At 36.5% G+C, this 57671-nt stretch carries 59 protein-coding genes, 2 pseudogenes and 2 riboswitches (1 of these 63 running past the window's edge); of the genes and pseudogenes, 25 read left to right on the top strand and 36 right to left on the bottom strand.

Annotation, left to right across the window (positions count from 1 at the left end):
- The 3 genes in view from LRP84_RS16630 to LRP84_RS16620 are tightly spaced (at most 22 nt apart) and all read right to left on the bottom strand, a layout consistent with a single transcriptional unit that may run on beyond the window.
- On the bottom strand, positions 1-120 hold the beginning of the coding sequence (locus LRP84_RS16630) for an NUDIX hydrolase (protein ID WP_230576102.1). The gene continues 525 nt to the left of window position 1, outside the view; 120 of the gene's 645 nt are visible here — the first part of the coding sequence; it begins with the start codon at positions 118-120; its stop codon lies beyond the left edge, outside the window.
- 22 nt (positions 121-142) lie between these two features.
- Positions 143-733, bottom strand: coding sequence for a molybdenum cofactor guanylyltransferase (gene mobA / locus LRP84_RS16625; RefSeq protein WP_230576101.1), 591 nt, complete (start codon positions 731-733; stop codon positions 143-145).
- Entirely contained in the window at positions 730-1239 is a 510-nt protein-coding gene (locus LRP84_RS16620; RefSeq protein WP_230576100.1) for a MogA/MoaB family molybdenum cofactor biosynthesis protein, read from the bottom strand. The genes mobA and LRP84_RS16620 overlap by 4 nt, the downstream gene beginning before the upstream one ends.
- A gap of 73 nt (positions 1240-1312) precedes the next feature.
- On the opposite strand from LRP84_RS16620, the gene LRP84_RS16615 reads away from it, so the two are divergent.
- Positions 1313-1585: a hypothetical protein gene (locus LRP84_RS16615; protein ID WP_437438790.1), complete on the top strand. Its 273-nt coding sequence runs from the start codon at positions 1313-1315 to the stop codon at positions 1583-1585.
- 425 nt (positions 1586-2010) lie between these two features.
- Here the strand turns inward: LRP84_RS16615 and metK are convergent, their stop codons facing one another.
- Complete coding sequence (gene metK, locus LRP84_RS16605; protein WP_230576099.1) at positions 2011-3210, bottom strand: methionine adenosyltransferase; 1200 nt, start codon at positions 3208-3210, stop codon at positions 2011-2013.
- A 167-nt stretch (positions 3211-3377) separates the two neighbouring features.
- Positions 3378-3502: riboswitch (SAM riboswitch) on the bottom strand.
- A gap of 219 nt (positions 3503-3721) precedes the next feature.
- On the opposite strand from metK, the gene pckA reads away from it, so the two are divergent.
- Complete coding sequence (gene pckA / locus LRP84_RS16600) at positions 3722-5308, top strand: phosphoenolpyruvate carboxykinase (ATP) (RefSeq protein ID WP_230576098.1); 1587 nt, start codon at positions 3722-3724, stop codon at positions 5306-5308.
- A gap of 250 nt (positions 5309-5558) precedes the next feature.
- Positions 5559-5780: a hypothetical protein gene (locus LRP84_RS16595; RefSeq protein ID WP_098306599.1), complete on the top strand. Its 222-nt coding sequence runs from the start codon at positions 5559-5561 to the stop codon at positions 5778-5780.
- A gap of 23 nt (positions 5781-5803) precedes the next feature.
- On the opposite strand, the gene LRP84_RS16590 is transcribed toward LRP84_RS16595, so the two are convergent.
- On the bottom strand, positions 5804-6709 hold the full coding sequence (locus LRP84_RS16590) for a DMT family transporter (RefSeq protein ID WP_230576097.1): 906 nt from the start codon (positions 6707-6709) through the stop codon (positions 5804-5806).
- 224 nt (positions 6710-6933) lie between these two features.
- Here LRP84_RS16590 and LRP84_RS16585 point away from each other — a divergent pair, with 224 nt between their 5' ends.
- On the top strand, positions 6934-7158 hold the full coding sequence (locus LRP84_RS16585; RefSeq protein ID WP_230576096.1) for a hypothetical protein: 225 nt from the start codon (positions 6934-6936) through the stop codon (positions 7156-7158).
- A gap of 146 nt (positions 7159-7304) precedes the next feature.
- On the opposite strand, the gene LRP84_RS16580 is transcribed toward LRP84_RS16585, so the two are convergent.
- On the bottom strand, positions 7305-7628 hold the full coding sequence (locus tag LRP84_RS16580; protein WP_230576095.1) for an iron-sulfur cluster biosynthesis family protein: 324 nt from the start codon (positions 7626-7628) through the stop codon (positions 7305-7307).
- Between the two features lie 134 nt (positions 7629-7762).
- Here LRP84_RS16580 and LRP84_RS16575 point away from each other — a divergent pair, with 134 nt between their 5' ends.
- Positions 7763-8665 carry a Nif3-like dinuclear metal center hexameric protein gene (locus tag LRP84_RS16575; RefSeq protein ID WP_230576094.1) on the top strand — a complete coding sequence of 301 codons (903 nt, stop codon included), beginning with the start codon at positions 7763-7765 and terminating at the stop codon, positions 8663-8665.
- 61 nt (positions 8666-8726) lie between these two features.
- Here LRP84_RS16575 and LRP84_RS16570 read toward each other — a convergent pair whose 3' ends face one another.
- The 4 genes from LRP84_RS16570 to LRP84_RS16555 form a co-directional block, all read right to left on the bottom strand.
- Complete coding sequence (locus LRP84_RS16570; protein ID WP_230576093.1) at positions 8727-9356, bottom strand: hypothetical protein; 630 nt, start codon at positions 9354-9356, stop codon at positions 8727-8729.
- Between the two features lie 158 nt (positions 9357-9514).
- Complete coding sequence (locus LRP84_RS16565) at positions 9515-11398, bottom strand: acyltransferase family protein (protein WP_230576092.1); 1884 nt, start codon at positions 11396-11398, stop codon at positions 9515-9517.
- Positions 11399-11708: 310 nt separating this feature from the next.
- Positions 11709-12509 (bottom strand): 2-phosphosulfolactate phosphatase, encoded by an 801-nt coding sequence (locus LRP84_RS16560; protein ID WP_230576091.1) that lies wholly within the window; start codon positions 12507-12509, stop codon positions 11709-11711.
- Between the two features lie 177 nt (positions 12510-12686).
- Entirely contained in the window at positions 12687-13661 is a 975-nt protein-coding gene (locus LRP84_RS16555; protein ID WP_230576090.1) for a phosphotransferase enzyme family protein, read from the bottom strand.
- A 227-nt stretch (positions 13662-13888) separates the two neighbouring features.
- Between LRP84_RS16555 and LRP84_RS16550 the strand changes: the two genes are divergently transcribed.
- From LRP84_RS16550 to LRP84_RS16540, 3 genes are read left to right on the top strand one after another with little or no spacing between them, the layout of a single operon-like run.
- The gene (locus LRP84_RS16550; protein ID WP_230576089.1) at positions 13889-14890 is read left to right on the top strand and encodes an ABC transporter substrate-binding protein; all 1002 of its coding nucleotides are present in this window, start codon (positions 13889-13891) and stop codon (positions 14888-14890) included.
- Positions 14891-14901: 11 nt separating this feature from the next.
- A complete protein-coding gene (locus LRP84_RS16545; protein ID WP_230576088.1) occupies positions 14902-15666 on the top strand; it encodes an ABC transporter ATP-binding protein in 765 nt (254 codons plus the stop codon).
- Complete coding sequence (locus LRP84_RS16540; RefSeq protein ID WP_230576087.1) at positions 15659-16465, top strand: ABC transporter permease; 807 nt, start codon at positions 15659-15661, stop codon at positions 16463-16465. Before LRP84_RS16545 ends, LRP84_RS16540 begins: the two co-directional genes overlap by 8 nt.
- A gap of 23 nt (positions 16466-16488) precedes the next feature.
- Here the strand turns inward: LRP84_RS16540 and LRP84_RS16535 are convergent, their stop codons facing one another.
- The 4 genes from LRP84_RS16535 to LRP84_RS16520 all read right to left on the bottom strand — a co-directional run bounded on the left by LRP84_RS16535 (position 16489) and on the right by LRP84_RS16520 (position 19838).
- Positions 16489-16887: an RDD family protein gene (locus tag LRP84_RS16535; protein ID WP_230576086.1), complete on the bottom strand. Its 399-nt coding sequence runs from the start codon at positions 16885-16887 to the stop codon at positions 16489-16491.
- 552 nt (positions 16888-17439) lie between these two features.
- Positions 17440-18531, bottom strand: coding sequence for a recombinase family protein (locus LRP84_RS16530; RefSeq protein WP_230576085.1), 1092 nt, complete (start codon positions 18529-18531; stop codon positions 17440-17442).
- 431 nt (positions 18532-18962) lie between these two features.
- Complete coding sequence (gene ytkD, locus LRP84_RS16525) at positions 18963-19442, bottom strand: RNA deprotection pyrophosphohydrolase (RefSeq protein ID WP_230576084.1); 480 nt, start codon at positions 19440-19442, stop codon at positions 18963-18965.
- Positions 19443-19523: 81 nt separating this feature from the next.
- Entirely contained in the window at positions 19524-19838 is a 315-nt protein-coding gene (locus LRP84_RS16520) for a hydrolase (protein WP_230576083.1), read from the bottom strand.
- A 110-nt stretch (positions 19839-19948) separates the two neighbouring features.
- Between LRP84_RS16520 and ytzI the strand changes: the two genes are divergently transcribed.
- Complete coding sequence (ytzI, locus tag LRP84_RS16515; protein WP_230576082.1) at positions 19949-20092, top strand: YtzI protein; 144 nt, start codon at positions 19949-19951, stop codon at positions 20090-20092.
- A 271-nt stretch (positions 20093-20363) separates the two neighbouring features.
- Here the strand turns inward: ytzI and luxS are convergent, their stop codons facing one another.
- The gene (gene luxS / locus LRP84_RS16510) at positions 20364-20837 is read right to left on the bottom strand and encodes an S-ribosylhomocysteine lyase LuxS (RefSeq protein ID WP_230576081.1); all 474 of its coding nucleotides are present in this window, start codon (positions 20835-20837) and stop codon (positions 20364-20366) included.
- A 128-nt stretch (positions 20838-20965) separates the two neighbouring features.
- Here luxS and yidD point away from each other — a divergent pair, with 128 nt between their 5' ends.
- On the top strand, positions 20966-21196 hold the full coding sequence (gene yidD / locus LRP84_RS16505; protein ID WP_230576080.1) for a membrane protein insertion efficiency factor YidD: 231 nt from the start codon (positions 20966-20968) through the stop codon (positions 21194-21196).
- Here yidD and LRP84_RS16500 read toward each other — a convergent pair.
- The gene (locus LRP84_RS16500; protein WP_230576079.1) at positions 21193-21756 is read right to left on the bottom strand and encodes a beta-class carbonic anhydrase; all 564 of its coding nucleotides are present in this window, start codon (positions 21754-21756) and stop codon (positions 21193-21195) included. The two genes, yidD and LRP84_RS16500, sit on opposite strands and share 4 nt — an antisense overlap.
- A 221-nt stretch (positions 21757-21977) precedes the next feature.
- On the opposite strand from LRP84_RS16500, the gene LRP84_RS16495 reads away from it, so the two are divergent.
- The 3 genes from LRP84_RS16495 (at position 21978) to LRP84_RS16485 (ending at position 25442) form a co-directional block, all read left to right on the top strand.
- A complete protein-coding gene (locus LRP84_RS16495) occupies positions 21978-23324 on the top strand; it encodes a cytochrome ubiquinol oxidase subunit I (protein WP_230576078.1) in 1347 nt (448 codons plus the stop codon).
- A complete protein-coding gene (cydB, locus tag LRP84_RS16490; RefSeq protein WP_230576077.1) occupies positions 23314-24342 on the top strand; it encodes a cytochrome d ubiquinol oxidase subunit II in 1029 nt (342 codons plus the stop codon). The genes LRP84_RS16495 and cydB overlap by 11 nt, the downstream gene beginning before the upstream one ends.
- Positions 24343-24848: 506 nt before the next feature.
- Positions 24849-25442: a kinase gene (locus LRP84_RS16485; RefSeq protein WP_230576076.1), complete on the top strand. Its 594-nt coding sequence runs from the start codon at positions 24849-24851 to the stop codon at positions 25440-25442.
- 194 nt (positions 25443-25636) lie between these two features.
- On the opposite strand, the gene LRP84_RS16480 is transcribed toward LRP84_RS16485, so the two are convergent.
- From LRP84_RS16480 to LRP84_RS16465, 4 genes are all read right to left on the bottom strand, one after another.
- Positions 25637-26083, bottom strand: a complete 447-nt coding sequence (locus LRP84_RS16480; RefSeq protein ID WP_230576075.1) for an SgcJ/EcaC family oxidoreductase — start codon at positions 26081-26083, stop codon at positions 25637-25639.
- Positions 26084-26287: 204 nt separating this feature from the next.
- Positions 26288-26455, bottom strand: coding sequence for a FeoB-associated Cys-rich membrane protein (locus tag LRP84_RS16475; protein WP_230576074.1), 168 nt, complete (start codon positions 26453-26455; stop codon positions 26288-26290).
- Positions 26456-26471: 16 nt separating this feature from the next.
- Positions 26472-28460 carry a ferrous iron transport protein B gene (feoB, locus tag LRP84_RS16470; RefSeq protein ID WP_230576073.1) on the bottom strand — a complete coding sequence of 663 codons (1989 nt, stop codon included), beginning with the start codon at positions 28458-28460 and terminating at the stop codon, positions 26472-26474.
- A complete protein-coding gene (locus LRP84_RS16465; RefSeq protein WP_098306542.1) occupies positions 28457-28684 on the bottom strand; it encodes a FeoA family protein in 228 nt (75 codons plus the stop codon). The genes feoB and LRP84_RS16465 overlap by 4 nt, the downstream gene beginning before the upstream one ends.
- Before the next feature lie 358 nt (positions 28685-29042).
- A riboswitch (TPP riboswitch) is annotated at positions 29043-29144 on the top strand.
- Positions 29145-29232: 88 nt separating this feature from the next.
- Here LRP84_RS16465 and thiT point away from each other — a divergent pair.
- Entirely contained in the window at positions 29233-29835 is a 603-nt protein-coding gene (gene thiT / locus LRP84_RS16460) for an energy-coupled thiamine transporter ThiT (RefSeq protein WP_230576072.1), read from the top strand.
- A 40-nt stretch (positions 29836-29875) separates the two neighbouring features.
- Here thiT and LRP84_RS16455 read toward each other — a convergent pair whose 3' ends face one another.
- The 3 genes from LRP84_RS16455 to LRP84_RS16445 form a co-directional block, all read right to left on the bottom strand.
- A complete protein-coding gene (locus LRP84_RS16455) occupies positions 29876-30205 on the bottom strand; it encodes a hypothetical protein (protein ID WP_230576071.1) in 330 nt (109 codons plus the stop codon).
- A 331-nt stretch (positions 30206-30536) separates the two neighbouring features.
- The gene (locus tag LRP84_RS16450; RefSeq protein ID WP_230576070.1) at positions 30537-30881 is read right to left on the bottom strand and encodes a potassium channel family protein; all 345 of its coding nucleotides are present in this window, start codon (positions 30879-30881) and stop codon (positions 30537-30539) included.
- Positions 30882-31001: 120 nt separating this feature from the next.
- Entirely contained in the window at positions 31002-31751 is a 750-nt protein-coding gene (locus LRP84_RS16445; protein ID WP_230576069.1) for a helix-turn-helix transcriptional regulator, read from the bottom strand.
- Positions 31752-32149: 398 nt separating this feature from the next.
- Between LRP84_RS16445 and LRP84_RS16440 the strand changes: the two genes are divergently transcribed.
- The 4 genes from LRP84_RS16440 (at position 32150) to hpt (ending at position 35848) form a co-directional block, all read left to right on the top strand.
- Positions 32150-32524, top strand: a complete 375-nt coding sequence (locus tag LRP84_RS16440; RefSeq protein WP_230576068.1) for a RidA family protein — start codon at positions 32150-32152, stop codon at positions 32522-32524.
- Positions 32525-32728: 204 nt separating this feature from the next.
- Positions 32729-34018, top strand: coding sequence for an MFS transporter (locus LRP84_RS16435; protein ID WP_230576067.1), 1290 nt, complete (start codon positions 32729-32731; stop codon positions 34016-34018).
- Positions 34019-34034: 16 nt separating this feature from the next.
- Entirely contained in the window at positions 34035-35024 is a 990-nt protein-coding gene (locus LRP84_RS16430; RefSeq protein WP_230576066.1) for a sugar phosphate isomerase/epimerase family protein, read from the top strand.
- Between the two features lie 293 nt (positions 35025-35317).
- Positions 35318-35848 carry a hypoxanthine phosphoribosyltransferase gene (gene hpt / locus LRP84_RS16425; RefSeq protein WP_230576065.1) on the top strand — a complete coding sequence of 177 codons (531 nt, stop codon included), beginning with the start codon at positions 35318-35320 and terminating at the stop codon, positions 35846-35848.
- Positions 35849-35939: 91 nt separating this feature from the next.
- Here the strand turns inward: hpt and LRP84_RS16420 are convergent, their stop codons facing one another.
- The 3 genes and pseudogenes from LRP84_RS16420 to LRP84_RS16410 form a co-directional block, all read right to left on the bottom strand.
- Complete coding sequence (locus tag LRP84_RS16420; RefSeq protein ID WP_230576064.1) at positions 35940-37886, bottom strand: ABC transporter permease; 1947 nt, start codon at positions 37884-37886, stop codon at positions 35940-35942.
- The gene (locus tag LRP84_RS16415; RefSeq protein ID WP_230576063.1) at positions 37873-38643 is read right to left on the bottom strand and encodes an ABC transporter ATP-binding protein; all 771 of its coding nucleotides are present in this window, start codon (positions 38641-38643) and stop codon (positions 37873-37875) included. The genes LRP84_RS16420 and LRP84_RS16415 overlap by 14 nt, the downstream gene beginning before the upstream one ends.
- A gap of 390 nt (positions 38644-39033) precedes the next feature.
- Positions 39034-39348: pseudogene (locus tag LRP84_RS16410) on the bottom strand (SdpI family protein); the annotation flags it as partial.
- Positions 39349-39465: 117 nt separating this feature from the next.
- Here LRP84_RS16410 and LRP84_RS16405 point away from each other — a divergent pair.
- The 4 genes from LRP84_RS16405 (at position 39466) to LRP84_RS16390 (ending at position 44137) form a co-directional block, all read left to right on the top strand.
- Positions 39466-40161: a response regulator transcription factor gene (locus LRP84_RS16405; RefSeq protein WP_098306516.1), complete on the top strand. Its 696-nt coding sequence runs from the start codon at positions 39466-39468 to the stop codon at positions 40159-40161.
- Between the two features lie 3 nt (positions 40162-40164).
- Positions 40165-41175 carry a sensor histidine kinase gene (locus LRP84_RS16400; RefSeq protein ID WP_230576062.1) on the top strand — a complete coding sequence of 337 codons (1011 nt, stop codon included), beginning with the start codon at positions 40165-40167 and terminating at the stop codon, positions 41173-41175.
- 230 nt (positions 41176-41405) lie between these two features.
- Positions 41406-42158, top strand: a complete 753-nt coding sequence (locus tag LRP84_RS16395) for an ABC transporter ATP-binding protein (RefSeq protein WP_230576061.1) — start codon at positions 41406-41408, stop codon at positions 42156-42158.
- Positions 42155-44137 carry an FtsX-like permease family protein gene (locus tag LRP84_RS16390; protein WP_230576060.1) on the top strand — a complete coding sequence of 661 codons (1983 nt, stop codon included), beginning with the start codon at positions 42155-42157 and terminating at the stop codon, positions 44135-44137. The genes LRP84_RS16395 and LRP84_RS16390 overlap by 4 nt, the downstream gene beginning before the upstream one ends.
- A 52-nt stretch (positions 44138-44189) precedes the next feature.
- On the opposite strand, the gene LRP84_RS16385 is transcribed toward LRP84_RS16390, so the two are convergent.
- The 5 genes and pseudogenes from LRP84_RS16385 to pdxR all read right to left on the bottom strand — a co-directional run bounded on the left by LRP84_RS16385 (position 44190) and on the right by pdxR (position 48151).
- Positions 44190-44384: a YjcZ family sporulation protein gene (locus tag LRP84_RS16385; protein WP_230576059.1), complete on the bottom strand. Its 195-nt coding sequence runs from the start codon at positions 44382-44384 to the stop codon at positions 44190-44192.
- Positions 44385-44907: 523 nt separating this feature from the next.
- Positions 44908-45450, bottom strand: coding sequence for a DUF1003 domain-containing protein (locus LRP84_RS16380; protein WP_230576058.1), 543 nt, complete (start codon positions 45448-45450; stop codon positions 44908-44910).
- Between the two features lie 378 nt (positions 45451-45828).
- A complete protein-coding gene (locus LRP84_RS16375) occupies positions 45829-46032 on the bottom strand; it encodes a hypothetical protein (protein WP_230576057.1) in 204 nt (67 codons plus the stop codon).
- A gap of 158 nt (positions 46033-46190) precedes the next feature.
- Positions 46191-46415, bottom strand: a pseudogene (locus tag LRP84_RS16370) (ATP-binding protein); the annotation flags it as partial.
- Positions 46416-46759: 344 nt separating this feature from the next.
- The gene (gene pdxR, locus LRP84_RS16365) at positions 46760-48151 is read right to left on the bottom strand and encodes a MocR-like pyridoxine biosynthesis transcription factor PdxR (protein WP_230576107.1); all 1392 of its coding nucleotides are present in this window, start codon (positions 48149-48151) and stop codon (positions 46760-46762) included.
- 110 nt (positions 48152-48261) lie between these two features.
- Between pdxR and LRP84_RS16360 the strand changes: the two genes are divergently transcribed.
- Together LRP84_RS16360 and LRP84_RS22505 are read left to right on the top strand one after the other, a co-directional pair.
- The gene (locus tag LRP84_RS16360) at positions 48262-49167 is read left to right on the top strand and encodes a DMT family transporter (protein WP_230576056.1); all 906 of its coding nucleotides are present in this window, start codon (positions 48262-48264) and stop codon (positions 49165-49167) included.
- A gap of 209 nt (positions 49168-49376) precedes the next feature.
- Positions 49377-49505 (top strand): hypothetical protein, encoded by a 129-nt coding sequence (locus LRP84_RS22505; RefSeq protein ID WP_302850615.1) that lies wholly within the window; start codon positions 49377-49379, stop codon positions 49503-49505.
- A 259-nt stretch (positions 49506-49764) separates the two neighbouring features.
- Here LRP84_RS22505 and ppsA read toward each other — a convergent pair whose 3' ends face one another.
- From ppsA to LRP84_RS16335, 5 genes are all read right to left on the bottom strand, one after another.
- Positions 49765-52380 carry a phosphoenolpyruvate synthase gene (gene ppsA, locus LRP84_RS16355; protein ID WP_230576055.1) on the bottom strand — a complete coding sequence of 872 codons (2616 nt, stop codon included), beginning with the start codon at positions 52378-52380 and terminating at the stop codon, positions 49765-49767.
- A gap of 465 nt (positions 52381-52845) precedes the next feature.
- Positions 52846-53148 (bottom strand): nucleotidyltransferase family protein, encoded by a 303-nt coding sequence (locus tag LRP84_RS16350; protein ID WP_230576054.1) that lies wholly within the window; start codon positions 53146-53148, stop codon positions 52846-52848.
- A 4-nt stretch (positions 53149-53152) separates the two neighbouring features.
- Complete coding sequence (menC, locus tag LRP84_RS16345) at positions 53153-54259, bottom strand: o-succinylbenzoate synthase (protein ID WP_230576053.1); 1107 nt, start codon at positions 54257-54259, stop codon at positions 53153-53155.
- A complete protein-coding gene (locus tag LRP84_RS16340) occupies positions 54260-55705 on the bottom strand; it encodes an o-succinylbenzoate--CoA ligase (protein WP_230576052.1) in 1446 nt (481 codons plus the stop codon). It lies immediately after the preceding gene.
- A 712-nt stretch (positions 55706-56417) separates the two neighbouring features.
- Entirely contained in the window at positions 56418-56906 is a 489-nt protein-coding gene (locus tag LRP84_RS16335) for a GyrI-like domain-containing protein (protein WP_230576051.1), read from the bottom strand.
- 179 nt (positions 56907-57085) lie between these two features.
- On the opposite strand from LRP84_RS16335, the gene LRP84_RS16330 reads away from it, so the two are divergent.
- On the top strand, positions 57086-57583 hold the full coding sequence (locus LRP84_RS16330; RefSeq protein WP_302850614.1) for a CcdC protein domain-containing protein: 498 nt from the start codon (positions 57086-57088) through the stop codon (positions 57581-57583).
- Positions 57584-57671: the final 88 nt, after the last annotated feature.

The raw sequence follows: 57671 nt of genomic DNA, 5'->3' as shown, positions 1-57671 counted from the left end.
ACTTATAAACCAACAGTGAAACGTCTCATGCCAATGCCCCATTTTATGTACTTCTTCACGAGTTGCGACTCCTATTGGGTTTCTATGTTCATCAAATATTTTCAGTAATTCACTCTCCATTATATATTCCCTTCTTCCCCATTCACTTTCTCTTCTGTAATTGGCTATATTCTTCTTTTGTATTTACATTAAGAAATAACTCTTTTGATAACTGCGATTCTTCCGCCGTCACATACTGGACATTACACTGAGATAATAGCCCCTGCATACTTCTCTTACCTTCTTTTAATAACTGTTCTATTTTTTCTTTTGCTCGGTGATGATATAACGCTAAAAGTGGTTGTTTTCGCCCTTCAACTATTGGAACAATTGCTTCATATGTCTCATCTGCTCGTTCTACTAATTCCATTGCCCACTTTTTCGAAATATTTGGTGTGTCGCACGGTGCAACGATATACCAATCTGCCTCTACAAATTCCATACCTGTTAATAAACCGGCAAGCGGACCGTTTCCTTTATACAGCGCAATATCTTCTACAACTGGTACATGCAGTATATGCGAGAGCTCATTTGTAATCGCTGGATGGCTAATCACAACAATGTCTGTAACAACTTCTTTCAAAGCTTCTATACTATGTTCAATAAATGTTTTTCCGCACCAAGTTGCTAATGCTTTCGGTTCTCCAAAACGACTGGACTGTCCGCCGGCTAATACAATTCCTGCAATTTTCATTGTCGGTGCAACTCAAATGTAATATGGCCAAGCTCTGGTAAAATCAATTTATTCATTGCCAGGCGAACTGCACCTGTTGATCCTGGCATAGAAAAGACAACTTTCCGTCCAATTGTCCCGCCAATTGCCCTGCTTAACATCGCCGCGCTTCCGATATCTTCTAAATAACTAATCATCCGAAATAGTTCTCCAAAGCCTACAATTTCTTTATCAAGCAACGCTTCTACTGCTTCAATTGTAACATCACGTTTTGTAATTCCAGTGCCGCCATTTGTTAACACAACATCTACATCTTCTTGTTGGCAGCCTGCTAACACAGCTTGCTGAATACTTTCTTTATCGTCTTTTACAATTTCATAAGCTGTTACTTGATGATTTGCTTCTATTAATAACTCTTTTAATAACTGTCCACTTTTATCTGTTTCTTCTGTACGTGTATCCGAAATCGTTATGATTTTGCAACGAACCTGTGTCGGTGCTTGTTTTTTATGTTCTGTGACGCTCATTCTATTTTCCTCCTCCTTGATTAACCTCTCTAAATTTTATCATATATGATACAGCAGCCAAAAAATGTGAGGCATGTCACGCATTTTTATAGAAAAAACATCTTACTTCCGTATTTTTCCTTATAATAGAAATATAGGGGTTTTCAAAAGGGAGGAATTTCATATCGATACAATGCGAAAATTAACGACACTATTTATCTTACTTTTCGTCGCTTCCATTAGCGCTGGCATGGCACTAAAAGACGCTGTACCTTACGCAGCCATCGGTGGTTTTGGCTTCGCGACAATCTTTTTACTTTGCAGTGCATACTGCTTTGGAAAATCCCGTTCACAGAGGGGGCAATAATCGATGTTCGGTAAAAAATCAGCTATGTGTACATCATGCGGAAAGGAAATTGCAGTACATGAACGTTCTTGGATTTACATGCAATATCCACCAAGCGGCATAACAAATATTTAAAAATATATTGAACTAGGCGGAGAAGTGTATTGTACTTCCTGCGTTGGGAAGTTAGAAAAACAGGAAAGCAATTAAATAAAAAGAAGCTGACTCAAAAGGCACATAAGTGCCTTTTGAGTCAGCTTCTTTTTACGTGTCCACCGATATATCGGCGTTATTTGTAATATATCGGCGCTTCGACAGAATATAAAGACCCTTCGACAATGTTCGATATACGAGCCATCCAGCCGCTGGAAATAGATAACATCAAAAAAGTAGAAGGAGCTGACCAAAAAGTGGACTTTTTGATCAGCTCCTTGTTTCTTCCTATATTATAGACCAGCTTGCTCTTTTAAAGAATCAGCTTTGTCTGTACGCTCCCAAGTAAGATCTACATCAGTACGTCCGAAGTGGCCGTATGCTGCTGTTTGTTTGTAAATTGGGCGACGTAAGTCTAGCATTTTGATGATACCAGCTGGGCGAAGATCGAAGTTGTTGCGGATTAGTTCTACTAATACTTCTTCAGATACTTTTCCAGTGCCGAATGTATCAACAGAGATAGATACTGGTTTCGCTACGCCGATTGCGTATGCAAGTTGTACTTCTGCTTTGTCAGCAAGACCTGCTGCTACGATGTTTTTCGCAACGTAACGAGCTGCGTATGCTGCAGAACGGTCAACTTTTGTTGCATCCTTACCAGAGAATGCACCGCCGCCGTGACGAGCGTATCCACCGTAAGTATCTACGATAATTTTACGACCTGTTAAGCCAGCATCCCCTTGTGGTCCACCGATAACGAAGCGGCCAGTTGGGTTAATGAAGAATTTTGTTTCTTCATCGATTAATTCAGCTGGTACAACTGGTTTAATTACAAATTCTTTTAAGTTGCGATCGATTTGTTCCCAAGCGATCTCTGGATGATGTTGTGTAGAAATTACAATTGTATCAACACGAACTGGCTTACCGTTTTCATCATACTCAACTGTTACTTGTGTTTTACCGTCTGGACGTAAGTATGGTAATGTATCATCTTTACGAACTTCCGTTAAACGACGAGCTAATTTATGAGCAAGAGAGATTGGAAGCGGCATTAATTCTTTTGTTTCATTACATGCGAAACCAAACATTAAACCTTGGTCGCCTGCACCGATTGCTTCGATCTCTTCGTCAGTCATTTGACCTTCGCGTGCTTCTAACGCTTTGTCAACACCCATTGCGATGTCAGCAGACTGCTCATCGATAGATGTTAAAACTGCACAAGTTTCTGAATCGAAACCGTATTTTGCACGAGTATAACCAATTCCTTTAATTGTTTCACGAACGATTTTTGGAATATCTACATAAGTAGAAGTCGTAATTTCTCCCGCTACCAATACTAAACCAGTTGTTACTGTTGTTTCACAAGCTACACGTGCGTTTGCATCTTTTGCTAAGATTGCATCTAAAATTGAATCAGAAATTTGGTCACTAACTTTATCTGGATGTCCTTCAGTTACAGACTCAGATGTGAACAGATGACGTTTTTTTGTCATGTGGTAAACCTCCCTACAGTAGATGTATATATTGTACGGAACTCATCCTTAATTTGCCACAAACTGCGACATTCATGTATTCTCCCACAAGCGCAAAAGAAAAACCTTTCCTATTATATAGAGGAAAGGTTTTATTCGCTACTTGCATACTGCCTTTTTGCCCTTCGCTCTTATCGCTCGAGACATTACATCTCGCACAGGTTTAAGCACCTATTCACTTGCGCTTGTCGTACATACAAGTGAGGTTGCCGGGCTTCATCGGGCCTGTCCCTCCGCCAGCTCGGGATAAGAGAGTATCCGTCCTCAACTATACTAAAGAAATGCTTTTCATTTGTCAATCTATATACACATATTCCTATAAGTTTTTAACGACAGAAATTTATGGAAAAAAGTAATATAATAACACAAACAAAAATAAATAAATAGTATACATTATTTATATGATTGTGTTATACTTTTAGTGGGAATTACGAGGAATATTCATAAATCAAACAAAGGATGGTAAATAAATATGAGTACTGTGAATGTCCATATTGGATTACATGAACTATTAAACGGAAGCAATGCACAGGTTCAATTGAGCGTTCCACAATTAACGGAAAAAGTATTAATGAGAAAAGAAGGACGATTGACTTCTACTGGCGCTGTTTCTGTTTCAACAGGAAAATATACAGGACGTTCTCCGAAAGATAAATTTATTGTAGACGAAGCATCTGTTACGGATAAAATCGCTTGGGGTTCTGTAAACCAGCCGATTTCTGAAGAGCATTTTAATAAATTATATACAAAAGTATTAGAATACTTAAAAGAAAAAGAAGAGCTATTCGTATTCAAAGGATTTGCAGGAGCAGACCGCAACTATCGTCTTCCTCTTCAAGTTATTAATGAATATGCATGGCATAACTTATTCGCACATCAATTATTCATTCGTCCAACTGAAGCAGAATTAAAAAATCATGATTCACAGTTCACAATTGTATCTGCACCAAACTTTAAAGCAGATCCAGAAGTTGACGGCACGAACTCAGAAACATTTATTATCGTGTCATTTGAAAAGCGTATCGTGTTAATCGGCGGTACAGAATACGCTGGTGAAATGAAAAAATCAATCTTCTCTATCATGAACTACTTACTTCCAGAACAAGATATTTTTTCTATGCACTGCTCTGCAAACGTAGGTGAAGAAGGCGATGTTGCTTTATTCTTCGGTTTATCTGGAACAGGTAAAACAACATTATCTGCCGATCCGCACCGCAAATTAATTGGTGATGACGAGCATGGTTGGTCTGATAACGGCGTATTCAATATCGAAGGCGGTTGCTATGCAAAATGTGTGAACTTATCTCGCGAGAAAGAGCCACAAATCTTTGACGCGATTAAATTCGGCTCTGTTTTAGAAAACGTTGTGATTGATGATCATACACGCATTGCAGATTATGATGACACTGCATTAACAGAAAATACACGTGCAGCTTATCCAATTGATGCAATTGATAACATCGTATTACCTAGCGTTGCAGGTCATCCAAATACAATCATTTTCTTAACTGCTGATGCATTTGGCGTATTGCCTCCAATCAGCAAATTAACAAAAGAGCAAGCGATGTACCATTTCTTAAGTGGTTACACGAGTAAATTAGCAGGAACTGAGCGCGGTATTACTTCACCGCAAGCAACATTCTCAACATGCTTCGGTTCTCCATTCTTACCGCTTGATGCATCTCGCTATGCAGAAATGCTTGGAGAAAAAGTCGAGAAGCACGATGCTAAAGTATTCTTAGTGAACACTGGCTGGACTGGCGGCGAATACGGCGTTGGAAAACGTATGAACTTAGGTCATACACGCGCAATGGTGCAAGCTGCATTAAACGGCGAGTTAGATAGCGCTGAAACAGCGAAACATGATATCTTTGGTCTTGAAGTACCACTTCATGTTCCTGGTGTACCTGATGAAGTATTAATGCCAGAACAAACATGGACTGATAAAGAAGCTTACAAAGCAAAAGCAACTGAGCTTGCGAATAAGTTCAAAGAAAACTTCAAGAAATTTGATAACGTTTCTGAAACAATTGTAAACCTTGGCGGTCCAATCGCTTAAACCCGACTTTACTTTGAAATATCCTAAATCATGTGAATAAGTATGTTGTTATTGCAAGAAAACAAGTACTCACCGACAAAGCCCACGTTTTCTTGTGATAGCACATGCTTACATATAAAAGAGGCCTACGATTCATTTCGTAAGCCTCTTTCCTATTTGCAAACATTTTTGACGATTTCTAAAAAACAAGCTATCAATCTCACAAAATATGGATATAATATATAAGTACACGGTAAAGGAGGGACTTCCATTGCTCTTCTTTTTAATCGCTCTTATTCATTTTGTTATCCCAGCTCTTGTTGGCCTAACATTATATTGGTACACACCTAAGCATAGTATTTTTTATGCGGTCCTCAGCGTTCTTCTCACAGGTATGATTCTTATTAGCTTTTTCCGCTTACCTGTCCTCAACTGGATTCCATTTATTACAGCTATTTTGTATCTTATTTTCTTACCTAAAATAAAAAAATAAGAAAGCAGATTTGATCTGCTTTCTTATTTTGATATATTTTCTTTTACGAGTAATGTTTGATTAGCTTTTTTAGATTTTACAAACCACAAACCAACAAAAATAACAATTCCACCTATCATTTGTTGTAAAGATAGCTGCTCTCTCGCCCATATTGCCGCAAATAAAACTGCTACAAACGGTGTAACGTACATATATACCATCGTATGGGATGCACCGATTTTTTGAATCCCAACGTACCACATGACAAGTCCGAACACTGTAACAAGAAAAATAGAATAAAATAATGAAAACCATGTACTACCGTGCTGAATGACAAAAGGCAGCTGAACAATTTGCCAACCGCTTAATACTACAAGTGGCACTGCACCAATTGCTGCTGACCAGGCCGTTACGCGCAGGGCTGAATATCTCTTCATAAGCGGCCCTGCTAAGACAGGATACAATCCCCAGCAAAGCGAAGTAATAAGTCCAATTGCATTGCCATAAAACGATTGCACAAGTGAATGGCCTGCAAGTAATACAAGTGCTGCTCCTATACACGCAATGACCGATCCAATGAGTTTACGTGATGAAAGCTGTTCTTCTTTCAAGAATACGGCAAACATCATTGTAAAAATAGGAGAAATCGAAATTAATAGTGACGCATTTGTTGCAGACGTATGTTGAATCGTCTCCATGAACAGTGTTTGATACAGCGTAATCCCGACCATACTAACGAAAATAAGTCTTACAACATCTTTCCATGCAATATAAAGCGATTTTTCTATGTAAAACGTCAACAATAATAAAAGCGGTGCAGCAGTAACCATGCGCATTGCTGTAAATTGGATTGCTGTTAATTCTACAAGACCGTATTTTCCGATTGTATAATTGATTCCCCATATGATAACGACACAGAAAAGCAGTAATTCAATTCCCCATCTTTTCATACATTTCCCCCACTATGTCTAATCCTTTACCTCATTAAATTTCAAGAAACATGTTGAAATTCCTTCTTTCCTTCAAACATCCTACTTATCCTTTCTATATGCATAAGGTTTTGCATACATAATAAAGGAAGAATATGTATGAACACAGAAAAAATACTAGGACAGATGGAATAACAATCCTCAAGGTATGCATAAGGTTTTATCATACGAAAGGAGGAATATATATGAGTACAGACAAACGACTAGAACATGTAGAACAACAACTCGAAAAGATAGAAAATCTACTATCCCAGCGACAGCATAGGAAGCGAGGAACCATCATCACAGTCATACTTATTATACTCTTTTTATTTCTCGTTGTTCTTGGAGGCCTTTCTTTCTACCTCTTTGGAAACGGTGATTCCTCAACCGAAACCGAAACAATTATTCAAGAACAAGAAATTCCTTAATATGTGCTACTTCAACGCTAAGTCTCCTACAGACTATGTTCCTCTAGCCATCTTCTTTGTTTCCTCTGAATCTTAACGTATACAAGTAGCAAAATAAAAAAAAAGAAAGCAAGTTTAATCCGCTTTCTTCTTTTTTATTCTATTCATTACACCCGAACATGCAATTTCATATTCGGATTATAATATTGACTTGGGCTTTTTAATTGAAAGTTTCCTCCTGATTCCTGAAAATCAACAATCAAGTTATCATCCATAAAAACAAGCTTCGTTCGATCTGCAATAAACTGAAATTTGTTTGATGAAATCTCTACATCGCTCTCATCTTTTTCAGATACAGCAACTAGGTCAATAATCCCACTCATCACACAGCCGCATCCTTCGTTATCATAAAATAATTTTATATATTTTGCCTCACTTGGAATCATTTCTTTTATTTTTGCATATGCCGCTTCTGTCACTGTAACATTCATTGTTTTTCCTCCTACATATATAACAATTATCCTATTGTACCATTCTTTTTCATAAACTGATCTGATTTATATATACAGAAAATTCATTCAAATATATAATAAAATTCATATATTTTCCAAAGGAGGAGTTCATGATGCCAACACTCCAAGACATACAACATCAATTAGATACTTTATTTGCAGTACATAAATATGGAATAGACCCTGGGTTTAGCCGTTTTATTCCAGCCGTTTACGATCCAATCTCTTTCCCGTGGCAAGATTTCTTTGAAGATGATTTTGTTACATATTTTAACGGGCTCATGCTAAAAGGAGCGGATACTGTGCATAACGTCTTTTTAGCTGTCTTTCCAACGGATGAGGTACTAGATAAGTTTCTTTCTGAAGGAACAGCCGGTGACTTATTATTTATGCATCACCCACTTGTCATGGAATGCGGAGACCCGCAAGGCCTACCAGGGCGTGGATTCGTTCCTATTCCCGAACAGTATTTACAGGCCATAAAAGAAAAAGGATTGTCTGTGTACACATGTCATGTGCCAATGGACCGCCACCAAGCATATGGTACAAATATCGCTATCGCCAAAGCGCTCCATGCGTCAGTCATTGAAAGCTTTGCTGAAGACGATGGATTAATTTGTGAAATTGCCCCAATACATACAAATGCGTTAATTGAAAAAGCAAAAAGCATTTTTGATATTCCGTATGTAGACTTTGAAGGACAAGAACGTTCTCATATTTCGAAAATCGCCATCGTCGCAGGATGCGGTGATAAAGTAAGTATGATGCAAGAAGCAGAGGAAAAAGGTGCACAAGCTTATTTTACCGGAGAGGTGCATTGTCATATTGATAACGAATATGGAAAAAAGAAATATGCCATCATGAAAGAATATATCCCGCATACAAGTATGTCGCTTATTGGGGTCTCTCATTCTGCGTCTGAGTTTTTGGTGAAAAAGACGTTAATGTATGATTGGTTTTTGCAAAACTTTCATGTAAATGTTGTGTTGCTGCCGCAGGAGAAATGGTGGTATTAATACAAAAAACGCTATTCTTTCTGTAAAAAAGAATAGCGTTTTTTCGTTATAGCAGCACCAATTATGCTACTTCTTTATAAAAAAGCCGAGGTGCAATCCCCTGATTTTTCATTTCAAAATTCGCTGATTTTTTGCTCACTGTACCTGTTCCACCACAACTTGTAGAAAACAAGATAGGTATATCGCATAGTGTATTTAGTATTACATCTTTGAATACATTTGCCGCAACCGCTACAAACGTATTACATAGATTCGAAATGTCATCATTGAAAAACTGAATAACCTTGGGCTTAAAAACAGGATACACGACATCTTGCTCTCCAGGTAATTGCGGTTTCACAACCACATCCTCAAAAAACGGATTTCCTTCTAGAGCCAATTGAAAGACATGTGCAATTTCAAAAGCGTCTAATGGACACGAAAACGGAGCAATCATTTGCCCTTCTCTATTTGAAACGACAACATTTACATTAATATTTCCGAAGTTCACCGTCGGATTAAGAATTGTTGCGATTGCCCGTGCTTTCTCATTTCCTGTTACTGTTACAAGAATAATATAATCATCACCAGCAGGAATAAGTGGTCCAACTGTTACTCCTGGGTTTTCTCCAATTGAAAACTTAAGTTCATTAAAATATATAACCCAAGGAGGAGAAAGCCCAACATTTTTCTCGTTGTAATTATCACTCAAATAAACAAACCTCCTATATTTTCTCCATAATATAATATGAAAAAAATAAAAGAAGGCTTGTACAATTCTCCTGGATTCAAAAGCCACTTTTATGGTCTATCATTCGAAGTACAGTTTAATATATCACCAAGTTCTTCTTATCTATTTATCATGAAAGCCTACTTAATCTGCTTCGCTACAAGTGAAGCGTATGCCTCTGCCCCTGTTTTCGTCAAATGGACTCCATCTGGTGCAAAATATTCCTGCTTCCCAGCGCTTGCTGAATACCAATCGACTAGTGTGACATTTGAGAAATTTTTCGCTGCTTCTTTTAATCTTTCATTAACCAATGATTCCCATGGACGAGGCACTCTTGTATTAATTAATATAACTTTACGTTCATTACCTATTGACTCAATCAATGATGTTATTTGCTCAGTAGTAAATGCTCCATTTGTACCTAATCCAATAATAACGTAATCTCCTAAATTACCCTCTTTTTTCATTTTATCTACCGTAGCGGTTGCTTCAGACATTTGTCTTCCAATCTTCGCATCGATCTTAATATTAGGAAAAGCACTTTGCAAATATGGAGATATATCAATCATAATTGAATCTCCAATGGCTGTAACTGTTGGAGGTTCTTTTGGTTTCTCAGAAACAGTTCCTTTTTCTTCTTTATTTTGAGCTGGTTTATCAGCCTGTTCTGTTTTTTCTGCTTGTTCTTTTTGTTCCGTTTGTACTTTTTGCTCTTTTTGCTCTTTTTGTTCTGTTTGTTCTTTTTGTTCTGTTTGTTCTTTTTGCTCTTTTTGTTCTGTTTGTACTGCTTCTATACTAGCTTTTTTAGAATCCGCTTTTGCTTGGCTCCCTGTTACTAAACCGAAACCAGCTGTCACAGAAATCAATAGTGCAAATGCTAAAGCTAGCTTACCACCTAACGCCAAGTTTCTTATTTTTAAGTTATGTAAACGAATATTCTTCAATGCACCTTGACGAATTGGATTTTCGATAAATTTCCATGAAAGCTGCGCTATAAACAGAATAAGAAAAAGTTGAAAAATAGCCCTTGTAAAATGAAATTCTCCAGTATTTACTTGCGGGCTTGTCAATGTGATAATCGGATAATGCCAAAGATATATCCCATAGGAGCGGACACCCATCCATCGTAAAGGTCTAAACCTTAAAAATGCACTAATTCGGCTAGCTGGATGAGCAAGGTTCGCTACTAATAATGCGGTAACAACCGAGAAAAGGAACATTCCTCCGCGGTATAGGAATGGATCATATTGATTCGTCTTCCAAAACATAAAGAGAATCACAATAAGAGCAATTCCTCCAATTACATCAAGAGCAAGACGAGCTGACGGGATAATTTTATTAGCAAGCCTACTGCTCGGCCAAATTAAAGCGAGTGCTGCACCAATCAATAAGGAAAACGCCCTTGTATCGGTACCATAATAAACCCTACTTGGATCAGTACCCGGTACATATATCATTGCCATTGCGACGGCTGAAGCAATCGCTCCAAGAAAAATAAGCAGAGTCATACGTGACTGTTTTTTTATATAGGAAAATCCTAAACTAATTATGAGTGGCCAAACTACATAGAACTGTTCCTCAACAGCTAATGACCAAAAATGATTCAGTGGAGCAAGTTGGCCAAAACTATCAAAATATGATACTTTGTGAAATATATACCACCAGTTACTAACATAGAATAAAGCTGCTAACGAATCTCCCCACATTTTCCCAAGTAAAGAACTATGGAAAATTGTAATCCATGCTAAGACTATAACAAGCATAACAAGCATTCCTGGAAGCAATCTCCTTGCTCTACGTAACCAGAAATTCTTCAAATCAATCCTCTTTTTTTCTTTCCATTCAATAACAAGAAGATCGGTAATTAAATAACCAGAAAGTACAAAAAATACAGTAACGCCTAGGAATCCTCCAGGCAGCCACTTAGGATTGAGATGATACAAAATAACACTTAGTATGGCTAGGCCTCTTAGACTTTCTAATCCAACCATATAACGACGATCTTTCTTTAATGGTTCAGGCATTCACAGTCATCTCCCATGTTTCTCTAAGAATTCTATCAATTTCATACTATAATCAAAATATAAATCACTTATCTTTTACGTAATACTACATTTTAAAATGTATCATCAATAATGTAAAGGTTCAACTGAGATGCGTGTAATGTGGTTCCGGTACAAGAAATCTACCGAACTTAGACATATTGATTCTATCAAATTAAAAAGGATAATTTGTAGAAAATGCTAGTTTATATAACAAATTCCCTTTATCACACACTGATGGTACTGGGCTTTTCCGGGCAGTTATCCCCCACCTCAAGATTCTTCGCTTTTCTCAGAATCTTGAGGTGGGGGGCTTACTGCCCAAAGATAGCGGGATAAAATTCACAAACCGATCATTCTGTAAAAATGGTACTACTTGCAGTAGATTTAGAGATGCACTATGTGTTACGTCCTCTGCAAATCCACGTTCACGTAACTCTCGGCCACTCCCACAATCCCAAATGAACTCATTAAGATTGGACTTTGCATATTGAAAAGCACCCCTACATAACTGCGCTTCACCTGACTTGCTTCCCTGTAATTTTTCTATGATTGCACCTGCTCCTAAATAATCTTCTATTGCTGGCCTCAGCTCATTTTCATCTTCCTGTGGATCTTCCCAATGTTCTCCGCAAGGGACAACCGTAATATTTGCACCAGTTTGCTTTTGAAGGAGATTCGCAGCTTCCGCAACAGCTGAAGCATTCAGTAAACAGCCAATGAAAAGAGCAGGAACTTTCGAAGCAATCCATGTACAAGACGCACCGTTTAATGAACATAAAACAAACCTGCTCCCCTGATCAACATCGTTAAATGTTACCGGGGATAAAGAATGCTTGCCCATTTTCGCTGCTTCTGCCCTGCTTAACATAAGCTCTGCACCTAATTGCTGTGCATACGCTTTTGCTTTTTCATTTAACGGCAGCGGATATGGAAAGATCTCAGCCCCTACATGTAAAGCTGTGACTACGGTTGAAGAAAAACTAAGAACATCTACAATAATTGTAATATCCCCACGCTTTGCTGCCTCCCTAGCGCCGCGCCGACCCCACTCTATGCGGCATTGAAATGAAGATTGATCAAAAACTGACATATAATATCATCTCTCCATCCATTATTATTTACTGTCACTCTCATGTTAGCTGTATGCTATAAAAAGAAATAGACTACTTTTCAAAATTTTGATAGCATATTGAATAAGGTCTGTATAAAAAAAGCGATGTAATAGCTTACACATTCAGTGAGTTATTACATCGCTTTTTTTATATCCTTACGCAAAACTTAAAAAATCCACATCTGTATACGGAACTCCCTGTTCAATCCGATATCGCAAATCTGTTAATGTGTAAGCCTGCCATTCTTCTAACTTGTCAAAATCCCATACTTCATGAAACAGCGTAAATAAAAAAACTTCCCGCAGTTTAAGAAAAAGTGGAATTTGTTTTAGTATCTCTTTATTCATATGATGCTCTTTGCTGTATCCTTCTATGAAATACTTCATAAATTCTTGCGGAAAGGATACATGTTCCGGTCTTACTGATACTCCTTGCCACACTGCGTGATAAAATGATACAGCAATATCCTGTGCAAACCAGCAAAACGAACAATCGTCAAAATCAAAGATTGTTAATGCATTGCCTTGAACAAAAAAGTTTCCTTGATGGAGGTCATTATGGATCAGTCCATATGTATCTCTCTTTTTAGAAAGCGTCTGAACCTTTGTAATTATTTTTTCATAGCTTACAGCTAATGGTTTACTAATGGATAATAAAAAATTTATGGATTTTTCATCCGGCTTCCAGATTGGTCTCTCATATGTTTCATAAACACCATCATTTTGTTTCGCAATCGCATGCATTTTACCAATCGTTTGTCCCCAGTTTTGAAACAGTCTCACATTCCATTCTTGCTCATTCGCAACATTCACAAACTGACCAGGTGCTTTTACAAATGAAGTGATAAAAAATGCCTCTTCATCCATAACTATTCGTTCTATATCATTTCCGAAACAAGAGGCAACTGGCAAGGAAACATTCACGCCGCCTGCTTGTAAACTGCGTATAAAATCCAGTTCACTTTGTATTTGTTTTAAATTTCTGCGAGAGCTCGGCGTAATCCGTAAAATACGGCGTTTCCCTTCATACGTATACTCATATACCTCATTTTGAAATCCGCTAGAGAGCTTAACACAGCTTTCTTCTTTCCCACCAAAATATTTCAATGCTTGTTTGACTTTCGCATGCATGTCATATACCCCTTCTCTTTTTTCTCCTTTACATATATTAGTTTTCCCTTGCACATTTCCTTCATCTCTTTTAACAAAGTGATATTTCCATTTTCATGACGAAAAAAACAAAATCCGCACACCATTATTTTTTCTTTTCTGCTCAAAAAATTCCTCCTCTGTCCACTCACATATAGGCATTTACCTACATACATTAAAGTAGATGTATTTTTAGGAGGTGTCATAAATTGCGAAAAGTTCTAGCGTGTTTTTTAATTGTCTTCCTTGCTGTCTTTACGTTTGTTGCGTGTAATAAAAAAGAGGAAAGTACAAAGTTAGAGAAAGTGCGCGTTGGTGAGGTAACACATTCATTATTTTATGCTCCGTTATATGTCGCTATGGAAAAAGGATTTTTTAAAGATGAAGGGTTAGACATTGATTTGCAAACAACAGCTGGCGGCGATAAAACGATGACAGCTTTATTATCAAATGGCATCGATATTGCCCTTGTCGGTTCAGAAACATCTATTTATGTTTACGCTCAAGGGGCAAAAGACCCTGTCATTAACTTTGCGCAATTAACACAGACAGACGGAACATTCCTCGTTTCTCGTAAAAAATTGGAGTCTTTTAATTGGAGTGATGTGAAAGGTGCAACTTTCCTCGGTCAACGTAAAGGCGGTATGCCGCAAATGGCTGGCGAATACGTACTGAAAAAGCACGGAATTGATCCACACAAAGATACAAATTTAATTCAAAATATCGAGTTTGCAAATATTGCGAATGCCTTTGCTTCTGGAACAGGTGATTTCGTACAGCTCTTTGAACCAACTGCTAGTATTTTTGAGAAAGAAGGAAAAGGCTACATCGTTGCTTCATTTGGCGTTGAATCTGGAACTGTTCCGTATACAACCTTTATGGCAAAAGAAAGCTTCTTAAAGAAAGACAAAACAACTGCCGAGAAATTTACACGCGCTATTTATAAGGCGCAGCAATGGGTCGATACACATAGCCCCGAAGAAATTGCAAAAGCTGTTGAACCGCGCTTTAAAGATACATCAAAAGATATTATGGTGAAAGTTATTGATCGTTACAAACAGCAACATTCGTACGCAACGAATCCATTGTTAGATGAAGCAGAGTGGAAACAACTGCAAAGTATTATGAAAGAAGCTGGCGAATTACCGAAAGAAGTGCAACATAAAGATTTAGTGAACACATCCATTGCAGAAAGTGTTATTAAGAAATAGAGGACCATGCAATGAACCTTCTACAGCTTTCTAACGTATCCCATTGCTTCTTCTCAAAAGACAATGCCAGCCTCGTCTTATCAAATATTTCCTTAACAATCGAGGAAGGGGAATTTATCTCCTTCCTTGGCCCTAGCGGCTGCGGGAAAACAACACTACTTTCCATTATTTCAGGCTTACTGCAGCCAATTGAGGGAACTGTCTTTCTCGACGGAGAATGTGTGACAAAACCAACATCCTCCATCGGTTATATGCTTCAGCAAGATTACTTGTTTCCGTGGAAAACGATTGAAGATAACATCTCAGTCGGCTTACGCATTACAAAAGCATACACATCAAAAACGAAGCAACACGCCTTGCAGCTATTAGAACAAGTCGGCCTGCAAGGTGTTGAAAAACAATATCCGCATGAATTATCAGGAGGAATGCGCCAGCGTGCCGCTCTCGTTCGAACACTCGCAACAGATCCGAAAATATTATTACTAGACGAACCATTCTCTGCACTCGATTACCAAACAAAATTAAAATTAGAAGAACTCGTTTTTTCTATTTTAAAAGAATATAAAAAGACATCGCTTCTCGTTACGCACGACATCGAAGAGGCTATTGCGATGAGCGATCGCATTTACTTACTGCAAGCAAAACCAGGCCGCATCGCCAAAGTCTTTTCTGTCCCAGAAAACATTCGCTGCCTTTCACCATTTGAAGCGCGTCAGCATCCCGATTTCCCTTCATTCTTCCAGTTAATATGGAAGGAGTTGGAACACCTTGGATAATGTAAAAGAAATTCATCAAGACTTTCGAAAACGAGAAATAAAACAAACACTTGCTGTACGAACGTTGCAGCTATTCATTCTCTTTCTCTTTTTCGCATTGTGGGAAGTCGCTAGCCGAAACCAGTGGATTGATCCATTACTATTTAGTTCACCTTCTAGCATCTTTCATTTACTCATCACAAAATGGCAGGATCATTCTCTTTGGCCGCACATTTATACAACGCTCTTTGAAACGTGCCTTGGCTTTATACTCGGAACATTTCTTGGTACGTGCATTGCAACCTTCCTATGGTGGAGCCCTTTCATTGCCCGTGTACTCGATCCATACCTTGTCGTCTTAAATGCAATGCCAAAGGTCGCGCTCGGTCCGATTATTATCGTCATCTTCGGCCCGAATATCTCATCTGCGGTGGCGATGGGTGTCATTATTTCCATCATCGTTACCATTCTCGTCATTTATAGTGCCTTTCAAGAAGTGGACGCCAATTATTTGAAAGTCATGCAAACCTTTGGCGCAAACAAATGGCAATGTTATAAACAAGTCATTTTACCAGCATCATTCCCAGCTATCATTTCTACATTAAAAGTAAACGTCGGTCTCTCTTGGGTTGGAGTGATTTTCGGGGAACTGCTCATTTCAAAAGAAGGGCTTGGCTATTTAATTAGCTACGGCTTTCAAGTCTTTAACTTTACGCTCGTTTTGCTTAGCGTACTTCTCACATGTATTCTCGCAACACTTATGTATGTGCTTGTTGCGGGATTTGAAAAGTTCATTACACGTACGAAAAAAGCAACCTAACAATGTATAGGTTGCTTTTCATATTAGTCACGAACAACTTTTGTTCCTGCAATAAAATCATGAATAGAACGTTTATCTTGTCGCAGTGCTACCATAAATGCACTTACGATAACAGCAATACCAAACGTAATTCCATATACAATTCCACCTAATAGGTAGCGTTTTAACGTAGTCCAAATCGTAATTTTTTTTCCATCAATACGTACAATTCGAATATCTAATGCTTTCTTACCTACTGTAAACCCTGCCCATAAGACAGGAACAATTAGATAGTATAACGTTTCTAAAATACCTACTACATTATCTGATTTCTCCTCAGACATACCTAACCACATAAAAATTACAAGAAAAGGAACTAACACTAGTCCATCTAAAAAATTAGCTCCAAATCGTCTCCAAAATCCTGCTAGTTGTTGATTCATATTATTTTCTCCATTCTCTTGTGTATTTCGCAAAAAAGCTCTCTTTAGATTTGGGATGTATTTATAGATTCTCTCCTCTAGCTTAAACACCATCCGAATACTCAAATGTTTGTAACTATTTTTCTCTTTGTCCAAACATCCAATCATAGGTTTGAATATTCTCATTAAACGTAAATTAATAAAAAACTATACTCTTGCTTAAACAAAAAGGTTCGCATCTCCTCTATAAATCACATCCTAAAACTATAGCTCTCACAGTATAACAGATTTCAGGAGAATCTTATATTTTATTCTATGAATATTATAAAAAAGACCTCTTTTTCAAATACAGAATCTATACATCATTTTTTTTCATTTTGAATGTCTTTGAGACGCAAAGAAATAAAGTGAAACTTCCATCAGTGGGGGTTTTCTTCATCCCCACTGATGGAAAGCTCTCACCAATCGGGCTTTTACGGACAGTTATCCCCCACCTACCTTCTTTGCTTTTCTCTGCATCTTGAGATGGGGGTCTTACTGTCCGTTAATGCGGGATAAAGATAATGAATTATCCTACGCTTCTTCCACTTCCTCCGAAATTTGCTGTAACCCTGACAGCACTTCCGCTCTCATCTTCACGAGCTCTGGAAATTGATAAAAGAAAGCAATCTTTTGATACTTTACTTCTTTTGATTCTTTCACTTTGCTAGAATCTTGTAAAATGAACGCGGTAAATGTATCAGCAATGTCTTCTGCGACATTCGTTGTTGCATATTCAGAAACAAATTTGTCTTCATGTTCTTTAAAAAACTGCATTTGCGCTTCTAAATTTGTTTCTACTTTTTTCTCTTTCCATTCACTTTCAATCGGTTTCCAAAACTGCTCATAAAATTGATTTACATACGAATCTTTTTTTGTACAGCCTTCTGTTAAAAACAGCGCCGTACATTTTGCTTCATATGCCGAAATGTCTTTTTCCTCTGTAACATCTTTTATATACTTCTGATCCACAGGAATTTGTGTGCTATTCAATGTTAAAACGTGAGCGGTTTCATGAATTAACGTTTTTATCACTTCGTTTATATTTATGTTAGAATCTAACGCATCTAAACTTATTATCCAGTCTTCAGGATTTTCTGCATTTTGCATAACATGAGCAACGATATTATCGTATCCGTCCGTTACAATATCGAATTCTTTAATATCCTCTCTATATTTTGCTGGAATTAAGAGGCTGTACATGTCCCATAGCGTTTGATGATAATCCATATCTTCATGAGATGCGATCACTTCTTTACTTGCATCTTTATCATCAGCAAATACTTTATATAATTTCTTTTTATCTAGCTCTTCAAAATATGGATCTACTAATTCATCATTATCAATATAATAAGAGGCTAAAAAGAAGTAACGTTCGTCATCTTTTCTTTGTTCTTCATAAGCTGTTAATTGTTCTTTATTTTCTACTTCCGTATATGCTTCTAGTTCAGAAATTCCCTGCATTTTTTTATTAACCTTACTAAGGAATGCATCTCCCTTTTTTATACATTCTTCTTTTGTTTTACATATCTCTTGTTCTTCTGCCACATCTGTTGCTTTACTACAGCTACTAATAAAACAAATCAATATGAGCAAAAATAAAAAATGAATACGGTGTTTCCTCATAATGTCCTCCCTGCACTCTATTATGTCATTGAAATCATAATCAATTTTGGCAAGATATACAACAGCACGATTTAACTATTATTCACTTGGTAAAAGTAACTTCATTTAATCTGGACGCCGCCGTCCGCTGCAACTGTTTATCCCCTACTAACAGACCTACTTCTGTAAAAAGATAAAGTGAAACTTCCGTCAATGGGGGTTTTCTTCATCCCCCATTGATGGTTAGTTGAACCAATCGGGCTTTTACGGGCAGTTATCTCTTTGCTTCTCTCTGAATCTTGAGGTGGGGTCTTACTGCCCGTTAATGCGTGATAAAAAAACTCGGCTATTTCGTAAAACAGCCGAGTTTTTTCCATTTATATAATATTTTTGATTCTTCTCTAACATGAATAAGGAAATATAATCAAAAAAATAAAAAGAAATCGACTGCTCTATTTCGTGAAACAGCCGATTTCTTCTATATGCTGCATTGTGCGCGCTAGTACGTCATCGCGCATAATGAAGCTGAAGCGTCTATTCTCTTTAATATCTTCTGGAATATGTGTTAGTAGTACAGATCCCTTCGTTTCTTCATAGTGCGTATGTTGTTCTACTGCACTGATTGTTGCGAAATAAATGTTTTTAATGATTATTTTGTCTTTTCCGGATACTTTATATTGTCCGATATACGTTAAGCTTGATACAATGCCGCCCGTTTCTTCATGAACTTCACGAGCTGCCGCTTCTTCTGGTGTTTCCCCAGCTTCTACTTTTCCACCTGGAAATTCAAGACCCCGGCGCAAATGATGTGTTAATAACCATTGATTCCCATATCGACACACAACCCAAACATGCTTTGGTTCTGGAGAAAATGGGTAACGTTCAAACGATAATTGTACAGTGTTATGATAATAATCTTTAAATGTGTACATGCCCTACTCCCCTATTGATGGTTACAAGTTTCTTACCACAAATTGTAGCACATTCTGACTAGTATGACTAATCTTATCCAATCATAACCCGTTGATAATCCCCATCTGTGCAATCAATTCTTTCGCTTCCTGATCCCCTAATTCATAAATCATTCGATATGCTTCTTGCAGTTGTTCATCGAACCGATCATTATTGGAATCATTATGATATTCGACAAACGGAACATGTGAGCGCACAAATGCTCCAAGATCTTCACGATATGCTTGATCAAAATATTCTCGGAGCTTAATAATTTCCTCGTCTGTCGCTTGAATCGCAAAACTATATGTATTGGCCGTTTTCACCTGTGAAATTTCGCCATTTGCAACTGAAACATAGTATGTTTTCTTATCCATAGAACGTCCCTTCTTTCACCCGCTTTACTTTCTATTGTTTTCATTTTCTTACAAAAATATGTAAAAGAGAGTATATGCAATGATAAAATAAAAAAAAGGGGGGCCTTTATATGATGAAGATATTAATTATAGCGGTCATTGTGGTAATTGTTGTGTTATTACTTTCAGTATTAACGATTAATAAGGGATATTCGTATAAACATTCAGTAGATTCTGTAGAGGATAATCCGTATCAAGAAGAAAAGGGACAGTAACATACTTAAAATATTAAGCATGTTACTGGCAGCACACTATTTTTAGCCGCTTTGGATTTTTTACAGATAGCATTCTCACTCGATATACCACTGCTCTGACACTTCTTTATATCGACGCTTTTTACAATATATCGGCGCAAATAGCATATATATCGACGCTTTTTTCGATATATCGGCGCTTCGACACAATATAAAGATTCTTTGACACCATTCGACATACATACATCCGCCAATTAAAAAAGCTGCCTTTCACAGGCAGCTTTCCCACGTTTTATCCAAACACTTTCTCAAGTTCATCTTTATCTTGGCTTAACCAGAAATTCATTAAGCGTTTTGCGCCTTCTAAGTCATGAAGCTTCGCTTGGCCGCACTGCGTTTCGTTTGCCGCAGGAATTTCTGTAATTTTTACTGCATCTTGCAGTGTTAACTCTAATAAATCAATGATTTCGCGTACTGTCGGCGTACCGCTTACGACAAGATAATATCCTGTTTGGCAGCCCATTGGCGAGATATCAATAATATCAAAATGAGGATAACGATCGATATATTTACGTAAATTAAATGCTAATAAATGTTCTAGCGTATGAATCACATCTGGCTTCATCGCTTGCTTATTTGGTTGACAAAAACGAATATCAAATTTATTCACGACACCGTCGCTGCCTACTTTATGAACGCCGCAATGTCTTACGTAAGGCGCTTTTACAATTGTATGATCTAATTCAAAGCTTTCTACTGATGGCATATGCATCTCTCCCGCTTTTAATTTAATTCCGTTATATCCAATATGATATAACGGAATTGCAAATTAGTAAAGTATTATGTACAGACCATGCTATAATACTTACAGCATATGCAAGAAAGGAGACCGTTATGAAACGCATTTTCATTGGTATCATTCGCTTTTACCAAACATTCATTTCTCCCATGACACCGCCAACATGCCGCTTTCACCCAACGTGTTCTCACTACGGACTAGAAGCGATTCAAACTCACGGCGCATTAAAAGGAAGCTGGCTTACCGTGAAACGAATTTTGAAATGCCACCCGTTTCATCCAGGCGGATTCGATCCTGTACCAGAGAAAAAACAAAAAGAGAATTAACCTTCGTAGCCATTCACAACAACATCTAACTTTCCAGTGTCTGGATGAATAACAAGTCCATGCACAGGCACTTCTGTTGGCATAAGCGGATGGTTGCGAAGTATAGAAACACTGTGTTCTACGCTTTCTTCTACACTTGAGAATCCACGTAAAAACCTCTCTAAATCGATTCCAGAATAACGAAGTGTGTCTAATTTCTCTTCTGAAACGCCTCGCTCTCTCATCTTTTCAATCGTGCTGCTCGCTTGAATTTTAGCCATACCGCAATCATGGTGACCAACTACACACACTTCATTTGCACCAAGTTCATAAATCGCGACTAAAATGCTACGCATAATACTTCCAAATGGATGTGAAATAACAGCGCCAGCTACTTTAATAATTTTCACATCACCGTTACGCATGTTCATCGCTTTTGGCAATAGTTCTACAAGACGTGTATCCATACATGAAATAATAACCATTTTTTTATTCGGAAATTTTCCTGCTTCATATTCTTCATACTTTTTACTTTCAACAAATTCCTGATTATATTGCAAAATCTCTTCTAATGTTCTCAAAGTAAAACCCCTCTTTCTTCATATAAATACAAACTAAGTGTATCAAAGAATGAAAAAAACAAAAAATATATTGCTTTATTCTAAAAATACGTTTTTTTCAGATAACAGCCATAATTCTTCCATAATTCTCACACAGTTCTGTAACAACTCACCCATACTTTGCTCATATTTTCACTATAAACTATTTGTGGATAATGAAAAAAAAGGAGTGAATCATTACTATGTCCGACGTTCTGTTACTGAGTCGTTTTCAATTTGCAATTACAATCTTTTATCATTTCTTATTTGTACCGTTAACACTCGGACTTGTTATTTTAGTAGCATTTATGGAAACGCAATATGCGCGTACATTGAATCCAACTTACCGCAAAATGGCGAACTTTTGGGGTAAATTATTTACTATTAACTTCGTAATGGGAATTATCACTGGGATTACAATGGAATTCCAATTCGGAACAAACTGGTCTGAGTACTCCAAATACATGGGAGATATTTTTGGATCTCCATTAGCGATAGAAGCACTTGTTGCCTTCTTCTTAGAATCTACTTTCATGGGAATTTGGTTGTTCGGTAAAGATAAAATTTCACCAAAGTTCCGTGCATTCTCTATGTGGATGGTCGCACTTGGAACAAATATTTCCGCACTTTGGATCATTACAGCGAACGGCTTTATGCAAAACCCTGTTGGCTATGTAGTCCGCAATGGCCGCGCTGAATTAAATGACTTTTGGGCACTAGTTACAAATCCATATGCGTGGCATATGTTCTTCCACACTGTTGTTGGTTGTTACATCGTTGGTGCATTCTTCGTTATGGCTATCAGTGCGTATCACTTACTACGTAAAAATGAGGTTGCATTCTTTAAAAAATCATTTAAGTACGGTTTAATATTCGGTTTATTTGCAGCAACTGCAACACCTTTCATCGGTCATGAATCCGGTGCTTTCGCAGCAAAAATGCAGCCTGCAAAAGGTGCAGCAATGGAAGCAGTTTGGGAAACTGGTGAAGGACAAGGCTTCTCCATTATTCAAATTCCTGATGTGAAAAATGAGAAAAACTTTGAAGCATTAACAATTCCAAAACTCGGCAGCTTCTTCTATACAAACTCATTTGATGGAAAAATTGTCGGTTTAAAAGATATTCCGAAAGACGAGCGTCCAAACGTGAATCTTGTTTATTACAGCTTCCGTTTAATGGTTGCACTTGGTACATTCTTTATGGCACTAACATGGTTTGGTTTCTATTTAATGCGAAAAGGAAAACTAGAAAACTCAAAACGTTTCTTAAAAATTACAATGTGGTCTGTATTACTTCCGTATGTAGCAATTAACGCTGGTTGGATTGTTGCAGAAGCAGGACGTCAGCCTTGGACAGTATACAAACTAATGCGAACAGCAGAATCAGTTTCACCAATTTCTGTACCGCAAATTTGGTTCTCTTTAATTAGCTTAATCTTGTTCTACACTTTACTATTAATTGCTGATGTATACCTTATGCTAAAATTTGCGAAAAAGGGACCTGCAGCGTTAGAAGAAACAAATCAAGGGGGTGTAGCTCATGTCTCATGATACACTTGCAATAATTTGGTTCGGTTTATGGGGCGTGATTTGGACAGTTTACTTTATTCTCGATGGCTATGCACTCGGTAACGGAATGATTTTCCCATTCGTTACGAAAGATCGCCAAGAACGAAATCAATTACAAGAAGCAATTGGGCCGTTCTGGGGCGGTAACGAAGTATGGTTAATTACAGCAGGGGGAGCAACATTTGCTGCTTTCCCAATCACATATGCAAACATGTTCAGCTACTTATATACACCATTATTTTTAGTATTACTTGCTCTGTTCGCTCGTGCAGCAGGATTAGAATTTATGCATAAAGATGATTCACCAGTTTGGCAAACTGTTTGTAAATGGACGTATGCGGTTGGTAGTTTCTTAATTGCTTTCTTATTCGGCGTTACATTCGCTAACCTGTACTACGGACTACAAATTGGTAAACATGGCTATGAAGGAAATTTACTTAGCTTGTTACATCCTTACGGTATTTTAGGCGGCCTCTTCTTCACTGCAATCTTTGTCGTATCCGGTGCACTTTGGGTTATGATTAAAACAACTGGTGAAGTATCAGATCGTGCTTATAAAATTGCAAAACCATTTTCAATGGCAGCTGCAACCATTTTAGCTATCTTCTACGTCGCAACGGCAAACCTTACAAACTTATTCCAAAACTTTACGGAATACCCTGTACTGTTTATCATCCCGTTACTTGCGATGTTAATGAGTGTCATCGTAATCATTATGGTTTTCAAACGTAAAATTGGTTTAGCTTTCACATTTGTTTGCTTAACAATCGCTATGTTTATGGCAACTGGTTTTGCTGGCATGTTCCCAAGAATGTTGCCATCTCGCATTAACGATGCATACAGCACAACATTATTCCAAGCAGCAGGCAGTGAATTAAACTTAAAAATTATGTTCTTTGTTGCAATGGTCATGGTACCAATCGTTATTGGCTATCAATTATGGAGCTACACAATCTTTAAAGAGAAAATTCATAAAGACTCTGCGAAGGGATATCATTAAAATGAAAAAGAAGCCTGTTTTAGCAGGCTTCTTTTTCATTTTGACCGTGTTAAATTTTAATGCTGATATTCTAAGGAACTCTTCCTATAAATAAGTAGTTCAGTTTTTATGGAGAAATAATAGAAAAATCATACAAATTATCCTCTTTCTAAATGACAATTAATGTTAATTCATACTAATGAATATGTTAACATTTATTTAAAATAAAGATTTTTCGGGGGTGCAAAAACTGGATATTAAAACTCGAACAATTATAACTCTCGTGGGTAGTTTCCTATTATTTGCTTTTGGCACATTTAGAATAATTACAGGGTCACTATCATCAACATCCTTGTTCGTAGCGTATGTATTCGCTATCACTGGTTTTATTGGCATAATAGCTAATGGTTCAAAACTGAGAAAAATAAAGACAACCTAAACAAAAAAAGCGTTTCTTTAGCAAAAGAAACGAAATATCTTACAGCTACTGAAAAAAGAGGAATTTTTTCAAAGGAGATGATAATACCTTGAAAGATCATTTCGTAACTCTCTTACATTTGATTTCAAATCTTGAGATAGATGGTCGGTTTATTTTAGGGGTAGATGGGTTAAGCCGGTCTGGCAAAACAACACTTGTGAAAAAACTTAGCGAAGCTGTAAAAGAAAAGAATATCCCTTTCTATGTCTTTCATATTGATGACCACATTGTTGAGCGTAAAAAACGTTACAATACTGGGCATGAAGAATGGTATGAATATTATTATCTACAATGGGACATCACTTGGTTACGTGATCATTTTTTCGATAAACTCGGATTTTCGAATGATCTTATTCTACCCTTTTATAATAACGAATCTGATACACAAAGTATTAAGAGCATTAAACTTCCTAATACTTGTGTAATCGTAATAGAAGGTGTTTTTCTTCAACGTAAAGAGTGGAGAAGCTTCTATGATTATGTAGTTTATTTGGACTGCCCGCGAAATAAGAGATTTCTTCGTGAAAATGAACATACGCAACAAAACATTTCTAAGTTTCAAAATAGATATTGGAAAGCAGAAGAATTTTATATAAATACAGAATCCCCTACAAATATTGCCAATTTAGTTTTACAGGGATAATAGCACACAAAAATACTCAGAGTTTTTACGCTCTGAGCATGTCTTTTTATCCCTCATTAACAGGCAGTAAGACCCCTGCCTCAAGATTCAGGGAGAAGGAATGTAGGTGGGGGATAACTGCTGGCATGCGCCCGATTGGTTCAACTAACCATCAGTGGGAGATGAAAAAACTCTCCACTGATGGAAGTTTCACTTTATAGCAGTTCCCTCAGTTCTTCTGTCATTTGTTCTACTAATTCAGGTCTTCCATGAAATTGTGCTGGTGTATTTTGAAATAATTCGATTTTCCAATCATTAGAGTTATTTATAACTACAAGAGTGTGATGAGTGTTAACCTCTGGCTTTAAATCTGATTTTCCTGGAGGTATCATACCTGCGATAGCTCTTAAGATAGCTGCATTTTCACCAATAAAACGTAAATCTTTTATTTTACTTACAAATTGAGCAGTAGGATGGTCCCTAAAAATGGGGCTTAAATGAGAAAAAATTTCTTTACGTCCAATCGACTGACTTCCATCAAATCCTATACTCTCTCCATGTTCAGTAAACAAGTTTGCCATACCTTCTGCATCCCGATTGTTCCAAGCTTCAATAAGTTGTTCGTACACTTTTTTGATATGTAATTCTTTATTTTCGTTCATTTCATCACCTCTAGGTTCTTAGTTACTATATATTCTAAATTATTGTTACATCAACTCAAACGCTTTTCAACTCAATTGAGCTCCCCTTCTCGTTTCTCTGTGAATCTTGAGGCGGGGAGTCTTACTGCCCGTTAATGCGGGATGAACAAAAAACGCATGGATTAGTTCTCCACGCGTTTTATATATGATTTAGGAATCTCTGTACTACTTATTCACCACATGCTTCATATCAGGGCTACAAACGTTGGACTCACATGATTTATTAAGAGAACACGCTGCACATTTACCTTTTTTACTTCTCTTTACAAAGTTAATTAACGTATATGCTGCATACCCAAAAACGACAGCTCCAATTAAAATATTGACCATCATTACGATCCATCTCCTTCTAGAATCCCATCATAGATCCAACTTGGTATACGATTAGTGTTAATACATACGCAACAATAAGCGGATAAACAACAGAGAAAATAGTCCACTTAACTGATCCTGTTTCACGGCGAATTACCGCAACTGTCGCTAAACATGGTACATATAATAAGATAAAGAACATAAATGCATATGCTGATAATGCTGTAAACTGAGTTCCGATTATGTTTCCTAATACATCTTCTTTCACAGAATAAATAATCGCCATTGCGGAAACAACAACTTCTTTTGCTAAAAATCCTGTTAATAGTGATGCAGCTGCTTGCCATGTCCCAAAACCAAGCGGTGCTAGAACTGGAGCCAAGACGCCGCCAATCATTGCTAGGAAACTATCTCCCATATCTACACCGAATCCAGATGGACCAGCATAGTTTAATAACCAAATGACAACAGAACCACCAAAGATAAATGTACCTGCTTTACGTACAAATCCTTTTCCTTTTTCCCATGTACTGCGCCATAACGTTTTTGCTTGCGGTACGCGATAAGGCGGAAGTTCAATTACAAAAATAGATTTTTCTTCTTTTAAAACTGTAATAGACATAATCTTTGTAACGACTAGCGCAAGTATAATACCGATGATATATAAAGAGAACACAACGATTGCTTGACTATGCGGGAAAAAGACCCCCGCAAATAATGCATATACAGGAAGACGTGCTGAACACGACATAAATGGCGTCACTAAAATCGTAAGTAACCTCTCTTTATCCTGTTCAATCGTTCTTGCGGCCATAATGCCTGGTACGTTACAACCAAAACCGATGATCATTGGAATAAACGCTTTTCCATTTAGTCCAAAAAACTCCATAATACGATCCATTATAACGGCAATACGCGCCATATACCCAGAGTCTTCTAATAATGAAATGAAGAAGAACAATGCAAAAATTTGTGGAACGAATACTATTACCGCACCGACACCGGCAATTACTCCCTCTGTAATGAGCGCTTGAATGAATTCAGATGCCCCCATATTAGCCAGGGCTGTTGTTACCCAATCTGTGAACGGTCCGCCGATAAATGCATCAAGTTGATCAGATAAAGGTGTTCCAATCCACGAAAACGTCACCTGGAAAATAAAAAACATGATCCCTAAAAAGATCGGAAGTCCCCAGATTTTATGTGTAATTAACTTATCAATTCGTTCAGAAAAAGGAATGCTCCCTTCTTTCTCATGACGAATGACACTTGTTTTCAACTTTACAATATACGCTGCACGTACCCCGTACATATGCTGTTCCAGCGTTACATCCAGTTCTACTTCTAATGCAGAGCGAATCGCTACAAGTTCCTTATAAATAGGCAATTGATTTAATTCTTGTTCTACTACTTCATTATTGCTTAAAAATTGAAGTGCAAGCCATCTTGTATGCTCATAATTCGCTTGTTGCAATTTATCCATAACTTGCTGAATTCCTGCATCTATCTTTTCACCATAAGAAAGAATAAATGGCTTCTGTTCTCCGTAATCACTCTTATGAAGAGAAGCTAACAATTCCTCGCAGCCTTTTCCGCTCCTCGCAATAACCGGAATAACTGTTACACCTAGCATTTCAGCTAGTTTCTTCACATCAATGATAATTCCACGCTGCCTGGCAACATCTATCATGTTTAAACCAATTGAAAGCGGCTTACCGAATTCTAATAATTGCAAAGTTAAATGCATATTACGCTCGAATTGAGAAGCGTCTACAATGTTTAACATATAATGAAATTCTTCTGTTAATAGAAATTGTGTAACAACCCCTTCATCACGTGACACAGGGTTTAAATCATATACGCCTGGTAAGTCTATTAAAGTTCCCTTCTTATCTTTTAACTTACCAATCTTTTTTTCTACAGTTACTCCGCTCCAGTTCCCCACATATTCATAAGAACCAGTAAGCGCATTAAATAATGATGTTTTCCCCGTATTCGGATTCCCCAGTAAAGCAACTTTATTCACGCTAATTCCACCTTTATCATTTTCGCATCACAATGGCGAATAGAGATCAATTGCCCGCGGCATTCTAATGTACACGGACCATTAAACATTGCCTTTTGTTTTATACAAAGTTCGCATCCTTCAGCAAATCCAAATGAAGCTAAACGACGTTTTAATAATTTATCAAGAGATTGTAAATCTTTCACACGTACTTTTTCATCTATATTCATATCAACTAAGTTCATAACTTCTCCCCCTTGGAAGATAACGATAATTATTATCAATATCAATCATACCATGACTTTTTGAAAAAAAACTATACACTATGATGTGAATTTATTACTATTTTTGTACAATTTCAGCGTTTTTATGTTACGAAACAAGGTTATGTACGATTCATTTGTCATTCTTATCCATTTTCGTTACAATAAAGTGAAACTTCCATCAGTGGGGGGTTTCTTCATCCCCCACTGATGGTTAGTTAAACCAATCGGGCTTTTACGGGCAGTTATCCCCCACCTATCTTCTTTGCTTCTCTCTGAATCTTGAGGTGGGGGTCTTACTGCCCGTTAATGCGGGATAAAAATAATAATCTAAGAATCTCGTTGTCACAGGGGGAGCCACGTCGCTGAGAGGGAACACATCGTTCCGACCCTTTGAACCTGTTAGTTAATGCTAACGCAGGAATTGTGCAAACGTATATACATAAATAGTCATTTGTAACTTGTATATTTCAATATCCCCCTATGATAGTGATTCTTTTTTTGTAACTTGGATATAAGGGGAGCTATAAATGCGCAACACAAATTTACAAGCGATGATAGAAGCAGCGATTCTCGCAGCATTTGCGTTAGTCATCGATATTTTACCACTATCTATTAAACTTCCAACGAGCGGTTCTATCTCATTTGCTATGATTCCAATTTTTATTATTGCTTACCGTTGGGGATTTAAAACAAGTTTCTTAAGTGGTCTCATTTGGGGATTACTACAAATTGTCGTAGGAGATGCATACATTTTAACGCCAATACAAGCGTTTATTGAATACTTCATTGCATTTGCCTTTATCGGTTTTGCTGGATTATTTCATACACCAATCCAACAAGCACTTGCCAATAGACAAAGAACAAAAGCAATTACGTATATCATTATCGCTACATTTATTGGCAGCCTAGCTCGTTACTTCTGGCACTTTATTGCCGGTGTTATTTTCTTTGGACAATACGCACCAAAAGGACAATCAGCTGTTTTATATTCCTTCATCGTAAATGGCAGCACAATGATTGGTTCTTTCGCATTATGTTCAATTTTACTTGTCATTTTATTTACAACAGCACCGCGCTTATTTACAAGCGTAAATATGAATTATACAAACAAAAAAAGATTGCTTAAATAGCAATCTTTTTTTCTGTGCCTCAGTTTCCCATGTTACTTTCCTAATGTGAATCTGTGTGTCTTACCATTTCAGGAGTTTGAGAATGGAGTATGTCTATCTCTCTCGGCTGCTCTCGTTCACTTTTACCGTTATGCTTATGAATCCAAGATTTCATCTCATTCCATAAAACAACTCTATGCATATCATACCCTATGTGCTGCTTCTTTATATTCTCTTTATAGCTCTCATTCCATTTGTACCACACAATTTTATCATGTGAATCTACCCATACTTCTTGTCGATCAACTACAGTTTTACAGCCTTCATTATTAGCTAACATAATTGTATCATTCTCTAATAATAAAGATAGAGCCGCCGAGTGCTTCTCCATTCCCCAACTCCTTTCTTTTTTAGTGCCTGCCTTTTTTCCCTAAAATGTGTGTGCCTTACACATATGTAGTGTATACAAAAAAATCAGTACAAACTATCGATTTACCTTACAAAAAACCTTACAATTTTGTAAGGTGATAATAATAAATAATGATATATAAATATATAAAATTTAATTACATATAAATAATATGCGTGCTTTAATTGATAGTACTCTCTCGTGAAGTAGCTTGTATAATTTAGAGGCAAAATGCAGGAAATGCAATGATTAGTAGTATCGTAAAAAATTCAAAGCATCTGTACATACAATCGAGTGCATATCCTGGTTTCTTTTACCCGTTCTTTCGTCTTGATAATCGATCTGGCAATTGAATATTTATTGCTAGTTTACGAATAAAACCAGCTACTAAACCAAGTCCAATGAAAATATAAAAAATAGTAAAGAGCTTTCCAAAGTCTGTTTTTGGACTAAAATCGCCATACCCAACTGTCGTTAATGTGACAACACTAAAATATAAAGCATCAATTACGCGCATTTTTTCTACTGTACTATAAAAAATAGTTCCTGACGTAAGAGTTCCAGCCGTTAATACAAATAACACTTGAAATTCTTTATCTTTCCACGCTCTAAAAAAAGCTTCTAACATTCTTTTTAAAGTAAGTAAAAATGAAATCATATGACTCTCCTTTTCTATTCAGTTCATTTAATCAATGGAAAGTCTATCACTTTTCTGCGCATAAAAAAAGTAGCACTTCTACTTTAAAGAAAATGCTACTTAAATAAGTAAATGACACATTTACTTTACCTTATTTAAATATCGATAGATGGTTGCTTCTGATGCTTTCAAATGTTTAGCAACTTCACTTACGCCGCCTTTAAGTAAAAATACCCCTTTATCATTAAGTTTTTTTATCACTTCCATTTTTTCATCAGGAGACATTCTCTCAGGCGAAACTTCGTATTCTAATAAAACTCCTGTAATAAGTGATGAAAGAAGACTATCAAGATTTTCTTCTAAGTTCTCAGAAAGGTCTAATTCAAGATTAGGATGTGACTTCTCCACATCTTCATTCATGCTAGTATTACTCATAATCATACTGTCTAACCAGTCTCTTGCTTTTATCATATTACTAATATCAATATTCACACACAGCATTCCAATTATGTTATTGTGTTCATCTTTAATAAAATAGCTTGATGAACGAAACGTTTGATTATTTTTTGAGTTTCCTTTGTAATTAGAAATAAAATGTTTATCTATGTATTTTTTTTCTTGTAGAATCTTTAAAGCTAGGTCTGTTAAATGTCCACCAACTTTTCTTCCACTAAGATGTCCATTCGCAACTTCAATTATAGATTCGTCTGGATTCGTAACATCATGCAAAACAACTTCGCAATTTTCTCCAATTACATCTGCAATGAAATGAACAAGAGGAATATACCGCTTTAACTTTTCTTTATTTTCCATTGATATCGCACCTTTTTTAGAAGATATGAAGAAAGTATCCACTTTCGCATCAACATTTTCTTTGCTTGCTTCTTTCATACTATCATACTACTACACAATGCCTCTCTAAAGATAAAGTGAAACTTCCATCAGCGGGGGGGTTTCTTCATCTCCCACTGATGATTAGTTGAACCAATCGGGCTTTTACGGGCAGTAAGACCCCCACCTATCTTCTTCGCTTCTCTCAGTCTTGAGGTGGGGGCCTTACTGCCCGTTAATGCGGGATAACGAGGCGAATTCCACCCAATTTTTCTCATTTTTTACTTTCTATATGTAAATTTATCAACAAAAAATTCTTATTGCAATAAGAATTTTTTGATATTTTAAAGAATTTTTAAAATATTTGTTGAATTAAGAAAAAGAAACCATTAAAATAAAATCACATTATAAGAAATTATTATAGTTATGAAAAAAAATTATTACAGGAGGTTTTTTGGATGAATGCGGTTATTTCTACTCAACATGCACCTGGTGCAATTGGTCCTTATTCACAAGCGATGAAAGCGGGGAATTTTATCTTTACTTCGGGGCAGCTGCCGATTGACCCTAAAAACGGAGAAATGCCTGAAACAATTGAAAATCAGACAAAACAGTCATTAGAGAATGTAAAAGCCATCCTAAAAGAAGCAGGAAGCGATTTAAGTAAAGTTGTTAAAACAACTGTGTTTTTAAAAGATATGAACCATTTTGCACAAATGAATGAAGTTTACAGTACTTACTTTACAGAAAATTGTCCTGCTCGAAGTGCCGTGCAAGTAGCACGATTACCAAAAGATGCACTTGTTGAAATTGAAGTTATTGCAACTTTATAAAGCTTTTCATGTCAAAGTATACAGTTCAATGTAATGATATTGCTTTATTATAAGGAAGAATTGAATATTAAAAATGATAAAATAAAATGTCGCTCCTTTATTATCAAACGATTTAAAGACTCAATCTTTATAGTGAGGGAGTGCTAAGTTTCGAATTCATTGAAAGCGCTATCTTTAAAAAATCAACCTCTGAGGGGGAAAAGGATGGATACTCCAAAAAAAAATAAGTGGTTTGCACTTGTAGTGCTAATTTTAGGCGGGGGAACAATTTTTAAACTTCCGTTTTTAAAAGATGCTTTTTATATTCCTATGATGGATTATTTTCACTTATCTCATACCCAAATAGGTGTAATCTTATCTATTTATGGGATTATCCAAGCATTCGGTTATATCGCATCGATGTATATAGTAGACAGGTTTTCTAAGAAAAAAATCATACCGTTTAGCTTAATTGGTGTTGGATTATCAGGATTATATTTAACAACATTTCCTGGTTATTATGGTGTTTTAACCGTTTGGATTATTTTCGCTTTATTTGCAGAGACTGCTTACTGGCCTGCTTTAATAAAAGCTGTAAGGTTATTAGGAGATAAAGACGAACAAGGTAGAGTGTTTGGATTCCTTGAAGCAGGAAGAGGAGTAGTTGATACGATTGTTGCTTTTTCTGCCCTTGCGATTTTTAGTTGGTTAGGATCAGGAGCAGCTGGCTTTAGAGGTGCAATTATCTTCCTTGCAGCAACAGCAATTGTTATTGGTATCATTTCTTATTTCTTGGTAGAAGACGACATAATTAAAGATACAGACGAACATGGTAACAAAATTAACAAAAATAAAGCTGCACTAGAAGGTGCTTTACAAGCATTAAAAATGCCTGAAGTATGGGCAGTATCATTCACTATATTCTCTGTTTATTCCGTCTATATAGGCTTAACATATTTTATTCCTTTTTTAAAAGAGATCTATGGTATGCCTGTCGCACTAGTAGGTGCTTATGGAATTATTAATCAATACGCTTTAAAAATGCTTGGAGGTCCACTAGGAGGATTCTTAGCTGATAAAAAATTCAAGTCTCCATCTAAATATTTAAGAGTTGCTTTTATAGCCGCAATTATTGGGATGACTATTTTTATCTTCTTACCTCATGAGACGATGAATGTATATACTGGAATGATCTTTACACTTGGTTTTGGCACGATTATTTTTACTCAAAGAGCAGTATTTTTTGCTCCTATTGATGAGGTGGGAATACCGAGGGAAATCAGTGGTGCATCTGTTTCCATTGCTTGCTTAATAGGATATGCACCTTCGATGTTTGCATATTCTCTATATGGAAGCATGTTAGATAGAACACCAGGAATGGGCGGTTATAAGCATGTATTTTTAACAATGATTGCTTTTTCCGTACTTGGTTTGATTATTAGCAGTTATTTAGTCCGAATTGTTAAGAAGAAAAAGGAATTACTGAAAGATACTGCAAATGCAATTTCAAGATAAGAAAGGTGAGGATATTATGAAAATTGGATTAGAAACAGAAAGCTATCATTTATTTTTTCACAATAACCGAATGGATATCTTTGATTTTATAAGAAAAACAGCTGAACTCGGATTGGACGGGGTACAAATCAATATTATTACAAATGAGGCAGACAAAAATTTACATCCAGAGTGGGGCGTGCTTGGCGGGAACGATCCTGATCACTTGAAAAAGGTTCGAAATGAAATTCAAAAATATGGTTTATATGCTGAAATTGATACAAGAGGTACAGATATAGAGCATTTAACAAAAGTGATAGACATTGCGAATCAAATTGGTGCAGATGTCATCCGGACTTACGTTTGTGTAGGCGAATATGATGCCGAAAAGATGGCTAAAGCTCCTGAAGAACTCAAACAAATCGTGCCATTGTTAAAACAATATCGAATTAAACTTGGAGTCGAAAACCACGAAGAAGAAACAACAGCTGAGGTAATTAAAATTATTAAAGAAGTAAACAGTCCTTGGGTCGGAGCACATTGTGATCTAGGAAATGGAATGATGGCATGGGAAGATCCAGTTGAAGCAGTAAGGAATTTAGCTCCGTATGCCTACACAACTCATTTTAAAGATCACATTGTCATTCATGACGGTGAAGACCATATAGTTTGCGGGGTTCCAGCAGGAACTGGAAATATCGATTTGGAAGAATGTTTTAAAATCCTTGTGAATGAATCAACACTAACGAGAATCAATGTAGAAATGTGTTTTCCATACGTAGCCCCATTTAAGCGTCCAAAAGGGACTGGAGGCGTATATGAAGTCGGTGAAGGAGCATTCAAAGTAGAAAAGCCTCCGTATGACTTACATGTTATTACGCCTGCAGATTACTATTATCCGCCTGAACATCTATTAGAAAAAATGCTTGAAGATCAAGAAAAAGGTGTTCAACAATCTGTAGAATATGTACTAGCTTTAAGAGAAAAATATTGTAGACAAAAAAATTCTAATGAGATGACTAGTTAATTTCCGACTATATATGTACAAGTATTCTCTACACTCTTAAGTCGTATCATTTATCATTTTTAATAGCCTGTAAAGCAGTCTTAAGGCTGCTTTACAGATTATAGAGAAGTCCTTTTTTTCTATATAATCATTTTATTTCTTCGCTACTAACTTCCTTTCCCTAATCTACAATATACCCTCTTAATTTTCTATATTTTCATTTAAAAGTAAATCCCCCTTCTCTTTTTTGACTTTTTTGTATGAATCCTTTACAGTCAAACTGTTCATAAGTTTTACAATGTAGGAGGATTTTGATGGATATTCAAATAAAAGACACTTTAATCTCACAAGAACAGCTGCAAGAAAAAGTAAAAGAGCTTGCACTGCAAATCGAACGTGATTTTGAAGGAGAAGAAATTTTTGTTATTGCTGTACTAAAAGGTTCTTTCGTATTCGCAGCAGATTTAATTCGTCACATTAAAAACGATGTAACAATCGACTTTATCTCTGCATCTAGCTATGGAAACCAAACAACAACAACTGGAAAAGTAAAATTATTAAAAGATATCGATGTAAATATTACAGGTAAAAATGTAATTGTCGTAGAAGACATTATTGATTCTGGTTTAACACTTCACTTCTTAAAAGACCACTTCTTAATGCATAAACCAAAAGCATTAAAATTCTGTACGCTTCTTGACAAGCCAGAACGCCGTAAAGTTGATTTAACAGCTGAATACGTTGGCTTTGTCATTCCAGATGAATTCATCGTCGGCTATGGCATTGACTGCGCTGAAAAACATCGCAACTTACCATATATTGCTTCTGTTGCAACAGATAAATAATACGATATCAGCGTTTTTTACATATATCGGCCATTCACCAATATACGACAATAAAAAGCAGCTATGACATATGCCAATAGCTGCTTTTCTACTACTTCCCGCTTACAATCTTAAAATAAGAACGAACCGTTAAGAAGTAATATCCAATATAAATCACACTATATACTCCAATGCTCATTAATAATGGAATTAAAATTTCAAATGGCAATAAGTTAGCCAATCCTTTTAGCGCAAATAAGCTATGCAAAATTCCAATGACTAATGGAATCGCAAAAATAAAGCGAATTTGTTTTGCGATTGCTTTCTTCATCTCTTGCTTCGTTACCCCAATTTTACGAAGAACAACATAGCGATCACGGTCTGCATTTGCTTCTGTTAATTGTTTAAAGTAAATGATAGAACCTGTTGCAAGTAAAAATACCAATCCTAGAAAAATACTAATGAACATCATCATACCAGTTGCTTCCATTCCGCCTTTAAATCCTGTATAGAAGTCTCTAAATGACGATGCAGGTTCAGACTCTCTCGGCATAATCTTTGTTAATTTTTCCGTTAATGCCTTACTATTCTTCTCATTTTTCACATTAATATTTTTAACAACTCTCGTTCCATTTACCTTTTTCGTTTGCTCGTATACGTCATCTGGAACAACAACAACTAATTCTCCTAAGTTCGTAACATTACGACCTTCAACACCTTTAATTGTTAATGCCTTCGTTTCATTTCCAAGAGGAAATACCGCTTTATTTCCTGTATATACAGTACTAAACTCATGTCCTTCAATATACGTACCATCCAATACGAATGCTTCTCCAGCAGTTAACCTTACCGCATCCACATCCATTTTGTTCGCAATTGTATTGAAGGCGGATTGTGACACAAGTTGATATTGTTCTGTCATCATATAATGAGCATTCATACTTATATCAGCTTTTTCACCTTCAAATTTCCCTTTCACCGGCACCATTTCAATTTCGAACTGCTCTTTAATTGGATTATGCTTCTTCTCTTCCTCAAAGATTGCATTCACTTTTTGTTCTAAAGCCGCATCCTTTTTCTCATAAGAGAAGCTATACGGTGTATAATCTTTCGCTTGTATAAATGTGTTGTAATACATCGTGACAGATGTACCAACAGCTGTTAATGTTACTGCACTTAAAATAGCAATGGTTGCAAGCGATTTTGCATTTCCTTTAATGCGGTATAACAACTGAGATGTCGTTACCATATTCATTCCATTATAAAAGGATGATTTATTATTTCTTGCGCGTTTTAAAACGACAACTGTAAAGAACATAAATAATAAATACGTACCAAGTACGGTTGCAAGTAGAATATAAAATGCAATCATCATGAAGTCTGCGTATTTAATAGCTTTCGTAAACATAAGTGATAAGAAATATCCGGAACCAATTAAGAATATAGCGATAAATGCCATAATAATAGACCCTTTTGGCATTTGTTCTCCTTCACGCTCAGCGCGGAATAGCTCAATAAGTTTAAATCGATAAATTAAACGATATCCTTGCAGCGATGTGTACAGAATAATAACAAAGAACACAACTGCCGTATTCGTAATCGCCGCTAATGGCACTTCAAAATGAACATGTAAATCGAGCCCCATTAAGCTTACTAGTAATTCAAGAAATAGCTTAGACAGTAAGCTACCAATTACAATACCAATGACTAGGGACATTAATCCCATTAACATATTTTCATAAAACAGCATTCTCCCAATTTGGCGTTTCCGAATTCCTAATAAAGAATATAACCCAACTTCTTTTTTTCGTTTACGTGTAAAGAAGCTATTGGAATAAATAATAAATACCGCTACGAAAATAATGAGCATTACACTAGAGACTTGGAATGCCCCGCTAATTTTCTTTGATCCTTCTGCCGCTTTTTCCATTTGTGTATTATATTGAAGTGCTGCAAAGGTAAAGTAAATGACGATACTAAAAATCATCGACATAAAATATAAAGCATAATCTTTAAAATTTCGCTTTATATTGCGAAAGGCAATACTAGATAACGTCATCTACTATACCTCCAGAGATAATAGACATTACGTCTAATACTTCTTGGAAAAATTGCTTACGCGTTAATTCTCCTTTGTGCAGTTCTTTATATAACTCACCATCTTTAATGAAAATAACGCGCTGACAATAACTTGCGGCAAATGCATCATGCGTAACCATTAAAATTGTCGATTGATCATATTCATTTAATGCTTTCAAGCTCTCTAATAAGTCAGTTGCAGACTTAGAATCTAACGCCCCTGTTGGCTCATCTCCAAAGATCATACTTGGATTTGTAACAATAGCACGAGAAGCTGCGCAGCGCTGCTTCTGTCCGCCAGATACTTGGTATGGATATTGATCTAAAATATGATCAATACCAAATTTTTTCGCGATTTCAAGAACACGGCGATCAATTTCACCTGCTTTTACTTTTGATAACGCAAGTGGAAGCGCAATATTTTCTTTCACTGTTAACGTATCTAATAAATTATAATCTTGGAAAATGAAGCCTAAGTTATCGCGACGGAATAATGCTAATTTATCATCATTCATTTTCACAATATCATTTCCATCAATTAAAATTTCACCGCTCGTTGCGTTATCAATTGTAGAAAGAACATTTAATAACGTTGTTTTACCCGATCCAGACGGCCCCATAATTCCAACGAACTCGCCTTCTTTCACTTGTAAGTTAATTCCTTTTAACGCTTCGTATTTATTTCCACCGGTGTCATATATTTTTTTAATATTATTTGCTTCTAGCACTGTTTTCATTACTATATCCCTCACTTTACCTTATCTCATCATTACTGTTGCCACGATTGAACCCCCTTACACAAACATGATTGTTATATAAGTCACAATATCTTCTATAAAAATTATATTAAAATGATTTTCTTAAGTACTTTGTTACTATAGCACCGCCACTAATGCCACACTATCTATTTCTCTTACATGAACATTACATTTATGTAATGTTAGAAAAAAGCCACTCTTCCATTTGGAAGAGTGGCTTTTTTCTTTTTGAACGTTTTCATAATATATAATAAATAGATTGCTGATATAAGGGCTGTATTATAAGCCTATCCTAAAAGAATTATTACACAATAATGTTTTATCTATATATTAATATGAATATTTTTCCTTTAGAAAAGAACCTTCTTTTCATACTTTCATCTCTTTCTTATAAGCAAAATAAGAATATAGCATTGTGATTACTACTCCAGCTAAAACAGTAGTCAGTACAATATACGATTTCCAAGTAACAGGAGCAAAAATGCTTAAACACATGATAATACCTAAAACAATAAATACTTTTCCGCTAAAACGATGGGTTTTACGCCATACTTCTTCATTGCTTAATGTCCACGGAGTACGAATCCCAACGAAGAAATTCGGTTTACACTGAGGTAAATAGTTACCAATCACTAAAAATAAAATACCAACAATCAATTCTGAAACACGATTTATTCGTAAATTGGTTTTTATAATTTGTCAATTATATCCACAAAATGTAGTGGGTTCTTCTGACATAATGAAAACTGAGAAAACACATGTTACACTATACATACACAAAGTTAGAGGAGGATTTTCCATATGTACAAAATTTTAATTGTAGAAGACGATCCTAATATTTCATCTTTACTACAATCTCACATTCAAAAATACGGTTACGAAGCAATTGTTGCTGATAACTTTGATGATATTATGATTTCATTTAACAATGTAAAACCACACCTTGTTTTATTAGATGTAAATTTACCAAAATTCGATGGTTTCTACTGGTGCCGTCAAATTCGTCATGAATCCACTTGCCCAATTGTTTTCATTTCAGCTCGCGCTGGTGAAATGGAGCAAATTATGGCGATTGAAAGCGGTGCGGATGATTATATTACAAAGCCATTCCACTATGATGTAGTAATGGCAAAAATTAAAGGGCAATTACGCCGCATTTACGGTGACTATGCACCGAGTATGTCAGAACGTATTGTTGAAGTGGAAGGATTAAAACTATATCCTGAACGACCAGAGCTTCATTTTAGAAATGAGCAAGTATTACTAACAAAGAAAGAAGCAATTCTAGCAGAAATGCTCCTATCAAAATATCCTCGTACAGCAAACCGAGAAGATTTATTATCTGCACTTTGGGATGATGAAAGCTTTGTTGAAGAGAATACATTAAACGTAAATATTACGCGTCTTCGGAAAAAATTCACTGAACTTGGAATTGAAAATGCCATTGAAACAGTACGCGGCTTAGGCTATCGCTTTAACACCACTTGGAGTGAATAAATCATGAAGTTATTTTTACGTGATCATGTTGGTTTTTTACTTCTTTATATTGTAAACTTTGTCATCATCTTCGCTTTGTATGATGCCGTTGATGGATTTCAACACAATAAATTTTATTTTATTGTGTTAAGTATGTATCTATTCATCTGCTTTCTTGCTTACCGCTACGTTCGGAATCGCAGGTTGTATAAAAGACTAAGTGAACCACCTGAAAAAATGGAAGATGCGTTTATCGAACGAGCAACTGCCCCTATGCCACATAGCGTAAATGAACTTGTTCGTACACAATATCGTCTATTTCAGAAGGAATTGCAAACATATGAAGTCAAACAGCAAGAACATCAAATGTTTATTAATCAATGGGTTCATCAAATGAAAACGCCCGTTTCTGTTATGCAGCTGATGGCGCTTGAAATGGAAGACGAACACCTCATTCCGAAGTTTAAAAAAGAGCTAGAGAGATTAAATCAAGGACTGGATATGGCATTATATATGGCACGGTTAACGAACTTCCATGAAGATTTCCACGTGGAAACCATTTCATTAAAAGATGCGGTAACGAAAAATATAAACAACTTAAAAGAACTGTTTATTAGAAGCGGTGTCTTTCCTGTTCTAGAAGTGCATTCTGATTTAATGGTTACTTCTGATGCAAAGTGGTTAAAATTTATTATTTATCAATTAATGACAAATGCCGTGCGTTATTCAGCGGGAAGCGGAAAAAAAGTATTCTTGTCTGCTTTTCAAAGGGGAAAAGATATTGTTTTTGAGGTTCGGGATGAAGGTGTCGGTATTCCGGAAGAAGATATTCGCCGTGTGTTTGAACCGTTTTATACTGGGAAAAATGGGCGAGCATTTGGAGAATCTACTGGTATGGGGTTATATATTGTTAGCAAAATTTGTTCTTATTTAGGTCATTCTGTCAAACTAGACTCTGAAGTTGGAAAAGGGACAAGTATCAAAATTATTTTCCATAACGTTGCAATGAACAAAACGGAAGAGTATGAAGGATAATCCTCTTTTTCCCATTCATTCGTTCACTATATATGCCATATGAAACTGTAATAAAGTAAAACTTCCATCAGTGGTCCCCCACTGATGGTTAGTTGAACCAATCGGGCTTTTACGGGCAGTTATCCCCCACCTACCTTCTTAGTTCTCTCTGCATCTTGAGTGAGGTGGGGGTCTTACTGCCCGCGAATAGCGGGATGAAAGATAAGCATAGTTAGAAAGGTGATTTACATATGGACGAAGTACTACATATTAAAAATGTATCGAAAGTATATGAGGGAAAAGTCCCTCATACCGCTTTAAAAAATATTAATTTACACGTGGATAAAGGCGAATTTGTTGCCATTATGGGCCCATCAGGGAGCGGCAAGTCAACTTTATTAAATGTCATTTCAACAATTGATTCTCCTACATCAGGAGAGGTCTTTATTAATGGAAAACAACCGCATACGTTTCGCAATGAAAAATTAGCTGTGTTCCGCCGGCAAGAGTTAGGATTTGTGTTTCAAAGTTTTAATTTATTAGATACGTTAACAATTGGCGAAAACATCGTTCTGCCATTAACGTTAGATAATGTTCCACTTTCTGAAATGGATGAAAAGCTAGATACAATTTCAAACAAACTCGGAATCAATCACATTTTAAATAAACGAATTTTTGAAATTTCAGGAGGACAAGCACAGCGTACGGCAGTAGCCCGTGCTGTTATTCATCAACCATCTTTATTGCTTGCTGATGAACCAACAGGAAACTTAGATTCTAAAGCAGCTATCGATGTAATGGAGTTATTTACGAAGTTAAATAAAGAGGAACGAGCTACTATTTTAATGGTGACACATGACCCATTTGCAGCTAGTTATTGCAGTCGCGTCATTTTTATTAAAGATGGTGAACTTTACAATGAACTGCACCGCGGTCTCCACCGTGAAAAGTTCTATCAAGAAATATTAGATGTATTAGCATTGCTAGGAGGAAGACGTGGATGAAATTTTGGCAATTTGCTTTAAGAAATGTCGTCCGTAATTCAAGAGCTTATTTTGCTTATTTTTTAAGTAGTTCTTTTTCCATTACGGTCTTCTTTTCATTTGCTGTGTACCGGTATCATCCACGCCTGCAAAATATACAAGACTATAAAGATACCGGACCTCTTATGAATTTAGTTGGCTTTACCCAAGTTGTAATTGTACTGTTTTCTTTTTTCTTTTTGTTGTACTCCATCGGAGCGTTTTTAAAAGTACGTAATAAGCAGTTTGGCATTTTAACGATTTTAGGTATTTCAAACAAACAACTAAAACGACTTATTTTTTTAGAAAATATGCTGATTGGATTGCTTTCTATTTTTATAGGCATTCAAGTTGGCCTTGTGTTTTCTAACTTTTTCTTATTAATCACCTCAAAGATTTCAGGTGTTAACGGCCTTTATTTATACTGGCCATCAGAAGCAATTTGGACAACTGTAACGACATTTCTCATCCTTTTTATTATTGTATCAGTCTTTACACCTGCTTTAATTCAAACACGGAAAGTAACTCGTCTTCTAAAAGGAGGAATTCGTACAAAGAAGGAGAAACTGCCTTCCATTGTCATTTCAATTTTTAGTTTACTGTGTTTACTTTCAGGTTATATTTTTGCGGCTTATCCACAAAGTTATATAACAGCAGAAAGCTTAACAAATGGAGTTGGTGTACTCATTATCTTAGCCATTATTCCTCTTGTTACAGTTGGGACATACTTTCTATTCTCACAAGCTAGCTTCCTGTTCATTTGGATATTAAAAAAGAGACGACGCTTTTATATGAAAAAAACAAATATGCTTTGGATATCAGATTTGGCATCACGAGTTCGTGTCAATATTAATATGCTTTTCATTGTAACAGTGTTATCTGCAACTGCTTTTACCATTATTACAACATTATACACCCTTAATAAACACACAAAGGCTTCTATAACTGAAACATTTCCTTTTCCATTTACTTACGCATCTTACGAAGGGAATCCATTTGAAACGAAGCATATTACAACACTAGAAAATGAATTAATGAAAGACAAATTTACATATCAAAAACATAAATCAGTTGTATATAAAGATATGGCAGCCAACGAAGATATTTGGATTATGAAACAAAGCGACTATAATATTCTTGCTAAATTTCTAAATCGTTCTCAAATTCAACTAGCTAACAACGAAACATATGTTATTCCAAAATATTCGCCTGTAACATTAGAATTGTTAACAAATCCTTTTCTTAAGCAAGAAAATATTACGTTACAATCTAATAAAAAACAATTTCGTATAAAAGAAATAGCAAACAAGCCAATTATACCGCAACATACTTGGGTATATCTTATCGTACTGTCGGATGAGGCTGTAAACAACGAAATTCCACACCTCGAACCAATTACACTTTATAATTTCCAAGTGGATAATTGGGAAAATACGCTTCCGCTTACAAAGCGCATATTGCGTATGACCGATGCCGATGCACATAGTTTACTCCCAAATCCGCATCAGCAAACGATGCAGGATCAGAAAAGTTTCTTTCATATTTATACTGCCAGCGATGAATTATATGCAGAGAAGCGATGGAATGTTGCTTACCTCTTCACTGGTACATTTCTTGGAATTATTTTCTTTATCGGAGCAGGAAGTGTTCTGTACTTCCGTATGTATACTGATTTAACGAGAGAAGCAGAAAAATATAAGACGATTACAAAAATCGGATTAACAAAGTCTGAAATGATATGTTCGGCAACAATTCAATTAGCCATACTATTTTTCGTTCCTTATACTATTGCTTCTATTCATACACTATTTGCAATTAAATTTATACAAAGTACACTCTCTTTCTCTTTAATAAAAGAAGCCATGTTAGTATTAAGCCTCTTTGGAATAGTCGAAATCATTTTCTTTTTCCTAATTCGCTCATTTTACATTCAAAAGTTATCACAACATATTAAACTGTGAGTACAATAGCCTTGTGCAGAGCACAAGGCTATTTTCAATAGTTTTTAACTTATTAGCAGCCAAAACCACCATAACCACCATAACCGCCATAACCAAAGCCGCCGTAGCCACCACCAAAACCGCCGCAGCCGCCAAAGCAGCTAGCACCAATGATGATTAATAAAATAAACAATACGATTAAAAGCGCAAAGCCACTGCCGTGATGACGATGCCCATGTCCATGCCCATGTTCACAACTTTCACTCATTGCTCTTTTCCTCCTTTAATAAAAATCCTTTTCATTTGTGGGATCCTTTCAAGTGGATTCCATTTATCCTATGTTTCGAATGGGAATAAGAGCTTGTTCTTTTCAAAAACAGGCTTGTCCTCATATTACATGTTATAATGTCCCAAATAGGATTGATTTCATAATCACTCACACATTAACAGATAAAGTGAAACTTCCATCAGTAGGCGCTTTTCCCTACTGATGGTTAGTTGAACCGATCGGGCTCTTATGGGCAGTTTTTCATCGTGAAGCACCTAAAGATACTGCCCATTAGAGCGGGATAAAGTGAAACTTCCATCAATGGGCGCTTTTCCCTACTGATGGTTAGTTGAACCAATCGGGCACATGCCAGCAGTTATCCCCCACCTATCTTCTTCACTTCTCTCTGAATCTTGAGGTGGGGGGCTTACTGCCCGCGAATAGCGGGATAAAATAAAAAAAGCTAATCATCTACTTACATCCTGTAAATGATTAGCTTTTACTCTTTTAAAAGGCAATATATTTATTCTGTTTTTAATTGTTTCAACAGCTCTTTAATTTCCGCTAATTCGCTTTCTATATTGTGTAAGCGACTTTGCATATTATCAATCTCTTGCTCTGCTTTGTAATTGATCGCAAAGTCAATAACAGATTCATGTTTGTCACGTGCAGCTTGACGGTTTTGGCTCATCATAATAACGGGAGCTTGAAATGCTGCTATAAAAGATAAACATAAGTTCAATAAAATGAATGGCTGAGCATCAAAGTGTGCTCCTTTTGTTATAGACAAGCTATTCCAAATAATCCATCCAACAAGAAAACATGCAAACCAGATGATGAATCGCCAACTACCTCCAAACTGAGCAATTTTATCAGCTATTCGGTCTGCCCACTTTGTTCGTTGTGTGTATTCACTATCAAGTTGGTGAAGTATTTCTGACTCGTAGCGATCTACAAGTCGATCAATACGTGTTAAACTTTCTTGGTTTAAGTCAATATCAAAACCTTGGATTTTCGTAGTTTCTTCTTTTTGTCCTTTAATTTGCTTCCAGAATTTTTGTACCATTGTACAAACCTCCTCTCTTATAGAGGAAGTCATCTTTCCAAAGTTTATATGAAGCGGTAACTATTTTTACGCAGTAACCCGCTTCGGATATTCAGTTGTATGACTTCCTCTGACGTCGGTGCTATGTCCGACTCTCCTATACTCGGATTACTCATAAAACAGTTCCACCTCACTTTTTTTCTTAAAACCCTTTATCATTATATGCTATCTTATTTTTTATGACTATGCACTTATGGAGAAAATACACTTTGTTATCTTATATTTTTATAAAAAATTTATCCGACATTAACGGGCAGTAAGAACCCCACTGATGGAAGTTCCACTTTATATGAATAACATTTCATTCACATAATCCAAGTCATCGATAGCTTATATAATTCAATCCTTCTTTACATAAGTCCCCTTATCATTCAATAAATGAAACATATATTGATGATAATCTGTTATTAATGCACTTAACTGCTCTATATGCTTATCTTTTAGATGTCTACCTAATTTCCAAGGTACTTTTTCTTTATATTGGGGGGCTTCCGTAAAATCTGCTTGCTGTGGTTCTTTAAACGACATATTATCTTTGTTCATTATTAAAATTCTCCTTTATCATGAAATTCAAATGAACAAATATCAATGTTACTGTATCCAAAACAGCTCAATTCACACCTTTTATAATATTTTCCTCTTTTACTAAGATATCCTCATTTGAAAAATGAAATCCCTTTTGTATATCATATGCATATATGTTTTACATAGCGCACGATTATCGAAAGTTGTAGCTTTGAAAGGGCGTGCTTAAGAGTATTAGGTCCCTATTTGGGTTGTAGGTTCTTATAGAAAGTGTTTATAAATTCAGCGTGGTTATCTTGATCCATCACAGAAGAGTTATTTAACTCTTTTTCCAAAGCTCTTGCAAATGTGGTCTTCCCGCTATGGGTTTTACCTACTGTAATAATCACTAACCTTTTCATATAAGTGTAATTCCCCTTTGCCACCTTTTTAAATATTGAAGTTCTATACAATAAAAACTTTATCCTCCTAAACCACTCTGTCTGTTCAATAAAAAACTGAAATCACAAAAAAATTTCGGCTCATCATTTTTATAAACGATTAAACTTTTTTCAAAACAGGGGTAGCGTCACATGCCTATCAACCTAACAGAACAGGTTGCCCCAAAACGATAAAAATGAACTTCGGTGCTATAAAAAACACAAAATTTTCGTTTAGGGGGTACTTTAAAATCTTAGCTTGATAGCGAGGTGGTGCTACCCCTAATAGGAAAAACGAAAAAACTTTTTTAGGGAAAAAATCAAGATTACAACCAAATTTTTGCTAGTTGAGATACTCCTTTTATTATCTTTTCTTCACATAAATTACCCAATCCAAGTTGAATATGCGGATATTGTGGTATATATTTCGAGAAATATTTTGAGCAAGGATAAACTGCAATTCCGTGTTCATATGCCCTTTCAATTAGCATTTCTTCACTCATTTTTTTTTTAACTTCAATAATAACGAAAATTCCGGAGCTACCACCTTTTATTTCAACATAATTCTTAAAGTGTTTTAGTAATTCCCTATTCAATAGATTCATTTTACGTTTATACAAAGCTTTCATCTTCCTTAAGTGTGAGTACCAATATCCTTCATTCATAAAGGTCGCCAGTGTTCTCTGATGAATAGATGAGGATGTTTGCTCAAGCAAAGGGAGTATCTTTTTATATTCACTTACTAGCCTCCTAGGCAAAACCATATAACTGACACGGATAGAAGGTAGCAGTGCTTTTGAAAAAGTTCCTAAATAAACCACCCTATCATTAGAATCTAAACTTTGAAGAGACGGTATAGGTTGATGGATGTATCGAAATTCACTATCGTAATCATCCTCAATAATATATCCTTCCACCCTTTTTGCCCATTGAATTAACTTTAATCTTTCATTGACGGGGATAGTTACTCCATATGGAAAGTGGTGAGTAGGAGTGACATATAAAAGTCTAGAAGGCGACTTTAAAAGGCGATCGACTTGGATGCCTTGTTCTTTTACCGGGATCGGATCAATGATAAATGACTGAAGAGCAAATAGTTCCCTTGCCACATTATATCCAGGGTCTTCTACTGCCAGATAATGATAGTCTTGCTTTAGCAACAGCGACAAAAGTAATAACAAGTGTTGTGTGCTACTGCCAATAATAATCTGTTCAGCAGAAGTATTAACCCCTCTTGATTGAAACAAGTAATCTGCTAGTACCTTTCTTAATTTAATATCGCCTTGTTTTTCTCCGTATGAAAACATGCTAGAGTCTTTAACGATTTTGTTTGTAAGCATTCTCCATTTTTTCAAAGGGAAGTTCTCTTGATCCACTGTCCCAATCTTAAAGTCAATAATTTTTATGTCAGTTTGATTTTTTTCATGATGCTGTTCTCTAATGGGTTCATAATTAAGCGTCTCATCCGATATAGTTGCCTCTACAAAAAATCCCTTTTTGTTCTCACTTCGAATATATCCTTCCGATTGCAATTGTTCATAGGCTACCTGAGTTGTGTTTCTGCTGACCTCTAATTGGAGAGCAAGTTGTCTAATCGATGGCAACTTTGTATTCCTTTCTAATTTACCAGATAAAATCTGAGTACGTATGTATTGATAAACTTGTTGGTACATAGGAGTGTTACTTTCTCGATTGATATTAAATATTAGTTCATCCATCATTGAAATACCTCATCTGTCATTTGTGTTTATTGTAAACTGTACCTTTTAGAAATGACAGTATAAATGAATAATGAATTTAGAAAAAATTTTGATCAGGGAGATAACTTATGACAATATTTATGTACATATTTTGTTTGATTGTATGGGGACTCAACTTTATAGCAGTAAAAATTCAAGGAACTCCTGTCAGCTTGGAATTATCCTTAACTTATCGTTTAGTTATGACAGCCTTTTTATTTTTGATTCTTGTTTGGTTCCTTCAACCAAGAGGGAGGCCAACAAGAAAAGATATCCCATTTGTAATAGTTTTTGGTGTATGTAACTTTGCATTAAGCTACTTATGCCTTTATTACGCCACAATTTTGAGTTCTGCAGCAATCGTAACATTGGTTTTTTCATTAAAGGTGATTTTGACCCCGATTACTCTCCGGATTTTTTTAAAAGAAAAGTTACATTCACGCGTTTTGTTTGGGGGAATTTTGGGCGTATTAGGCGTATGTATTCTCATCTATCCAAATTTGAACAGCTTTCAAGGGTCCAATGACATAAAAGGAATTATGGTTGCGATCTTAGGTACGCTTCTTACAGCAGTAGGTGATGCCAGCTCAGCACGAAATGCAAGTCACAAGGTGAATCCTATCTACGCAAATGCCATTGGATTTACAGTGGGCAGTATATTGATGGGAGTAATTGTATTATTTCAAGGACAAGAATTTATATTTCCAACATCGTTTTCATACTTATCTGTGTTGCTATATTTAACTCTGGTTGCTTCATTTGTAGCATGGTTATTCTATTTGAAGCTTGTAGAAAAAATTGGAGGAGCTCAAAGTGGCTATATGGTTGCACTTTTCCCGGTAATTGGAGGAATAGCTTCCGTTTTAATCGGTGAGTCAGATCCATCATTGTATTTGTTTGCTGGTTGCTTTTCTAGCTGTATTGGCGCTGCCATCGCATTAGGGTTTGGAACTCGGAAGCAAAATGCGAAATTACCTCTAAAAAGAGCTAATTAAGAAGGAATAAGTCTTGTGAACTTGAAAATAGAGCTCATTTATTTGGTTCTCAGGTTGTTGACCAAGAATGCATGAACACTTAAACAAATGGAATATAGACTATAGGGGGTCACCATACATTACTATCAACCTAAGAGGAATTTATATCCATAATTCATAGAAAGCGTTATTCTTTTTGTAGAAATATACAGAAAGGATGGCGTTTTTGTATGAATCTATCGATTCAAGATGAGTTTTATTTGTTCGCTGAAGAATTACAGCGATATCTATCTCCACATATTCTTCAACAACTTGCACAAGAGACAGGTTTTGTAAAACGAAAAAGTAACCAACCTTAGCTTGATGGGCATGGGGTAGCGTCAAGAAAATGCGGATTTACAACGTTAAGGAAATTATAATATTAAAAAGCCGATCTCCACATTTGGAAAGTCGGCCATATTGATGTATTGAGTGGAGTTGGATCGGTAACTATCATTTTCAAGTATGCACCACCGATAAAGTTGGCTTCAACTTTTTGTCCCAATGGAAAGATTGTGAGACACCGCTCTGGTATCCACTGGAGCGGTGCTACTAATTAAATCTGGAGGTATTCAAAAATTAAAATATTTCGATATATCCTTCTGTTCCATGCACGCGAATTCGTTGCCCATCTTTTATCAGTTTGGTAGCATTTTCCACTCCGACAACTGCTGGTAAGCCATATTCACGTGCGATAACTGCTCCATGGGTCATCAGTCCACCAACTTCGGTGACTAGGCCTTTTATGGATACAAACAATGGTGTCCAGCTAGGGTCAGTAAAGGAGGTGACTAATATATCTCCATCTTCTAAATCAGCATCTTCCATGTTTAAGATGACACGAGCGCGTCCCTCTATAACTCCGGAAGAAACAGGTAGACCTACAATAGCTTCGGCTGGGAGATTTTCTCGTTTGTACTCACCTGCAATGATTTCACCATCAGACGTGATAACACGTGGGGGAGTTAGTTTTTCATATAATTTGTACTCGTCTTTTCGTTTGCTGATGATCTGGTAATCTAGTTTATTTGTGCGTACGACTTCGTGAAGTTCTTCAAAAGTAAGATAGTATATGTCTTCTTTTTCATGAATAACATTGGCTTGCGCGAGTTGTTCGGCTTCTTTCAGTAAAGCCTGCTTATAAACGAAGTAGCGATTAACCATGCCGTATTTTGGATATTCCCGATAACCGATGAAATTCCGGATTAGGTCGATCATTCGTTTTGTTTCTTTGGCTTTTTGTTCACCATCCGGTAATTGCTTCAATCGATCTAATAACTCTTGTTCTTTTTTCAAAGCTTCCTGTCGCCCTTGCTCAAATTTCCGATTGCTAGCATTAGGCTCAAAGTTTTTGATGTTACCGAGAATCACGGGGATGAGTGTAGTTGGTTTTTCGCTCCAACGGGTTGTAGTAATATCGATTTCTCCGCTACATCGCATTCCGTATTTGCTGAGATAAGTATAGATAGCGTCTTGGGTTTCCTGTCCACCATCAAACTTAACCAGTTCATCCAAAAAGTTATCATCTTTTACATGTTGTAAATAATCAATTACTTCTGGATAAGGACGAATCACATCTGCGACATCCAATAGCGCCAGACCCATTTCCGAAGTAATATTATTTGGTACAGATTGAGAAAGCGTGTCTGCTGCGTTTTTTTCACCTAACCACTTGTTCATTTTTTCATTAATCCATGATGAAGCATTTATAGCAGCCATAAATACAGCTGAACTTTGTGGGTCAAATAAAATCTTCTTTAATTGCTGGATATCTTCTAGAATAAAATCAATTAAATCTGATCCTGATTTCGTTTGGATGTTTTGTTTTAGCTCCTCTATGGATGTTTGACTGCGCTTAATCAAATCAGAAACGATTGTCGGGTCGTTTTCGATTTGTGCTTGAGAATTCGCAGACGACACACTTTTATTGCTTTTACCGGAACTCTGTTCTTGCTTATCATTTGTTAACGATTTTATGAAATCTCTTCGCTCTATTATGGTTATAAGTGCGTCTTTCATGAGCGGATCGTGTTGTCCCATGGCATCTAATAACATTTTTCTGCTGTCAGGTGAAGCCAGTTGATGTGTGACATCAACAAACAACCTTCCACCAGCTTTAAACCTGGGTCCGAAAGATGTTAACTGGAATAAAGACATTCCCAATGGTTTCAAGGGGTCGGTCATCATTTGTTGATGACCAACAGATACATAGACGTGATTTTCTTGATCATTCACTTCAGGGATGGGGTATAAAGTAGTGATTGGACGACTCTGGACAATATAAAATGTATCATCAACCAAACACCATTCGATATCTTGTGGGCAACCAAAATAAGCTTCGATCTGTCTTCCTATGCGTGCTAGTTGTAATATTTGTTGTTCAGTAAGTGTTTGAGTCTTTTGCTGATCAGGATCAATTTGCTGTGTCTCTGTTCCGCCTTCTTTTAGTGCATAGATAGCCAATTTTTTGGTTGCTATCATCTTATCGACGATTTTATCTTCCTGTACTTTATAACAATCGGGAGATACCAAGCCAGAGACCAGTGCTTCTCCAAGCCCAAAACTGGCATCGATTGATAGTAACTTTCGGTTAGAGGTAATCGGATCAGCGGTAAATAGAATCCCTGAAGCCTGTGGGAAAACCATCCTTTGAACGATAACGGATAAATAAACTTGTCTGTGGTCAAATCTATTTTGTATTCGGTATATTACCGCTCGATCCGTAAATAGAGAAGCCCAACATTTTCTGATATGCTGCAAGATGGCTTCTTTTCCGATGATATTTAAATAGGTGTCTTGTTGACCAGCAAAAGAGGCATGTGGCAAATCCTCAGCGGTCGCACTAGAACGCACTGCATAAGCATTTTCATCGCCAAACTGGGAGAGATAGTCAGCAACTGCTTTTACAACATCGGAAGGAATTTCTACTTCCATAATAATTTGTCGAATCTTCTTGCTGATTTCACCAATTTGATCTCGATCCTCTACTTTTAGCATTGTTATTTGATCCAACAATGCTTGAAACGTTTCGTTTTGTTCGATGGCTTTTTGATATCCTACTGTTGTAATACAAAATCCTTCTGGTACTTGTATTCCTTGAATTTTTGATAATTCCCCTAAATTTAACCCTTTTCCGCCAACGAGCAAAAGCTGTGTTTTTTCTATCTCCTGAAAACCGAGAACCAAAGAACTCATTCTACATCTCCCCTAACCATTAATGTTCTATTGATTTTAGCAGTAGTAAATGAGAATAAAAAGTCTATATTAACCATTTTTTAAATGCTATAATTAAATTAGGAAGAGTTCAAAAAATAGCTAAACCTTACCATACAGTAGTAAACTGATGCCTCGGTTCATCCACTCGAAAGTAGCTCATATGCCTTTTAACCCACAATGAATATGGTTAAAATCAACTTTTTTATAAACGTCGCGACTTTATTCAAAACATCGCGTCTTTTTTATAAACACCGTGACTTTATTTAAAAGCGACAAAAGTAAATCAAAAGGCTCATCCTTTACGTACGAAGGAGAGCCTTTTTCTCTTTCAAAATCTTTATCCCGCATTAACGGGCAGTAAAAGCCCGATTGGTTCAACTAACCATCAGTGAGGGATGAAGCCCCCCACTGATGGAAGTTTCACTTTATGCTTAGTCTAATGCTTTATATACGCTGCGCAAACAACTTTCCTTCTCGTAAAATATGACACTTCAGTTCGCTATTAGACAATGTATTCAAATGAACCGCATCCACTTTACCTGTCCCGTCCAGCTCTTCCATCAATTGAAACCAAAGCCATTGAAACTCACCTACTGAAATATGTGTTGTCTCAATTGCTATATCATAATCTGAAGAAGATGTTGCTTCTTTTCTTGCATGAGATCCGAAGATGTACGCCACTTTCACAAACGGTGTGTCTAATAAACGCGTTTGTATATGACGCAGCTCCTTTTCATACTTTTGCATATGTTCACCTCTCACATACAATGCATTGTTTCGTTATCTCTTCTAGTCTTGCCCGGTTTATGCCATAACCAAACCCTGCTTGCTGCGGAATAACAATTTTTCCGTTTTGCAGCGTTACTTCCGGTGAGATAATATCTTGCTTCCAATGCCTGTTCGAAGCTGAAATATCACCAGGAATTGTAAAGTTAGACAGCGATGCGAGTGCAATATTTTGTGCACGGGAAATCCCCATTTCTACCATACCTCCGCACCAAACTGGAATACCATGCTGCTGACAATAATCGTGAATCCGAATCGACTCTGTTAATCCGCCAACTCGTCCAGGTTTTATATTAATAACGCGGCAACTACCAAGTGTAATTGCTACCCTTGCATCTTCTAAGCAATGAATGCTTTCATCTAAACAAATTGGTGTTTCCATTTGCTTTTGCAAACGGGCATGGTCAAGAAAGTCGTTATCTGCTAACGGCTGTTCGATCATCATTAAATCAAACTCATCCAATCGCTGTAACTGCTTCATATCATCTAACGCATACGCAGAATTCGCATCTACCATTAATGGAATAGTAGGAAACGCTCTTCGTATTTCATGAAGCAACGCATAATCATTATCTGGTTTGATTTTCACTTTAAAACGTTTATATCCTTCTTCCGCATACATTTCAATACGTTTTAACATATTTGAAACTGTATCAAGGCCAATGACAACACCAACTTCAATCTCTCGTTTTACACCGCCAAGTAACGTAGCAAGCGATTGATTCTCACGCTTTGCATATAAATCCCATAATGCGCCTTCTATGCCTGCTTTCGCCATATTATTACGTTTTATATGTTGAAAAAGAGATGCGACATCGACAGGGTGCGAAAGCTTCTGTTCAAATAACACTGGCAACAAAAAATCTTGCAGCATATGAAATGCTGTTACAACTGTTTCTTCTGTATACCACGGCTCAGAAAAAGCAACCACTTCTCCCCATCCGCTTCGTCCTTCTTCATCTATTAATTCAATTACAATACTTTCACGTTTTTCATACGTCCCGTAACTTGCAGCAAATGGAATAACGAGTGGCATTTCTGTTACGTAAAGTATTGCCTTTGTAATACGCATTTACATTTCCTCCGCCAGCTGCCGCAGTTCACGGCGCAATAATTTTTTTGAAGCATTGCGCGGCAACTCAGAAAGAAAATAAATCGCTTTTGGCACTTTATACCGCGCTAGTTTATCTTCACAAAAAGCGAGTAGTTCTTCCGCTGTTACCTCTTCTGATTTCACGACGAATGCGACAGGAACTTGTCCCCATCTTTCATCATTTGCTCCAACTACTCCCGCTTCCGAAACAGCCGGATGCGCAAGCAAGACTTCCTCAATTTGCGCTGGATATATGTTCTCTCCGCCTGAAATAATTAAATCACTGCGGCGATCTAACACATAAAGAAAGCCATCTTCATCTAAATAGCCAATATCTCCAGTATGCAGCCATCCGTCTTGAATACTCTCTCTCGTCGCCTCTTCACGCTTAAAATAACCACCCGTTACATTTGGCCCCTTCACAACAATTTCCCCGGCAGTTCCTACCCCAGCTTCTCTTCCATCTTGTTCAATGTGAAGCTGACATGGAAACAATGGTTTTCCGGCCGAACCAACTTTCGTTAACATATAATCAGCAGCTAATGTGCAAATTTGCGAAGATGTTTCTGTCATACCGTACGTCTGATACACTGGAATTCCTTTTGCAACGCACGTTTCTAACAACGGCCTTGGAGCTGGTCCTCCGCCAAGTAATACGCAGCGAAGAGACGTTGGATAAGTATCTTCTTGCAACCTTTCTAATAAATCCGTCAGCATTTTAGATACGACTGAAATCATCGTTACGCCTCTCGTTTGCAGCGCTTCATGAATAAAATCCGGATCATACTTCGGAACAAGTAACACCCTCATACCGTACATAATATTCTTCATTAAAAGCGATAACCCGCCTACATGGAAACACGGCAAACACGCTAACCAGCAATCATCCTCACGAAGTCCTAAATTCAAAGAAGAACCAACTGCACTCCACCAATGATTCCCGTACGTAAGCATAACGCCTTTTGGCCTTCCTGTTGTACCTGACGTATAAATAATTGTCATTGTATCTTCTAAAACAAACTCATTCTGCACAGTTGCTGTTTGTTTTGGCAACGCGGCAACTTCTGTAAACAAGTATACGGGCACTTGCTCTGCCTCAAACTCTTCATCCGTAAGCAAACAAGAAACTTCTGCATCCTCCATTTGCCAAAGTAGCTCTTCTCTTGAAAGACGTGTATTCAGCAAGACAGCTACTGCCCCCATATAAGAAAGGGCATGAATCGTTATGACCATCTCCATACTATTTTTCATCAGAACAGCCACTTTTGTACCTTTTTGCAGTTGTAAATAAGCAAGATGCTCACAAAGTGAAAGAACTTTCTCATGAAGTTGTACAAACGTATATGTACTTTCTTTCGTTTCAATCGCAGTGCGCTCCGGTGTTAAAAAAGCTCTTTGCATAAGCCAATTGGGCATTCTCTCCATATCATATTCTCCTTTCACAGAATAGAAGACTAACATAGCTTCTTTTACTTCTGACCTATTTCTTTGCTTGTAACTAGTGTTGCTTTATTTCCATCTTATCTATCTCTTGCTTTTATATCAAATAGTAACTCTTTGTCTGTTTCATATACTGCAACAAATTATTCTGTATTATGTTCTTGAATAGCAAACAATCGCTCAGTACATAAAGTGAAACTTCCATCAGTGAGGGTTTTCTTCATCCCCCACATAGCTTCTTAGCTTATCTCTCAATCTTGAGATTGGGGTCTTACTGACCGTTAATGCGGAATACATGTATAAAATTGTCGAAAAAAGAAAAAAATTCAGTTTTTTTGTTGATTTTTTTAAATTTTACTGTTATTATAAATAATAATCATATAGATGTTGGGAATGTTGCTCCTATAATAGACTGAATTTTCAAACTCCAATACCGACATTGTGTGATTGTAAGCTCCCTCCCCTTTTTATTTTATGCCCGACAAAAAGAACCTTTTTGAGGTTCTTTTTGTACTTAGATTAAAAAAGCAAATTTTAAAATGATTTCTATTCATGAAATAAAGTCAAACTTCCATCAGTGGGGGTTTTTTTCATCCCCCACTGATGGTTAGTTGAACCAATCGGGCTTTTACGGGCAGTTATCCCTCACCTATCTCTTTATCAGTTCTATTTGCGTACATGTTTTCATTTTAATCATCTATTTCGCGGTACTTATAATTGGTATCCATACCTCTTCTTTTGCGTTTACATCGTCCGGACGATAATGATCATCCATAACTTCAAAATGTTCCCTTACGTCTAAACTATAATTGGAATTTGGTAACCATTCTTGAAAAATATACTGGAAAGTGCTCATATCAGATGCCGTTCCTTGATGGATAAAAACAGCATATAAGCCGCCTGTTAAGGTATGCGTGGACAATTCCGAAAAAGTCTCTGTTTCAAAATCTTCAACTTCAACAGCAGCCCACTTTTTATAAGCATAGTTTATATCATTCATATTTAAAGGCGTATGCAACACCTTTACAGAAAGGAAACAAGAGTTACTTCTATGAGGAATACAGCTTCTTAATGGCATAAATGTTTTCCATATTTCTCTTGTGACTTCGGGATCTGTTGCAAAGGTTGTTTCTCTCTTAATCCCAACAATTTTTTTTGCTGGAATGCTTACTATTTTAGGTTCCATTCTTTTATTTCCTCTCCTAATTCATATTCAACATGAATCACTTTAGTTTAAATCCGAAATCCTATATATGATATTCATAAAGTAGTTTTATATTTTTCCAATTAAAACGAATACTAGTACTCAACCATCTGTAATTCCCATATAAATAATTGAAATACCCTATGTATAGAGGTGAGATTATGAATTCTTCTTCGTTTTACTCTATTGTGATCATAATTGCTGCGTTGGTCTTATGGCGTAGAACTAGGGCAATGTATTGTCCGATTAAAGGAAACGGAATCCGTCTTCTCTTACCCATATTATTTCTACTATTACCTAGTCTTTTCATAATCCTGAATCCAAATGTACATGCCGCTGCCTGGGAATGGATTTGTGCAGCTATCTTTGGGTTCCTTTTGTCAATTCCACTTATTGGGACCACTAACTATGAACTCCGATCCGATCAGCATATTTATGCTGTAAGAAATAAGAGCTTTATCATTACCTTTCTCATCGTATTTATTGTCCGATTTTTACTTCGTGATTATTTAAAGTGGCTAGGTCCAGAAACAGAAGTAGCACTATTTATGACTGTAGCGCTGGGATATATCTTACCTTGGAGGATTATTTCTTTCATCAAATTTCGTCAACTATACAAAAGTCGAATCCGAACTAACGACAACATTGACTTCCGATAACATTGATTATGTGAATGGAAAGTTCCTTCAGTTCTTCTGAAGGAACTTTTAAAGGTTTTGTGATACATTGATTTTATGTTAACAAAAG

The organism is Bacillus rhizoplanae (assembly GCF_917563915.1).
GTDB classification, from domain to species: Bacteria; Bacillota; Bacilli; order Bacillales; family Bacillaceae_G; genus Bacillus_A; species Bacillus_A rhizoplanae.
This window is presented reverse-complemented; position numbering and strand designations above follow the sequence as displayed.

Bases quoted from the DNA above. Each gene is read 5' to 3' on its own strand.
- LRP84_RS16380 (WP_230576058.1), bottom strand. From the start codon at position 45,450: ATGGTACAAAAATTCTGGAAGCAAATTAAAGGACAAAAAGAAGAAACT.
- LRP84_RS16560 (WP_230576091.1), bottom strand. From the start codon at position 12,509: ATGTCAGTTTTTGATCAATCTTCATTTCAATGCCGCATAGAGTGGGGT.
- LRP84_RS16435 (WP_230576067.1), top strand. From the start codon at position 32,729: ATGGATACTCCAAAAAAAAATAAGTGGTTTGCACTTGTAGTGCTAATT.
- LRP84_RS16450 (WP_230576070.1), bottom strand. From the start codon at position 30,881: ATGATTTCATTTTTACTTACTTTAAAAAGAATGTTAGAAGCTTTTTTT.
- LRP84_RS16530 (WP_230576085.1), bottom strand. From the start codon at position 18,531: ATGAGGAAACACCGTATTCATTTTTTATTTTTGCTCATATTGATTTGT.
- LRP84_RS16390 (WP_230576060.1), top strand. From the start codon at position 42,155: ATGAAATTTTGGCAATTTGCTTTAAGAAATGTCGTCCGTAATTCAAGA.
- LRP84_RS16400 (WP_230576062.1), top strand. From the start codon at position 40,165: ATGAAGTTATTTTTACGTGATCATGTTGGTTTTTTACTTCTTTATATT.
- LRP84_RS16565 (WP_230576092.1), bottom strand. From the start codon at position 11,398: ATGCCTGAACCATTAAAGAAAGATCGTCGTTATATGGTTGGATTAGAA.
- LRP84_RS16590 (WP_230576097.1), bottom strand. From the start codon at position 6,709: ATGAAAAGATGGGGAATTGAATTACTGCTTTTCTGTGTCGTTATCATA.
- LRP84_RS16545 (WP_230576088.1), top strand. From the start codon at position 14,902: ATGAACCTTCTACAGCTTTCTAACGTATCCCATTGCTTCTTCTCAAAA.
- LRP84_RS16620 (WP_230576100.1), bottom strand. From the start codon at position 1,239: ATGAGCGTCACAGAACATAAAAAACAAGCACCGACACAGGTTCGTTGC.
- LRP84_RS16445 (WP_230576069.1), bottom strand. From the start codon at position 31,751: ATGAAAGAAGCAAGCAAAGAAAATGTTGATGCGAAAGTGGATACTTTC.
- mobA (WP_230576101.1), bottom strand. From the start codon at position 733: ATGAAAATTGCAGGAATTGTATTAGCCGGCGGACAGTCCAGTCGTTTT.
- pdxR (WP_230576107.1), bottom strand. From the start codon at position 48,151: ATGGATGAACTAATATTTAATATCAATCGAGAAAGTAACACTCCTATG.
- LRP84_RS16520 (WP_230576083.1), bottom strand. From the start codon at position 19,838: ATGGATAAGAAAACATACTATGTTTCAGTTGCAAATGGCGAAATTTCA.
- LRP84_RS16575 (WP_230576094.1), top strand. From the start codon at position 7,763: ATGCCAACACTCCAAGACATACAACATCAATTAGATACTTTATTTGCA.
- LRP84_RS16475 (WP_230576074.1), bottom strand. From the start codon at position 26,455: ATGATGGTCAATATTTTAATTGGAGCTGTCGTTTTTGGGTATGCAGCA.
- LRP84_RS16350 (WP_230576054.1), bottom strand. From the start codon at position 53,148: ATGCAAAAGTATGAAAAGGAGCTGCGTCATATACAAACGCGTTTATTA.
- LRP84_RS16330 (WP_302850614.1), top strand. From the start codon at position 57,086: ATGAATTCTTCTTCGTTTTACTCTATTGTGATCATAATTGCTGCGTTG.
- LRP84_RS16385 (WP_230576059.1), bottom strand. From the start codon at position 44,384: ATGAGTGAAAGTTGTGAACATGGGCATGGACATGGGCATCGTCATCAC.
- LRP84_RS16585 (WP_230576096.1), top strand. From the start codon at position 6,934: ATGAGTACAGACAAACGACTAGAACATGTAGAACAACAACTCGAAAAG.
- thiT (WP_230576072.1), top strand. From the start codon at position 29,233: ATGCGCAACACAAATTTACAAGCGATGATAGAAGCAGCGATTCTCGCA.
- LRP84_RS16340 (WP_230576052.1), bottom strand. From the start codon at position 55,705: ATGGAGAGAATGCCCAATTGGCTTATGCAAAGAGCTTTTTTAACACCG.
- LRP84_RS16495 (WP_230576078.1), top strand. From the start codon at position 21,978: ATGTCCGACGTTCTGTTACTGAGTCGTTTTCAATTTGCAATTACAATC.
- LRP84_RS16615 (WP_437438790.1), top strand. From the start codon at position 1,313: ATGTCACGCATTTTTATAGAAAAAACATCTTACTTCCGTATTTTTCCT.
- LRP84_RS16580 (WP_230576095.1), bottom strand. From the start codon at position 7,628: ATGAATGTTACAGTGACAGAAGCGGCATATGCAAAAATAAAAGAAATG.
- LRP84_RS16405 (WP_098306516.1), top strand. From the start codon at position 39,466: ATGTACAAAATTTTAATTGTAGAAGACGATCCTAATATTTCATCTTTA.
- ytkD (WP_230576084.1), bottom strand. From the start codon at position 19,442: ATGTACACATTTAAAGATTATTATCATAACACTGTACAATTATCGTTT.
- LRP84_RS16430 (WP_230576066.1), top strand. From the start codon at position 34,035: ATGAAAATTGGATTAGAAACAGAAAGCTATCATTTATTTTTTCACAAT.
- LRP84_RS16335 (WP_230576051.1), bottom strand. From the start codon at position 56,906: ATGGAACCTAAAATAGTAAGCATTCCAGCAAAAAAAATTGTTGGGATT.
- ytzI (WP_230576082.1), top strand. From the start codon at position 19,949: ATGATGAAGATATTAATTATAGCGGTCATTGTGGTAATTGTTGTGTTA.
- LRP84_RS16375 (WP_230576057.1), bottom strand. From the start codon at position 46,032: ATGAACAAAGATAATATGTCGTTTAAAGAACCACAGCAAGCAGATTTT.
- cydB (WP_230576077.1), top strand. From the start codon at position 23,314: ATGTCTCATGATACACTTGCAATAATTTGGTTCGGTTTATGGGGCGTG.
- LRP84_RS16535 (WP_230576086.1), bottom strand. From the start codon at position 16,887: ATGAATCAACAACTAGCAGGATTTTGGAGACGATTTGGAGCTAATTTT.
- metK (WP_230576099.1), bottom strand. From the start codon at position 3,210: ATGACAAAAAAACGTCATCTGTTCACATCTGAGTCTGTAACTGAAGGA.
- LRP84_RS16465 (WP_098306542.1), bottom strand. From the start codon at position 28,684: ATGAACTTAGTTGATATGAATATAGATGAAAAAGTACGTGTGAAAGAT.
- LRP84_RS16415 (WP_230576063.1), bottom strand. From the start codon at position 38,643: ATGAAAACAGTGCTAGAAGCAAATAATATTAAAAAAATATATGACACC.
- menC (WP_230576053.1), bottom strand. From the start codon at position 54,259: ATGCGTATTACAAAGGCAATACTTTACGTAACAGAAATGCCACTCGTT.
- LRP84_RS16480 (WP_230576075.1), bottom strand. From the start codon at position 26,083: ATGAACGAAAATAAAGAATTACATATCAAAAAAGTGTACGAACAACTT.
- LRP84_RS16395 (WP_230576061.1), top strand. From the start codon at position 41,406: ATGGACGAAGTACTACATATTAAAAATGTATCGAAAGTATATGAGGGA.
- ppsA (WP_230576055.1), bottom strand. From the start codon at position 52,380: ATGAGTTCTTTGGTTCTCGGTTTTCAGGAGATAGAAAAAACACAGCTT.
- yidD (WP_230576080.1), top strand. From the start codon at position 20,966: ATGAAACGCATTTTCATTGGTATCATTCGCTTTTACCAAACATTCATT.
- LRP84_RS16420 (WP_230576064.1), bottom strand. From the start codon at position 37,886: ATGACGTTATCTAGTATTGCCTTTCGCAATATAAAGCGAAATTTTAAA.
- LRP84_RS16440 (WP_230576068.1), top strand. From the start codon at position 32,150: ATGAATGCGGTTATTTCTACTCAACATGCACCTGGTGCAATTGGTCCT.
- LRP84_RS16555 (WP_230576090.1), bottom strand. From the start codon at position 13,661: ATGCATGCGAAAGTCAAACAAGCATTGAAATATTTTGGTGGGAAAGAA.
- LRP84_RS16455 (WP_230576071.1), bottom strand. From the start codon at position 30,205: ATGGAGAAGCACTCGGCGGCTCTATCTTTATTATTAGAGAATGATACA.
- LRP84_RS16360 (WP_230576056.1), top strand. From the start codon at position 48,262: ATGACAATATTTATGTACATATTTTGTTTGATTGTATGGGGACTCAAC.
- hpt (WP_230576065.1), top strand. From the start codon at position 35,318: ATGGATATTCAAATAAAAGACACTTTAATCTCACAAGAACAGCTGCAA.
- LRP84_RS22505 (WP_302850615.1), top strand. From the start codon at position 49,377: ATGAATCTATCGATTCAAGATGAGTTTTATTTGTTCGCTGAAGAATTA.
- luxS (WP_230576081.1), bottom strand. From the start codon at position 20,837: ATGCCATCAGTAGAAAGCTTTGAATTAGATCATACAATTGTAAAAGCG.
- pckA (WP_230576098.1), top strand. From the start codon at position 3,722: ATGAGTACTGTGAATGTCCATATTGGATTACATGAACTATTAAACGGA.